At 67.6% G+C, this 57,671-nt stretch carries 49 protein-coding genes (2 of these 49 running past the window's edge); 33 read left to right on the forward strand and 16 right to left on the reverse strand.

Features of this window, described 5'->3' with window-relative positions:
• From ABZ783_RS12830 to ABZ783_RS12845, 4 genes are all read left to right on the forward strand, one after another.
• On the forward strand, positions 1 to 934 hold the 3' portion of the coding sequence (locus ABZ783_RS12830) for a DNA sulfur modification protein DndB (protein ID WP_357436855.1). Its footprint begins 305 nt before the window's first position; 934 of the gene's 1,239 nt are visible here — the last part of the coding sequence; the start codon falls outside the window, past its left edge; it ends in the stop codon at positions 932 to 934.
• 523 nt (positions 935 to 1,457) lie between these two features.
• Entirely contained in the window at positions 1,458 to 1,982 is a 525-nt protein-coding gene (locus tag ABZ783_RS12835) for a PadR family transcriptional regulator (protein ID WP_357436857.1), read from the forward strand.
• Entirely contained in the window at positions 1,979 to 2,650 is a 672-nt protein-coding gene (locus tag ABZ783_RS12840; protein ID WP_357436860.1) for an ABC transporter ATP-binding protein, read from the forward strand. Before ABZ783_RS12835 ends, ABZ783_RS12840 begins: the two co-directional genes overlap by 4 nt.
• On the forward strand, positions 2,647 to 4,845 hold the full coding sequence (locus ABZ783_RS12845) for an FtsX-like permease family protein (protein ID WP_357436862.1): 2,199 nt from the start codon (positions 2,647 to 2,649) through the stop codon (positions 4,843 to 4,845). The genes ABZ783_RS12840 and ABZ783_RS12845 overlap by 4 nt, the downstream gene beginning before the upstream one ends.
• Positions 4,846 to 4,982: 137 nt before the next feature.
• Here ABZ783_RS12845 and ABZ783_RS12850 read toward each other — a convergent pair whose 3' ends face one another.
• A complete protein-coding gene (locus ABZ783_RS12850) occupies positions 4,983 to 5,597 on the reverse strand; it encodes a DUF6518 family protein (RefSeq protein WP_357436864.1) in 615 nt (204 codons plus the stop codon).
• 193 nt (positions 5,598 to 5,790) lie between these two features.
• On the opposite strand from ABZ783_RS12850, the gene ABZ783_RS12855 reads away from it, so the two are divergent.
• Positions 5,791 to 6,999, forward strand: coding sequence for a low temperature requirement protein A (locus ABZ783_RS12855; protein ID WP_357436867.1), 1,209 nt, complete (start codon positions 5,791 to 5,793; stop codon positions 6,997 to 6,999).
• Positions 7,000 to 7,028: 29 nt separating this feature from the next.
• Here ABZ783_RS12855 and ABZ783_RS12860 read toward each other — a convergent pair whose 3' ends face one another.
• Positions 7,029 to 7,982: a methyltransferase domain-containing protein gene (locus tag ABZ783_RS12860; protein ID WP_357436869.1), complete on the reverse strand. Its 954-nt coding sequence runs from the start codon at positions 7,980 to 7,982 to the stop codon at positions 7,029 to 7,031.
• Between the two features lie 63 nt (positions 7,983 to 8,045).
• Here ABZ783_RS12860 and ABZ783_RS12865 point away from each other — a divergent pair, with 63 nt between their 5' ends.
• Positions 8,046 to 8,948 (forward strand): hypothetical protein, encoded by a 903-nt coding sequence (locus ABZ783_RS12865; protein ID WP_357436872.1) that lies wholly within the window; start codon positions 8,046 to 8,048, stop codon positions 8,946 to 8,948.
• A gap of 27 nt (positions 8,949 to 8,975) precedes the next feature.
• On the opposite strand, the gene ABZ783_RS12870 is transcribed toward ABZ783_RS12865, so the two are convergent.
• Positions 8,976 to 9,329 carry a nitroreductase/quinone reductase family protein gene (locus tag ABZ783_RS12870; protein WP_357436874.1) on the reverse strand — a complete coding sequence of 118 codons (354 nt, stop codon included), beginning with the start codon at positions 9,327 to 9,329 and terminating at the stop codon, positions 8,976 to 8,978.
• Positions 9,330 to 9,752: 423 nt separating this feature from the next.
• On the opposite strand from ABZ783_RS12870, the gene ABZ783_RS12875 reads away from it, so the two are divergent.
• Both ABZ783_RS12875 and ABZ783_RS12880 read left to right on the forward strand, forming a co-directional pair.
• The gene (locus tag ABZ783_RS12875) at positions 9,753 to 10,967 is read left to right on the forward strand and encodes a low temperature requirement protein A (RefSeq protein ID WP_357436877.1); all 1,215 of its coding nucleotides are present in this window, start codon (positions 9,753 to 9,755) and stop codon (positions 10,965 to 10,967) included.
• A gap of 244 nt (positions 10,968 to 11,211) precedes the next feature.
• Positions 11,212 to 12,153 carry a PrsW family glutamic-type intramembrane protease gene (locus tag ABZ783_RS12880; protein WP_357436880.1) on the forward strand — a complete coding sequence of 314 codons (942 nt, stop codon included), beginning with the start codon at positions 11,212 to 11,214 and terminating at the stop codon, positions 12,151 to 12,153.
• 431 nt (positions 12,154 to 12,584) lie between these two features.
• On the opposite strand, the gene ABZ783_RS12885 is transcribed toward ABZ783_RS12880, so the two are convergent.
• Together ABZ783_RS12885 and ABZ783_RS12890 are read right to left on the reverse strand one after the other, a co-directional pair.
• A complete protein-coding gene (locus ABZ783_RS12885; protein WP_357436883.1) occupies positions 12,585 to 13,556 on the reverse strand; it encodes a hypothetical protein in 972 nt (323 codons plus the stop codon).
• Between the two features lie 128 nt (positions 13,557 to 13,684).
• Entirely contained in the window at positions 13,685 to 14,182 is a 498-nt protein-coding gene (locus tag ABZ783_RS12890; RefSeq protein WP_357436886.1) for a SigE family RNA polymerase sigma factor, read from the reverse strand.
• A gap of 208 nt (positions 14,183 to 14,390) precedes the next feature.
• Here ABZ783_RS12890 and ABZ783_RS12895 point away from each other — a divergent pair, with 208 nt between their 5' ends.
• From ABZ783_RS12895 to ABZ783_RS12910, 4 genes are all read left to right on the forward strand, one after another.
• Positions 14,391 to 15,008 carry an IS607 family transposase gene (locus tag ABZ783_RS12895; RefSeq protein ID WP_357436888.1) on the forward strand — a complete coding sequence of 206 codons (618 nt, stop codon included), beginning with the start codon at positions 14,391 to 14,393 and terminating at the stop codon, positions 15,006 to 15,008.
• Positions 15,005 to 15,634, forward strand: coding sequence for a hypothetical protein (locus tag ABZ783_RS12900; RefSeq protein ID WP_357436891.1), 630 nt, complete (start codon positions 15,005 to 15,007; stop codon positions 15,632 to 15,634). Before ABZ783_RS12895 ends, ABZ783_RS12900 begins: the two co-directional genes overlap by 4 nt.
• Before the next feature lie 143 nt (positions 15,635 to 15,777).
• Positions 15,778 to 16,728 (forward strand): DUF6528 family protein, encoded by a 951-nt coding sequence (locus tag ABZ783_RS12905; protein ID WP_357436893.1) that lies wholly within the window; start codon positions 15,778 to 15,780, stop codon positions 16,726 to 16,728.
• Between the two features lie 378 nt (positions 16,729 to 17,106).
• A complete protein-coding gene (locus tag ABZ783_RS12910) occupies positions 17,107 to 17,445 on the forward strand; it encodes a zinc ribbon domain-containing protein (protein WP_357437173.1) in 339 nt (112 codons plus the stop codon).
• 67 nt (positions 17,446 to 17,512) lie between these two features.
• Here ABZ783_RS12910 and ABZ783_RS12915 read toward each other — a convergent pair whose 3' ends face one another.
• The gene (locus ABZ783_RS12915) at positions 17,513 to 18,337 is read right to left on the reverse strand and encodes a hypothetical protein (RefSeq protein WP_357436896.1); all 825 of its coding nucleotides are present in this window, start codon (positions 18,335 to 18,337) and stop codon (positions 17,513 to 17,515) included.
• 280 nt (positions 18,338 to 18,617) lie between these two features.
• Between ABZ783_RS12915 and ABZ783_RS12920 the strand changes: the two genes are divergently transcribed.
• Entirely contained in the window at positions 18,618 to 19,571 is a 954-nt protein-coding gene (locus ABZ783_RS12920; protein WP_357436898.1) for an NBR1-Ig-like domain-containing protein, read from the forward strand.
• Positions 19,572 to 19,699: 128 nt separating this feature from the next.
• Here ABZ783_RS12920 and ABZ783_RS12925 read toward each other — a convergent pair whose 3' ends face one another.
• Both ABZ783_RS12925 and ABZ783_RS12930 read right to left on the reverse strand, forming a co-directional pair.
• Positions 19,700 to 20,113, reverse strand: coding sequence for a spore-associated protein A (locus ABZ783_RS12925; protein WP_073832997.1), 414 nt, complete (start codon positions 20,111 to 20,113; stop codon positions 19,700 to 19,702).
• Between the two features lie 33 nt (positions 20,114 to 20,146).
• Positions 20,147 to 20,557: a spore-associated protein A gene (locus ABZ783_RS12930; protein WP_073832998.1), complete on the reverse strand. Its 411-nt coding sequence runs from the start codon at positions 20,555 to 20,557 to the stop codon at positions 20,147 to 20,149.
• Positions 20,558 to 20,947: 390 nt separating this feature from the next.
• Between ABZ783_RS12930 and ABZ783_RS12935 the strand changes: the two genes are divergently transcribed.
• From ABZ783_RS12935 to ABZ783_RS12965, 7 genes are all read left to right on the forward strand, one after another.
• Positions 20,948 to 23,101, forward strand: a complete 2,154-nt coding sequence (locus tag ABZ783_RS12935) for an MMPL family transporter (RefSeq protein ID WP_357436902.1) — start codon at positions 20,948 to 20,950, stop codon at positions 23,099 to 23,101.
• Positions 23,102 to 23,375: 274 nt separating this feature from the next.
• On the forward strand, positions 23,376 to 24,872 hold the full coding sequence (locus ABZ783_RS12940) for a helix-turn-helix domain-containing protein (RefSeq protein ID WP_357436905.1): 1,497 nt from the start codon (positions 23,376 to 23,378) through the stop codon (positions 24,870 to 24,872).
• Between the two features lie 274 nt (positions 24,873 to 25,146).
• Positions 25,147 to 26,433, forward strand: a complete 1,287-nt coding sequence (locus ABZ783_RS12945) for a hypothetical protein (RefSeq protein WP_357436907.1) — start codon at positions 25,147 to 25,149, stop codon at positions 26,431 to 26,433.
• A gap of 96 nt (positions 26,434 to 26,529) precedes the next feature.
• Positions 26,530 to 27,030: a hypothetical protein gene (locus ABZ783_RS12950; RefSeq protein WP_357436909.1), complete on the forward strand. Its 501-nt coding sequence runs from the start codon at positions 26,530 to 26,532 to the stop codon at positions 27,028 to 27,030.
• A gap of 464 nt (positions 27,031 to 27,494) precedes the next feature.
• Positions 27,495 to 27,908: a hypothetical protein gene (locus ABZ783_RS12955; RefSeq protein ID WP_357436912.1), complete on the forward strand. Its 414-nt coding sequence runs from the start codon at positions 27,495 to 27,497 to the stop codon at positions 27,906 to 27,908.
• A gap of 476 nt (positions 27,909 to 28,384) precedes the next feature.
• Complete coding sequence (locus ABZ783_RS12960; RefSeq protein ID WP_357436915.1) at positions 28,385 to 28,921, forward strand: hypothetical protein; 537 nt, start codon at positions 28,385 to 28,387, stop codon at positions 28,919 to 28,921.
• Positions 28,922 to 29,156: 235 nt separating this feature from the next.
• Positions 29,157 to 29,657, forward strand: a complete 501-nt coding sequence (locus ABZ783_RS12965) for a hypothetical protein (RefSeq protein ID WP_357436918.1) — start codon at positions 29,157 to 29,159, stop codon at positions 29,655 to 29,657.
• A 252-nt stretch (positions 29,658 to 29,909) separates the two neighbouring features.
• Here ABZ783_RS12965 and ABZ783_RS12970 read toward each other — a convergent pair whose 3' ends face one another.
• Positions 29,910 to 30,239, reverse strand: coding sequence for an MMPL family transporter (locus ABZ783_RS12970; protein WP_357436920.1), 330 nt, complete (start codon positions 30,237 to 30,239; stop codon positions 29,910 to 29,912).
• Here ABZ783_RS12970 and ABZ783_RS12975 point away from each other — a divergent pair.
• Positions 30,126 to 30,359 (forward strand): PrsW family glutamic-type intramembrane protease, encoded by a 234-nt coding sequence (locus tag ABZ783_RS12975; protein ID WP_357436922.1) that lies wholly within the window; start codon positions 30,126 to 30,128, stop codon positions 30,357 to 30,359. The two genes, ABZ783_RS12970 and ABZ783_RS12975, sit on opposite strands and share 114 nt — an antisense overlap.
• Positions 30,356 to 30,553 (forward strand): hypothetical protein, encoded by a 198-nt coding sequence (locus ABZ783_RS12980; RefSeq protein WP_357436926.1) that lies wholly within the window; start codon positions 30,356 to 30,358, stop codon positions 30,551 to 30,553. The genes ABZ783_RS12975 and ABZ783_RS12980 overlap by 4 nt, the downstream gene beginning before the upstream one ends.
• A gap of 139 nt (positions 30,554 to 30,692) precedes the next feature.
• Here ABZ783_RS12980 and ABZ783_RS12985 read toward each other — a convergent pair whose 3' ends face one another.
• The gene (locus tag ABZ783_RS12985) at positions 30,693 to 31,205 is read right to left on the reverse strand and encodes a hypothetical protein (protein WP_357436929.1); all 513 of its coding nucleotides are present in this window, start codon (positions 31,203 to 31,205) and stop codon (positions 30,693 to 30,695) included.
• A gap of 274 nt (positions 31,206 to 31,479) precedes the next feature.
• Here ABZ783_RS12985 and ABZ783_RS12990 point away from each other — a divergent pair, with 274 nt between their 5' ends.
• On the forward strand, positions 31,480 to 34,077 hold the full coding sequence (locus tag ABZ783_RS12990; RefSeq protein WP_357436932.1) for a LuxR C-terminal-related transcriptional regulator: 2,598 nt from the start codon (positions 31,480 to 31,482) through the stop codon (positions 34,075 to 34,077).
• Positions 34,078 to 34,171: 94 nt separating this feature from the next.
• Here ABZ783_RS12990 and ABZ783_RS12995 read toward each other — a convergent pair whose 3' ends face one another.
• Positions 34,172 to 36,283 (reverse strand): MMPL family transporter, encoded by a 2,112-nt coding sequence (locus tag ABZ783_RS12995; protein WP_357436934.1) that lies wholly within the window; start codon positions 36,281 to 36,283, stop codon positions 34,172 to 34,174.
• Positions 36,284 to 36,393: 110 nt separating this feature from the next.
• On the opposite strand from ABZ783_RS12995, the gene ABZ783_RS13000 reads away from it, so the two are divergent.
• The 6 genes from ABZ783_RS13000 (at position 36,394) to ABZ783_RS13025 (ending at position 50,130) form a co-directional block, all read left to right on the forward strand.
• Positions 36,394 to 37,698: a histidine kinase gene (locus ABZ783_RS13000; protein WP_357436936.1), complete on the forward strand. Its 1,305-nt coding sequence runs from the start codon at positions 36,394 to 36,396 to the stop codon at positions 37,696 to 37,698.
• Positions 37,650 to 38,294: a response regulator transcription factor gene (locus tag ABZ783_RS13005; RefSeq protein ID WP_357436938.1), complete on the forward strand. Its 645-nt coding sequence runs from the start codon at positions 37,650 to 37,652 to the stop codon at positions 38,292 to 38,294. Before ABZ783_RS13000 ends, ABZ783_RS13005 begins: the two co-directional genes overlap by 49 nt.
• A gap of 707 nt (positions 38,295 to 39,001) precedes the next feature.
• The gene (locus ABZ783_RS13010) at positions 39,002 to 43,657 is read left to right on the forward strand and encodes a DEAD/DEAH box helicase family protein (protein WP_357436940.1); all 4,656 of its coding nucleotides are present in this window, start codon (positions 39,002 to 39,004) and stop codon (positions 43,655 to 43,657) included.
• On the forward strand, positions 43,654 to 45,174 hold the full coding sequence (locus ABZ783_RS13015; RefSeq protein WP_357436942.1) for an NERD domain-containing protein: 1,521 nt from the start codon (positions 43,654 to 43,656) through the stop codon (positions 45,172 to 45,174). Before ABZ783_RS13010 ends, ABZ783_RS13015 begins: the two co-directional genes overlap by 4 nt.
• Positions 45,171 to 48,341 (forward strand): helicase-related protein, encoded by a 3,171-nt coding sequence (locus ABZ783_RS13020; protein ID WP_357436945.1) that lies wholly within the window; start codon positions 45,171 to 45,173, stop codon positions 48,339 to 48,341. The genes ABZ783_RS13015 and ABZ783_RS13020 overlap by 4 nt, the downstream gene beginning before the upstream one ends.
• Complete coding sequence (locus ABZ783_RS13025; RefSeq protein ID WP_357436947.1) at positions 48,322 to 50,130, forward strand: DUF1998 domain-containing protein; 1,809 nt, start codon at positions 48,322 to 48,324, stop codon at positions 50,128 to 50,130. The genes ABZ783_RS13020 and ABZ783_RS13025 overlap by 20 nt, the downstream gene beginning before the upstream one ends.
• Position 50,131: 1 nt before the next feature.
• Here the strand turns inward: ABZ783_RS13025 and ABZ783_RS13030 are convergent, their stop codons facing one another.
• The 5 genes from ABZ783_RS13030 to ABZ783_RS13050 form a co-directional block, all read right to left on the reverse strand.
• The gene (locus tag ABZ783_RS13030) at positions 50,132 to 50,731 is read right to left on the reverse strand and encodes a very short patch repair endonuclease (protein WP_357436950.1); all 600 of its coding nucleotides are present in this window, start codon (positions 50,729 to 50,731) and stop codon (positions 50,132 to 50,134) included.
• A 40-nt stretch (positions 50,732 to 50,771) separates the two neighbouring features.
• Positions 50,772 to 51,866, reverse strand: coding sequence for a DNA cytosine methyltransferase (locus tag ABZ783_RS13035; protein ID WP_357436953.1), 1,095 nt, complete (start codon positions 51,864 to 51,866; stop codon positions 50,772 to 50,774).
• Positions 51,867 to 52,247: 381 nt separating this feature from the next.
• On the reverse strand, positions 52,248 to 52,973 hold the full coding sequence (locus ABZ783_RS13040; RefSeq protein WP_357436956.1) for a hypothetical protein: 726 nt from the start codon (positions 52,971 to 52,973) through the stop codon (positions 52,248 to 52,250).
• Positions 52,974 to 53,116: 143 nt separating this feature from the next.
• Complete coding sequence (locus tag ABZ783_RS13045) at positions 53,117 to 54,052, reverse strand: phosphotransferase (RefSeq protein ID WP_357436959.1); 936 nt, start codon at positions 54,050 to 54,052, stop codon at positions 53,117 to 53,119.
• Entirely contained in the window at positions 54,049 to 55,509 is a 1,461-nt protein-coding gene (locus ABZ783_RS13050; RefSeq protein WP_357436962.1) for an XRE family transcriptional regulator, read from the reverse strand. Before ABZ783_RS13050 ends, ABZ783_RS13045 begins: the two co-directional genes overlap by 4 nt.
• 186 nt (positions 55,510 to 55,695) lie before the next feature.
• Between ABZ783_RS13050 and ABZ783_RS13055 the strand changes: the two genes are divergently transcribed.
• The 4 genes from ABZ783_RS13055 to ABZ783_RS13070 all read left to right on the forward strand — a co-directional run.
• Positions 55,696 to 56,166 carry a hypothetical protein gene (locus ABZ783_RS13055; RefSeq protein ID WP_357436965.1) on the forward strand — a complete coding sequence of 157 codons (471 nt, stop codon included), beginning with the start codon at positions 55,696 to 55,698 and terminating at the stop codon, positions 56,164 to 56,166.
• Positions 56,167 to 56,266: 100 nt separating this feature from the next.
• Entirely contained in the window at positions 56,267 to 57,037 is a 771-nt protein-coding gene (locus ABZ783_RS13060; protein ID WP_357436968.1) for a hypothetical protein, read from the forward strand.
• A 201-nt stretch (positions 57,038 to 57,238) separates the two neighbouring features.
• On the forward strand, positions 57,239 to 57,514 hold the full coding sequence (locus tag ABZ783_RS13065; RefSeq protein ID WP_357436970.1) for a hypothetical protein: 276 nt from the start codon (positions 57,239 to 57,241) through the stop codon (positions 57,512 to 57,514).
• Positions 57,511 to 57,671, forward strand: the beginning of a protein-coding gene (locus ABZ783_RS13070) for an FAD-binding oxidoreductase (RefSeq protein WP_357436973.1). It continues 1,042 nt past the right edge of the window; 161 of the gene's 1,203 nt are visible here — the first part of the coding sequence; the start codon lies at positions 57,511 to 57,513; the stop codon falls past the right edge of the window. Before ABZ783_RS13065 ends, ABZ783_RS13070 begins: the two co-directional genes overlap by 4 nt.

Raw genomic sequence — 57,671 nt, forward strand, 5'->3', positions numbered from 1 at the left:
CGGCTACCTGACGATCCCGTGGGCCATCGGTGCCCTGTCCCCGCTGTCCAACATCGATGGCCAGCACCGAATCCTGGGCGTGCACATGATCATCAGGACTCTCGGCGAGGAGATCAAGAAGATCGACCGGGAGATCGGCCGGACCACCAAGCCAGAGAAGGTCGCTGAGCTGACCGCCACGCGCGAGAAGCTCGCTGGACACCTCAAGCGCCTGGAGAACGAGTCGGTCGGCGTGGACATCTACGTCGAGCCCAACAACGTGCTGGCCCGCCAGATGTTCGTCGACGTGGCGGATAACGCCAAGGGCATCTCCAGCGCGCTGAAGGCCCGCTTCGATAGCAGTAAGGTCGCCAACCGGATCCTGGACCGGGTGATTAGCCACGCGCTGCTCAAGGGGAAGGTCGACCTGGAGCAGGACCGCATGACCGCCAAGAATCCCAACCTCATGGGCGCCAAGCATGTCGCTGACCTGACCCGTGGTGTCGCCGTCGGGGTCGCCGGACGCATCGGCAAGCAGCGTGAACGCGAACTGGCCGACGAGGTCATGGTGGAGATGGTCCACGGGTTCCTTGACTGCCTTGCTGAGGGCTTCAAGGACCTCGCCGCCGTAGCCGAGGGCACTCTCAAGCCCCTGGACTTGCGGGCGCAGTCCCTGCTGGGCTCCATCGGCATGCTCCGCGTTCTGGCTGGTGTTCACCACGAGTTGCGGGAGAGCCACGACGCCAACGACGAGGACATCATCGCGTTCTTCACCAAGCTCGACCCGCACATGAACGCCCCGGTGGCCAGCGACAGCATCTGGCGCACCACCGCCGCCAACGGCGACTTCGAGGCCGGTAACACGACCTCGGCCCCGATCATGCGTACACAGAACCTGATTCACCTGGTCAAGGTGATTGTCGGCTGGTACAGCAACCCGCCGGCCCAGCTCTGATCAGCCACTGAATTACGCTGACGGCCCGTGCACCCGGACGGGCCGTCAGCGGTGCACTACCGTGTCTCGGTGGCCCATGGAGGGGCCGCACCCTCCCCGTCACGCCTGCACCCCGGCCAGTTCTTAGCCACCAGGTCAGCGATCGGTTCCGGGTGTGTATGCCAGCAGATCAGGCCGAACCAGGCCGGATTCCAGCTCGACTCGTCCTCGCTCGGGAGGCCCAGGTCCCAGCCGTTCTCGCTGCTCAACGACAGGTGCCGGCCCTCACCCAGCTCCCACACCATCGCCGACTCGAAGACCCGGGCGCTGAACGGCTCTTCCAGCTCGATGGCATTGCCTGCGCCGTCGCGGTGGACTTCACGCCTAGGGAGCGCTTGCCCTCCTCCACCTCTACGAACACCTGGATCGGATGTTGGTCAGCAGCCGTTGAGCCAGGTCCGCCGGAACAGACGCGTGGTGGAACAGTCATGAATATACTCCGGGGATATATACGCGAGGTATACCCTCGGAGTATGGTGTCGGCATGAGCGTTCCCATGACCCTCCTTGGCCTGCTCGAACGCGAGCCCAGCCACGGCTACGACCTCAAGCGCGACTACGACACCTTCTTCAGCCGGGGCAAGCCGCTGCCGTTCGGTCAGGTCTACGCGACCCTCGGCCGGCTCGCCCGCGACGGCAAGATCGTCATCGGTGAGGTCGAGCCGGGCGTCGGCCCGGAGCGCAAGCGCTACGTCATCACGGAGCGCGGCGCGACCGAGGTCGAGTCGTGGCTGACCGATCCGGTCGAGGCCGAACCCCACCTGCAGACGGTGCTGTTCACCAAGGTCGTGCTGGCGCTCATGCTCGACCGCCCCGCCGAGGAGTACCTCGACCGGCAGCGCGCCGCGCACCTGCGGCGGATGAAGGAACTCACCGACATCCGGCGCGGCGGTGACCTGGTCGACACCATGCTGGCCGACCACGGCCTGTTCCATCTGGAAGCCGACCTGCACTGGATCGACACCACGGTCGCCCGGCTGGACGCCCTGCGGAAGGTGGTCCGGCGATGAAGGCCATCGAGGCGCGCGAGGTGCACCTGTCCTTCGGCGAGACCCCGGCGCTGCGCGGGGCCAGCGTCGCGGTGGCTCCCGGCGAGATCGTCGCCATCATGGGCCCGAGCGGCTCCGGGAAGACCACCCTGCTGCACTGCCTGGCCGGCATCCTGGTGCCGGACGCCGGTGAGATCCACTTCGACGGTCGCCGGATCGACACCCTCAACGAGCACCAGCGCAGCGTCCTGCGCCGGGACCAGTTCGGGTTCGTGTTCCAGTTCGGCCAGCTCGTACCGGAGCTGACCGCCGAGGAGAACGTCGCACTCCCGCTGCTGCTCAGCGGGGTCAAGCGGGCCCCGGCGCTCGAGCATGCGCGGCCCTGGTTCGAGCGGCTCGGCCTGGCCGGGCTGGAGCGGCGCCGCTCCGGTGAGCTGTCCGGCGGGCAGGCGCAGCGGGTCGCGCTGGCCCGCGGCCTGGTCGCCCGGCCCGGCGCGCTGTTCGCCGACGAGCCCACCGGGGCGCTCGACTCACTCACCGGCGAGCAGGTCATGGACCTGCTGGTCGCGTCGGCCCGCGAGCAGGGCACCACCGTCGTGCTCGTCACCCACGAGGCCCGCGTCGCCGCGTACGCCGACCGGCAGGTCATCGTGCGTGACGGCAAGGTGAACGCGCTGGTGGCCGCATGATCCGGTTCGCGCTACGGCTGTCCGTGGCCGGCGGGCGGGAAGCCGCCGTCCGGCTCGTCATCATCGCCGCCGCGGTGGCGCTCGGCGTCGGCATGCTCCTGACCACGATCGCCGGCATGAACGCGGTCGGCGCGCAGAACCAGCGGTACGGCTGGCTCAACACCGCCGCCGCGCCGGCCTCCTCCGACGCGTCGGCCGACCCGATGTGGTGGCTGGTCCGGGAGGACTACTACCACGGCACGTCCATCGGCCGGGTCGAGGTCGCGGCGCTGGGCCCGGACGCGCCCGTCCCGCCGGGCATCCCGCACCTGCCCGGGCCGGGGAAGTACTACGTCTCGCCGGCTCTCGGCACGCTGCTGCGGACCACCCCGGCCGCGGAGCTCGGCGACCGCTACCCCGGCCACGAGGTCGGCACGATCGGCCCGGCGGCGCTACCCTCCCCCGACTCGCTGCTGATCGTCATCGGCCGTACCCCGGCCGAGCTGGAGCCGTTGGGGGCCACGAAGGTCACCCAGATCATGACCACCTCGCCGAGCGACTGCAGCCACGGCTGCTACGTCGGCATCAACGGCTCCGGCCTGACTCTCGTGCTGTCCGTCGTCGCGGCCGCGCTGCTGTTCCCGGTGCTCATCTTCATCGGCACCGCGACCCGGCTGGCCGCGAGCCGCCGGGAGCAGCGGTTCGCCGCGATGCGGCTGATCGGGGCCACGCCACGGCAGATCTCCGTCATCTCGGCCGTGGAGTCGACAGTTGCGGCCGTCGCGGGTACCGCTGCCGGGTTCGGCCTGTTCTTCGCGTGCCGGCCGGGGCTCGCCAGGATCCCGTTCGCCGGCGAACCGTTCTTCGCCGCCGACCTGTCGCTTACCGTGATCAACGTCCTGGCGGTCGCGCTCGGCATCCCGCTCGGCGCGGTCGTGGCGTCCGTGCTGGCGCTGCGTCGGGTGCAGATCACGCCGCTGGGCGTGAGCCGGCGGGTGACCCCGAAACCGCCGCGCGTCTGGCGGCTGATCCCGCTGGTCGCCGGGCTCGCCGAGCTGACCTGGTTCATCGGGCGGCGCCCCGCCACGACCAACGGCCAGATCACCGCGTACCTGTCCGGGTTCGTGCTGATCCTGATCGGGCTGGTGCTGGCCGGGCCCTGGCTGACCATGTTCGGTGCCCGGGTGCTGGCGGGGCGGGCGAGCCGGCCGGCCACGCTCATCGCCGGGCGGCGCCTCGCGGACAACCCGCAGGCCGGCTTCCGGTCCGTCAGCGGCCTGATCGTGGCGCTGTTCGTGACCAGCGTGGCGACCGGCACGATCACCACGTACGTCGCCAACCGCGGCGCACCGCGCACCGACTCGGTTGCCGCCACCTCAGTGAGCAAGACGTTCTGGCCCGAGGACGGTCCCGCGCCGGCTGCGGACCAGATCCCCACCGGGCTCCAGGCGATCCCCGGGGTACGCAGCGTTTCCGTGCTGCACCGCAATCCTGACCCGGACGGTTGGCACGGCCTGATCACGTGCGCCGAGCTGGACCGCCTGGCGGTGTACGGCAGCTGTCCTGCCGGAGCGCAGGTGGCGGCCGTGCCTGGCGACCTCATCGGCATGCGCGCGATGGACCTGACCAACGACACGTACGTCTGGGAGGCAGCCGGCACCGCTCCCGCGGACGTCGCCCGGCAGCCGATCCTGTCGGTGGTCGTCAACACCACCAGCCGTTCCGCGTTCGAGCAGGCCCGGACGATGCTGATCAACGCGTTTCCGCTGGGACGTTTCCCGGCGAGCGTCGGCGAGTGGGAGGCGAACTCCGCGCGGCAGATGGTGCAGTTCCAGCAGTTGGCCAACGTGGTGATGCTGGCCAGCCTGCCGATTGCGGGGTGCAGCCTGGCGGTGAGCGTGGCCGGTGGGCTGAGCGACCGGAAGCGGCCGTTCAGCATGCTGCGGCTCACCGGGGTGCGGCTGAGTACCCTGCGCCGGGTGGTGGCGTTGGAGACCGTCGTACCGTTGCTGCTCGTCGCGGCGGTGGCGATCGGGATGGGGTTCCTGGCGGCGCACCTGTTCCTGCGGGCGCAGTTGGGCTACACGCTGCTGGCACCGCACCTGTCGTTCTACCTGATGGTCGCCGGTGGGCTGGCGGTGTCGCTGGGCATCATCGCCTCGACGCTGCCGCTGCTGCGCCGGATCACCGGCCCGGAGACCGCCCGCAACGAGTGAACTCCGGCAGACCCACGAACATCAGGTTTCACCGAGGTCCGCGGCCGGACGGGTCATCCCGTCCGGCCGCCTTTTTCCGCGTGAGTCAATGCCGGACGTCAGGTTGTGCGGACTGAGGTGAGCGAAGCACGCAGAATTCAGCCGCCGGCCAGCGCGAATCCGACGAAGATGATCACGGCCAGTGGCACGGCCACGGCCAACGCGAGCGCCCGCTGACGGGCCGATCTGCCGATCAGCACGACGGCCAGGACACCGAGCGCGACGTCGATGGCGACATTCCACGCCGAGCCGGGGGAGTAGCTGGGATCGTCGGCCCTGCGGGCGAACCGGGCCGCTTCCTCGAAGAACACCGCGGCCGGCAGTGCGGTCCCGAGGACCTGCCGCCGGCCCGCCCCGCGCGCCCAGTCACCGCCGATGCCGAAGACCAGCCCGGCGAGGACACCGAAAGCCATCCAGAGCAGCGACGTCGGCGCCCACACCACGGCGAGGTCGTCGCCCTGGATGAGGGTCGCCGCGAGGTAGTAGCTGGGCACCGCGACCACGAGCAGCACAGCGGCGCCCACCGCCGAGCGCAACCAGCCAGACCTGGCCCAGTATCCGAAGGCGAAGGCGGCAACCGCCCACGTGGCGGTGGAGTTGCCGAGTTCGGCAAACGGGTATGGCACCCACTTGATCCAGACGAAGTCGAGGAAGCCGAGCAGGAAACCACCCACCACGGCGGTGAGCGCCAATGTTCGAGGACCAGGTCGCACGCGGGGAAGCATACTCAGTATGCGTATGAGGAAATCTCAGCACCCATGGCGGCGCGGTCAGTGAGCCGTTGGCTGGACCTGGCGTGCGACGACATTGGTTCCCACCGCTTGCTGGCGGCCCGCACTCGGCTCACCTCCTCGGGAGCCGTTTCATGGGATGTTTTCGTGTTCGAGGCCTGGGTTTACCCCGGTGGTGACCAGGAACGTTCCGCGCTGGGACCGGGGCTCCCTGCTCCGCAAGGGTGAGGCGGAGCAGGCGACCTTCGTCGAACTGTTCTTCGACCTGGCCATGGTGTTCATCCTCAGCCGGCTGGTCGCACTGGCGTTCGACGTGCTGGCCGAGTCACCCGGCACGTCAGGCTGGGTGGTGCTGGGGCAGAGCCTGCTGCTGTTCCTGCCACTTATGCGGGTCTGGACAGTGACGACATACATCACCGCCCGATTCGATCCGCGACGACCCGCAGTGCAGGGGGGCGTCATCGCCAGCGTGTTCGGTGTGCTGATCTTCGGCGTCAGCGTGACGTGGGCCTTCGACGGGCGCGCCGTGGCGTTCGCGTCCACCTACATCATCATGCAGGCCGGCCGAACCCTGGCGATCAGTCTCCTCGCCACGGTGGCCGAGGTGCGTACCATCTATCTGCGGTACTTCTGCTGGTACGCGGTCGTTTCCGTCCCGTGGCTGATCGGCGCGTTGTCCCACGGGGCCATCCGCCCGGCCCTGTGGGCCTTGGCGGTGCTCGTCGAGTACGTCGCGAACGCCCGCGGCTGGCCCGTGCCCCGACTCGGCGCCGGCCTGGCGAACCTGTGGGCGACGGCCGCCCGATACCTCGCCGAGCGCTACCAACAACTGCTGATGATCTCGCTCGGTGAGCCGCTGCTGTCCGTGGGCGTCGCCTTCACCCAGGTACCGGCCAGCCCGTACCGGATCACCGCACTGATCGTCGCGTTCCTGACCACCGTGCTGCTGTGGCGCCTGTACTTTCACGTCGCCGGTCAACTGGTCGACGACGCGGTCCTGGCCGCCTCGCACCCGGCCCACACCGGGCGCGTCGCCGGTGCTGCCCACCTGACCATGATCCTCGGGATCATCACCTCCAGCGTGGGGCACGACCTGGTCGAGAAGCACCCCTCCGTGCACACCCCGCTCACCTGGTCGTCGGTCATCCTCGCCGGGCCTGCCATCTTCCTCGTCGGCCGCTCCGCGCTGGAGTACGTCGTCTACTCCCGCGTCTCCCTGCCCCGCCCTGCCGGCATCGCCGCCCTCGTGGCCCTGGCCGTCCCGCTGACCCTCGTCCCACCACTGGCAGTCTCCAGCGCCGCCGCCATCGTGCTACTCGCCATCGCCATCGCCGACACCAGACGCTCACACCGCCACCCCGACGAACAGCCCACCCCACCCTGACAACGGCGAGCACGGTGAGCTGCCACAGGTCAGCGACCGAGGACGAAATACCCAAGGCCTAGCAGGCCGCGATAAATGCCGACGTACTCCCGCAGCCGGTCATCGAGTTCCTCGCGAACCTTCGCTGCGCGAGGGTCCTCCGGGTGTTCCAGCAGCCACTCCTGCTGGCCCGCGCGCCAGGTGGACTCGAAGTCGTCCCACTCTCGCTGGTCGGCAGTGCTGAAGTGCAGGACACGCCAGCCCAGCCCACGGGCCTGCTCGATGAGATCCGCGAGTGGCACCGTCTCCTCCCCGAAGATCTTGACCGCCTCGGCTGTTGGCGGCTGCTCCCAGTACGCGTCGCCGAACAGGAGCCGGCCACCAGGCCGCACGAAATCGGCGAGTGCCGTGAGGGCATCGGCTGTCCCGCCAAAGGCATGCGAGGCGCCAACGCACAGGACACGGTCGCCTGTCTCCGGCGAGGTCGCCGCTTCCCCCTGCACGAAGGTGACGTGCTTGTCCAACGACCGGTCAGCGGCCAGTGCCCGCCCCCTCGCGAGAGCGGCATCATCGGTGTCGACACCGACGCCCGTCGTCGCAGCTGCGCCGCTCACTCCTCCGGCGGCAACCGCCCTCAGCAGCAACTCACCCCACCCGCAGCCGAGATCAAGCACCCGTGCGCCAGGCCGAATATCAAGCCGCTGCAGAAGCAGGGCAGCGTGCTCCTCCGACAACGGAATGTTCCAGCGCATCCGCACATAGCGCAAGGCGGCGAGGTCGTCAGGTGTCTGCATCCGCTGAGGTTGCCAACTCCGGATCGACGGCGCATCCCCGTTTCGCCACCACCGCGGCAAGCGATGGGCGCCATCCAGCAGCAGTTCCGGTGGGATCACTTTTCTCGTCAGCTTCAGGCGGCCCGCAGAGCGGCCGTGCCGGCCAACTCTCTGCGGCAAGAGCCGCATCTGCGTCGGCGCCGCGCGATCACCGTGCTGCGCACGGTCCATTTCGAGCTGAAGCCGATAGGTCGGTGAGCTGTAACCGTGACCGGCGTGGCAGACGCTAGCCACATGGAGGCAACGAGGATACGGGCCCTGCTGCCCTGGATCACCGCCGTGGCGCTGCTCGGCGGTTGCGGGTCCGCCGCCGGCGGCAGCCCAGCAGGCGACGACCTTGACGGGCTGCGCCAGCAGGCGCGCGCCGCCCTGGACCGCTATGACCAGGCGGTACGCGATACGGGCGACACCGCGCGGTTCGTACCGGTGGGCGAGCTGACCCGGCAGCTCGGCGACTGGGAGCTGGCGAACGGTGCCTACAAGGAGAGCCTGGCGGCCGGGCGCGTCGAGGCCACGGCAGCGCTGCCCACCGCGCCGACGCCGACCGGCAACCTCGTCTGGGCCGACGGCACCAAGCAGCCTCTGCCGTTGGTCGCAGCGGATGAAACGTTGGCGCAGCTGCGCCAGGCCGGTACCGGCGACTGCGTCGACTGCGCGCCGATCAAGGTCACCGGCGCCCGCCTGACCACCATGGCGATCTCCACCACCCGGGGCTCCGCGACCGTCCCGGCCTGGGAATACACCCTCGACGGCACCGCCGTACGGCTGACCCGACCGGCGGTGGCCGCCTCGTCCGCGGTCCAGGTGGCACCGCCGCCCTGGGACCCCGACAAGCCGACCGGCGGGCTGCAGATCGAGACAGCGACCACAGCCACCACCAGCCGCGAGCTGGCCGTCACCTTCACCGGAGCCCCTGACCCGCGCACCAAGCCATGCGGAGCCGACTACAGCGCCGAGGCAGTCGAGTCGGACCAGGCCGTCGTCGTAATCGTCATCGAGCACCGGCACGCCAGCGCCGAGTCGTGCGGGGACGTCGGGGCGCGGCGCAGCGCCACCGTCGAGCTGGCCCGACCCCTGGGCGAGCGGGCGGTCCTCGAGGTGCAGCAGGGCCTACCGGTCAGCGTGACGATCCGCTGACCTCCGCTGCCCGGGAAGCGGTCCCGGCTACCCGAGCGGGACCTGGACGGCGACGTCGTGGTTGGGGTAGTACGCCTCGAACTGGTCCGCGCCGTACTTGTCGCGGAACATCGCCACGACGTGGTCGACCCGGTCCGCGTCGGTGATCGGGGTGGCGCTGGAACTCAACGCCGTGCCGTTGGCGGCGATCTGGATCATCGGTGTGCGTCGGACGTTCTTGTACCAGTCGCTGTTCGAGCCGGTGACCGGGACCAGGAAGACGCTGTCCTCCTCCTGGACGAACCACACCGGGTGCGAGATCTGCCGTCCGGTCTTCCGGCCGGTAACGGTGATCTCGACCTCCCGGACGCCCTGCAGAGCGTCCCTGATCGCGTTGGCCACGATGCCCTCCGACGGCTGCCCCCGACATGCTCTCATCTGCCAGGCTACGAAGCCCCGTGACCGCCCGAAGCGGGTTCCGCGACCTTGTCACCGGCAGAGGCTCGGGGCTGCGGTGCGTGCCATCGGTAGGCGACGATGTACGGCCGTGGCCCGATCGCTGGACCTGGATGAGCTTGTCGAGCACTGGACGCTGTTGGATGACCAGTAGGAGCTGATTTCCGGCAAGCGCGGGCCGACGCGGCTGGGGTTCGTATTGTTGTTGAAGTTCTACACGCGGGCCGGCCGGTTCGCCCCGGGTGCTTCGGGTGAACCGCCTACCACCTCCTTGCCAGCCGCAGTGGCTTTTGCGGGTTGTGGCGACCCTCGTTCCCCAGGTGCGCTACGACTGCCTGAGCGGGACGGCACCCCGCGGACGGGTGGATCATGCCGGGAGATCCGACGAAGCTGCTGCCCAAGGGTGAGGCGACGGGACGCGCCTCGTTCCTGGAGCTCTTCTTCGACCTGGCCTTCGTCTTCGCGCTGACCCAGGTGGTGTCCCGGGGCGTGGAGAGCCTCACCGTGGCTCCTGGCGTGCACGACTTCGGCATCAACGTGGTCAGCGCCGCCAAGGCGATTTTCCTGCTGCTCGCCCTCTGGGCGGTCTGGCAGGGCACCGCCTGGACGACCAGCCGGTACGACCCGTACCAGCCGATGGTCCAGCTCGTCGTGCTGATCGCCCTGGTGGCCAGCATGGTGATGGGAGTGGGGATCCCGCGCGCCTTTCGCGACGCCGCGGCCACCTTCGTGGCTGGGTATGTGATCGCTCAGGTGAGCCGGCCGCTGCTGCTCGTCATAGCGCTGCGCGGCGACGAGCGGCAGCGACTCAAGATGCGGATGTTGATCACCTACTCGGCGACGGCGGTTCTGTGGATCCTCGGCGTTCTGTTCGCGTGGTCCGGAACTCGGCTGTTCTTCTGGGGACCAGCCTTGGCCATCGAGTATCTGGCCGGCCGGTTCGGTTGGCCGGTGCCCGGCCTCGGTCGCTCGGCTCCCGCCCAATGGTCCATCGCCGGCGGGCATTTGGCCGAGCGGTACCAGCAGTTCTTCCTCGTGGCTCTCGGCGAGGTGGTGTTGGTCACCGGGCTGACCTACGTGAGCGAGGGGCGTTCCCTGGCGTCGACGGTGGCCTTCGCGGTCGCCGTGGGAAAGTCGATCCTGATCTGGCGGATCTACTTCTACCGCGCCGGCCAGATCCTCGCCGAGGCCGTCCAGGCGAGCCCGGCTCCGGCACGCATCGGGCGGTCCGCCGCCGATTCCCACATGATCATGATCGCCGGTGTCATCACCATGGCGATCGGCTACGAGCTGGCGATCGCCCGTCCGCTCGGGCATGCCCCGGCCGTTTGGACCGCGGCGATCCTCGCTGGGCCGGCCGTGTATATGGTGGGCCGGTCCCGCTTCGAGCACGAGGTGTTCGGTCGAGTATCGCCGTCCCGGCTGGTCGCCATCGGTGCGCTGGTCCTGCTCTTCCCGGCGTTGCTCTGGGCGTCGCCGCTGGTCGTGCTGGCCGCAGCCGGGGTCGTGCTGGCCGGGGTGGCCCTCGCCGATGCGCGGCGGGCGTGGGGCAAGCCGCCCGAGCCACCGGCGCCGCCGATCTGACGGGTTGCCCACCGGCCGGGCCGGCCGGTGCGCCACGCGGGGCGGGGGCCGGTCGGCCGCCTGGTTGTCGAGTTGATCGCGGCAGCCCTGCCGGGCTCGGCGTCGGCGGCGTCGCCAGCGGCTCGCCGGCCGATCTCTCGTAACACCCCTTTTGGGCGCTGCACACCTTTTACGATGGACTCTCAGCTCTCACATCTGCGTCGAGCGGTGCCGGAGGCCGCGGACGAGTTCCGAGGAGGCGGCGGTGGTCCAGGCGTATCCCCAGCCGCCGCCCCTGACGAGGAGCCGGCGGCCGTGGCTGCGGATCTTCCTGGTCGGCCTGGCACTGTGGCTCGCCACCGTGGTGGTCACCTTCCTGACCGGTAACCCCGCCCTGGTGCCGACGCTGGTGCTGCTCGGCAGCTTCCTGGTGCCCGTGACGTTCGTGGTGTGGGCATTCGGGCGGCGGGAGACCGGCGAGCTGACCCCGGGCCTGATCCTGAGCACGTTCCTGGCCGGTGGTGTGATCGGCGTGCTGGCCGCGTCGCTGCTCGAGTCCTACCTGCTGCGCCCGTCGTGGTGGCTGTTCCTCGGCGTGGGCCTCATCGAGGAGGCCGTGAAGCTCGGGGTGCTGGCGTTCCTGACCCGGCACATGCATGTGAAAGCGACCCGGGACGGCATCATCCTCGGCGCCTCGGTCGGGTTCGGCTTCGCGGCCCTGGAAACCGCCGGGTACGCGTTCACCGCGCTGTTCACCGCCCACGGGTTGTCGCTGACCCAGGTGGTGGAGACCGAGCTGCTGCGCGGTGTGGTCACACCGTTCGGTCACGGCCTGTGGACGGCGATCCTCGGCGGGGTGCTCTTCTCGTCCAGCACCCGCGAGCACTTCGTGATCACCGGGCGGCTCGTCCTGGCCTACCTCGGGGTGTCCCTGCTGCACGCGCTCTGGGACGCCATGCACGTGATCGCGCTGCTCCTGACGCTGCTGCTGACCGGAGGGACCACGACTCCGCACGGGCAGCTGGTCCGGCCGACTGCGGGGCAGGTGGCGCTCTTCGCCGTACTGGACCTGGGAGGGCTGGCGGTCGTGGCGGTGGTGGGGCTGCTGTGGCTCTGGGCGCTGGTACGGTCCGCGCGTCGCGCGCCGCACGTGCCACAGGTGCCGCCGTACGGGTTCCGGGTGCCGATCCGGCCGCCCGGCTCCTGAGATCGCAACGCCACGCCTGGGCGGCCTGCCCGCGCACGGTCAGGTCATGGTGCTGTTGGAGGAGACGGCTGATCGGGCAGGCCCCGCCGCGACGTCGGGAGGCCCCAAGAATGGGGAGGCCGACACCCGCTGGCGGCCTACTGGCGTGCCCGAGCGGGGCTCACAGCACCCCGCGCAGCACGTCGTCATACGTTGTTGCGGCCGCTTGAACGGCACGCCCGGCCAGAGTGATCTGCGTTAGACGCCCGGCCGGTCCGTGTCGCACAGGTAGCGCTCCAGCAGGTCGGCGCTCTCAAGGCGGGCGACCAGCCGACTGCCTGACTTCGCGCCCTGGCGATCGGGTGGCCCAGTCGGAATGACGACGGAGGCCGCCCCGAGCGGGACGGCCTCCGTGAACGGAGATCCGGATCCGGGTAGCGGGCGACCGTGGGTCAGCCCCGCGCTGACGGGTCCTGCCACTCCGAGCGCAGCTCGGCCAGCCACGGGCCGGTGGCGTGCTGGGCGGTGACGGTGACGGTGACGGTGTCCCCGTCCTTGAGGGATTCGAGTTCGCGCAGGCAGTGGCCCTTGTCCTTCCGCTTCACCTGGCAGGAGATGTTCGGGCCGTTACCGGAGTACTCATAGACCTCTCCGGCGACTACGGACACGCCGTTGACCGAGACCCGGTAGATGCCGGGCGTCTGCGGAACCACCGTGAAGTCAAAACCCCGGTGCCAGGTCAGCGTGGTAGTGGCGGGCTTGTTCGGGTCCGCCGGGTCGCTGTGCACGACCTTGGTGCCAGGCTCGCTGGCCATGCCGTCAGGCGTCGGCGGTGCCAGCTTGGCCGGGCGGGCCGGGAAGGGGTACTGGGTGAACGGCACCTTCTCGGCTACCGCGACATACATCGTGCCTTGGGTGGGAATCGTCGGCAGGTAACCGTTGCGCTGGGCGCCGCTCACCGCGACCGTGACCGTGACCGTGTCGCCGACGCTCGCTCCCCGAGGCGCTGTCCGGCCCCGCTCTGAGCCGTAACCTTGGGACCCGCCGTATGGGGTCGGGTCGTTGTGCAGGTCCGCGTTGCAGGTCGTGGTGTAGCCGGCATCGCTGCCGTTGATCGCCAACTTGAGGTCGAGCGACGTGTCCTTCGGCAGGCCGGGGCAGTAGGTCAGGAACGCCACGTCCGTCGCGGTGACGGCCCAGGTGAACTCCACCTTCTTCGATCTCACGTGCGCCTTGCCGAAGGCGACGACGCGGTAGCCGCGGGCGTATTCGGCAAAGGGTCCGACCTTGCGGCCCGCCACCGGCTCTGGGGCAGCCGACGGGCTCGCCGATGGGGTCGCCGATCCGGCGGCGACCTTCGGGGGCTGGGCCAGTTCGCCACCGGGAATGGCGACGTAGGTCGCCAGGACCGCTATCAGCGCCATGGCGCCCGCTCCCCCGGCCGCGGCTTGCCGGCGGCGACGGACGGCGATCCTTCGCCGGACCTCTGCCAGGCGGTCGCCCGACGGTACGGCGTGGGCCGAGCGCTGGTCCATGAGTTCCCTGAGGTCGATCATCGGTGCGCTGCCTCCAACGTCAGCGACTCGTCCAGTCGCAGCTTGGCCAGTGCCTTCGTGGCCTGGCTCTTGACGGTGCCCACCGAGATGCCCATCGCGTCCGCGATCTGCGCCTCTGTCATGTCTTCGAAGTAGCGCAGCACCAGCACCGTCCGCTGGCGGCGGGGCAGCTTGCCGATCGCCTGCCACACCTGGTCCCGCTGGTCCAGGTGCGACAGTTCGTCGGCCGTCGGTCGCTCCGGAAGCTGTGACGTCGGCTGCTCGACCTGGCGCCACCTGCGCCGCCACCAGGAGGCGTAGACGTTGACGAGGATTCTTCGTACGTACGGCTCCGGGTCGGCGTCGATCCGCCCCCAGGCGCCCCACGCGCGTACCAGCGCCGTCTGCAGCAGGTCCTCCGCGTGCGCCCAGTCATGCGTGAGCAGATAGGCGGTACGCAGAAGCCGAGCTGATCGGGCCGTTACGAACTCCGCGAACGTGTCGCTGGGTGCCACCGGCTCTCCTTTTTAGTGGGTCGCCGGTTACTACCCGAGGGCCGATCCAGAAGGTTGCCCCCGCCGGGCGGGTTTCCCGAGGACGGCCACCGAACGACCGCCTGTCGATGCTACGACTCCGGGTGATGTCCGGGAGCCGCGTTGCGGGGCAGGAGGAGAAGCTACTAGTCGTTGCTTGCCTTTCTAGAGCTGTCCATAACTGACTGTCGTGGGGAGTGTCTATCGGATCGGGGAGTTTGCTAAGCGGGTGGGGCGCTCGGTGAGCACGGTGCGCCGGTGGGAGGCGGAGGGTCGGATCGCGGCTCGTCGTTTGCCGTCGGGGCAGCGGTATTTCGACGATTCGGATGTGCGCCGGGTGCTGCAGCCGGGTTTTGACGCCGGGCGGCGGAAGGTGGTGGTGTACTGCCGGGTGTCGTCGCCGGGTCAGAAGTCGGATTTGGCGTCGCAGGTGGCGGCGATGCAGCAGTTCTGCCTCGCTCGCGGTCTGGCCGTGGACGAGTGGATCAGCGAGGTCGGCGGTGGGATGGATCTGCGCCGGGAGAAGTTCCTGGCGTTGATGGACGCGGTCGACCGGGGTGAGGTCGCCACGCTGGTGGTGGCGCACCAGGACCGGTTGGCCCGGTTCGGGTTCGACCTGGTGGAGCATGTGGCGGCGCGCGGTGGCTGCGAGATCGTCGTCGCGAACCAGGAGTCGCTGTCCCCGCAGCGGGAGCTGGTCGAGGACTTCCTGGCCGTCGTCGGCTCCTTCTCGGGCCGGCTGGACGGTCTGCGCCGCTACGAGAAGGAGTTGGAAAGGGCGGACTTGGCCATGGAGGGTGAGCGGTGAAGGTCACCCGGATCGCCTACTCGGCCCGACTGAATCCTGGCAAGTACGCCGCTCTGGTGGAGCTGGCCCGCCGGTTGGGCCGGGTACGCAGTGAGGTGTGGCAGCGCTACGGCTCGATTCTCGGTGTCGGGTCTGGGTTGCGGGACCGGCAGGTGCGGGACCGGTGGCTGGCCGACGGCACGCATGTGCGGTTTGGTGTGTTGGCGAATGCGTGGAAGGAAACCGTCCGCGACGCCATGGCCGACATCGGAGCGAACATGGAGGCGGCCAAGGTTGACGTCCGTCGGGCGATCTCTCGGCGCACCAACGATCCGGCCGAGCGCAAGCCGATGTTCACCGCGTTGAAGGCCGACCGATGGGCTGGGGATCCGTTCCTGGCTCGGCAGATGCGCAAGCATTGGAAGCGGGGCCGTAACCGCACGCATGATCAGATTGTGGTGCGCGCCGACAAGTACAACACCGCCGTTGATGGGCAGGGGCTGGCGTCAGATCCAGGACGCCGCACTCGAGGACTACTGGGCGGTCCGCGACGACCACGTCGCCACCGTGTGGGCCGGGCTGGGCTGGCGGCAGTGGTCTCTCACGTCGTGTCAGTCACAGCGGGAGGGAGCGCTGCCGGGCCCTGACCTTCCGGCCTGCCACCCATTGCCAGACCGTCACCAACCGCATACGTTCGAACACCATCAGTCGTGGTGCGGATCGGCTGCATTAGGTGGGCCGCACCCGTCAACGCCCCCAACGGGGCTCGTCACACGGGAGGTTTATGACGATGATGCGATCGGCAGACAAGACGCGACGGCGGTGGCGCCTGGTCGGCGCAACCCTCGGCGCGGCGACGGTGGGCATGGTGGGAGTGCTGGTCGCGCCGACCGGCGCGCAGGCGGCCAGCGACCGGGTCGCGGTGGTCGACCAGCGGTACGGGGTCAGGATCTTCAGCGCCGGCGCCAGCCGGTGGACAGCCGGGTCGGCCCAGTGGTCGTGGAAGCGACCCGCCGGCAGCGGCTGGAAGAACCTCTCCGACGTCAAGTTCCGCAAGCAGGGCTCGCGGTACGTGGTCCTGGTGGCCGCCTCCGGCGGCCGGGCCGGGATCGTCGACTACGCTACCCGCAAGGTGCGGTACCAGGTCACGCCGGGCGGCAACCCGCACGCCATCGAGCTGCTGCCCAACGGCGCTGTCGTAGTCGCCTCCTCCGACCCCGGCAAGCTCACCCTCTACGGCAAGGGCCGGACCAGCCCGGCCGCCACGAAGGCGTTCGCCAAGGCGCATGCCGTCTACTGGGACAGCGCCATCAAGCGCCTCTGGGCCGCCGGCGGCACCCGGCTGTGCAGCTACAAGGTGAGCGGCACGGCCACCGCTCCTAAACTCACCAACGCCGCCTGCCGGACGGTCACCGGGAACGTGCACGACCTGTCACCGGTCTACGGCACCTCCGCCAACCTGTGGATGAGCAACACCAGCCACGTCTACCGGTACGACATCAACCGCAACCGATTCCAGCGGGCACCCGGATATATCGACACAGACAAGATTAAGAGTGTTGGTAACCACTCCGGCGGACTGGTCTTTACGACCCGGGTCACGGGCAAGAACACCAAGGATGACACGTACGGCGACGGCAACGTCTGGCTGTACCGGCTGAACGGTTCCTACGTCGGCAACCGCTACCTCTCCGGGGCGGCGATCTACAAGGCCCGGCCGGTGGTCTGGAGCTACCGGTAGCCACGCCCCGGGGCCGGTGGCGGGTGCCCGCCGCCGGCCCCGGTGTGCCGTAATGATCAGAGACACCGGCCTTCGCACGCAACGGCGCCGAGGTCGATCAAGCCCTGGAGGCTTTCCGGTGCCAGAGCCCTGTGCGGCATCGTCACTCGCGACCGCAAGCGCAGCGAGCACCGCGCACACCTGCTCGTGTTCGACATCCCGGTGACTCTGCGGGCGCTCGAACCGATCGGCGAGGACGAATTCTGGCGCCGACTGAGCCTGACCGCCTCTCGGTGGCAGGCTCCACCCACCGGTGGGAGTGGAAGATGGTCACCAACGCGGTGGTCCTCGCGTCTCGCGGCGTGGACCAAAGGGGTCACCGCGGAGGCGCTGAAAAGCGTGTCGGAGCGCAGAGGTTCTGCGCACGTTCCCGTCAACGCCGCCTACATCTCACAAACCTGCCACCGCTGCGGCGTCTTCGGCCGCCGTAGCGGGGACAGGTTTTACTGCACCCGGTGCGGGGTGGTGTGGCAGGCTGACGTGAACGCCGCGATCAACATCCTGCACCGAGCCGGCGACCCCGACGTCGCCCTGCGCACCCCACACCACAGGGTGAAGCAGATCCTGCAGGACCGGATCGATCGCCACCGGACCAGACTGCCGGTCCAGGACTCCAGCCACGCCACCGCTGGGCCGAGAGCGAAACATCCGAACCACTCAGCAATGAGCAACGAGTAGGAAGCAGGTCCCTGAGGCGGCGCTACCCGGTGATGAGGTCACGGGCCGGGCAGCTTCCTGGCTCTGGTCAGTTGCCGATGGGCAGGCCCTTCAGCATTTCGGCGAGGTCGCCGGTCTCCGCCGCGGGCGGCGTCTCGATGTTCACCGGCTTGCCGTAGTCGGTGTAGTTGACCGCCAGGTCGTACATCACGCCCATGATCATGTGCACCCGGCGCGGCTGGTACTGCTCGTCGACCCAGAGCTCGATCGTGATCTCCTTGACGCCCTGCTTGGCCATTTGCTCCTCGACACTTGCCCGCGTCTCGGCGTCGAGTTGCCCGAGGTAGGTCGCCACCGGAGTGGTGAGGGTGTAGTGGACCGTCCTCGCCCCGCTTACCGTTTCCTCACCGACGACGGTGACTCCCTCGGTGGCGAGCAGCGTCTTGACCTGCTTGGTCGGGTCCATGTCCTCGAACTGCTTGGAGAAGTCCATCCCCGCTTGGGCGCCCATGGCGGACAGGTCCAGCTTCATCCAGCGCTTCCCACCCAGGGCCGAGCGTTGCGCCTCCGGCACTTCGACGTAGCACACCGCGCCGATCATTCGGACGATCACCGGGGTGCCATCGGGGCCCGTTGTCGACATCTCGAGCTTGACCGGGTCGCCCAGGTCCATGACACCCTGCATCGAGACCTTCTGGCCCGCCGCCGTGCCCTCCGCCGTCACGGCCACGGAATCGGCCTTGTCCGTGGTCTCAATCGTCTTCTGCAACGAACCCTTGAGATCACTGGCGAGCAGTTCCAGCACGCTCGGCTGCTTCGGCGCGTCCGGCGAGCCCGGCTTCGCGCAAGCAGTCACCGCGAGCGCCGTGAGGGCGGAGACCGCCAGAACAGTCGTCTTCTTCCACAGTGACACGTGACAACTTCTTTCCCCGAAGAATTCTGGGGATCGCCCCAGAGACGGATGACACGCTATCCCAACCGATCAATCTCGAGACGGCACGTCGGCGGCGGCAGGGCCGACGGCCCATAAGTTGAAATACGCGGATATCGTCGCCCATGCGCCGGATGCGCGGCCGCGCTCGCGTGGTCGGTTCTGACGAGGTGGGGACATGGAAAAAGAAACGCAAGGTCAGCAGCGGGTGCCGCGACGGCGGGGGCGACGGCCAACGCATCCCGATCCGGATTCGGGCCCGGTGGGCGCCTTCGCCGACCGCCTGTTGCGGTTGAAGCAGGAGGCGGGCAATCCCTCGTACGAGGAGATGTCGGTGCGCCTGGGCGCGGCTGCCTCGAAGTCTTCGCTGGCCGCCGCAGCCCGGGGCCGGAGTCTTCCCAGTTGGGAGACGACATGGGAGTTCGTGCGAGTGCTCGCCGTCGACCGGCTGGGCCACGACCCGGTGGACACCGAGCAGGAGTGGCGGGAGCGCTGGATGCAGGCCAAGGCTGCCGGGCATTCGGCGGGCACCGCGTCGACGGCCGACGCGGTGCCGGAGCGGCCTGCGGCATCGGAGGCACCCCCGGCCGTCCAGGAGACGCCGCAACCCGAGACCAGCGAGGTCGAGGAGACAGAGCGGACCGGGGAGAGCGACCGAACCGGCGACAACGCCGAGCGCGGCCGTGGACGGGCGGCTCCGGCCGCCGTCGAGCCTTCACCACCCCGGTTGCGCGCCCGCCGGCACATCGGCATCGCCGGCGTGGCTGCGACCATGGCTGCGCTCACCGGTGCCGGGGTCACCTTCGTCGTCCTAGATCGGCGGAGAGTTGAGAGCGACGGCAGCGTGACACGCGCGGTCGTTGCTCCACCCGACCATGACGACTCTCGGTTCGAGGGCGACATCACCTATCCCGACGGGACTCTGGTGCCGCCGAACACGTCGTTCACGAAGATCTGGCGGATCCGCAACACGGGGACGGTGGTCTGGGCCAACCGGTCTCTGGCGCGGGTCAACGAGACACCGTGCCAGGCGCCGGTGGCGGTTGCCATCCCGCAGACAATGCCGGGAGAGACCGTGGACATCGCGGTATCCGTCCGGACCCCTGGCGAGCCCGGAAGCTGCAAGATCTACTGGAAGATGGCCGACGAGGACGGGCGAATGTATTTCCCGCTCAAGCGTCCGGTCTTCCTGGACGTACGGGTCGGCGGCTCGTAGTTCCGCGCCGACCTGCACGGCGTCCTTCTCACCCATCGGTCCAACTGGCCACGAACCGTACGGTGAGGCGGCGAAGCCCTGCCGGTGCCGCATCGCACCGGCAGGGATCCGCCCCCGTCCCGGATGGGTCAGCCGCAGTTGGTACCGCGCTTGCCGCCCTCGGTGCCGCTGATGCGGCCCATCCAGTCCACGCACTTGCCCGCCGCCGACAGGTAGACCGGGCCGGCGTAGGAGGTGAAGTAGTTGCCCTCGTAGGCCGGCCAGTGGCTGCCGACCGGGTTGATGCCCAGGCCCACCTCGATGAGCACGGCCGAGCCGGCGGTGTTCCGCTTGGCGATCGCGCAGTTCTTGCCCGTGGACGAGCTGTAGGTGAGGAACACGGTGCCCTTGGTGCCGATCGGGGCGGAGTTCACGACGCTGTAGCCGGACCCGCACTCGCCTGCGTAGGTGGCTGCGTAGGCCGGGGTCGCTGCGGCCAGCGCTCCGGCCATCGCGGTGGCGGTCAGGGCGACGGTTGCGGCGGTGGTCTTGACGAGCTTCATTGCGCTTTCCTCCGGTGCTTGCTGGTGGTCGGGTCAGCCGCAGTTGGTGCCGGTGCGGGTCTTGGAGGCCGTCCCGATGGTGCCGCCCCAGTCGACGCACGAGCCGGCCGCCGAGACGTAGACCGGCCCCGCGTAGGTCGTGTAGTTGCCGCTGTCCTTCTGCCAGGTGGAGGTGCCGGAACGGCGGAGGTACGCCTCCATGAGCGTGGCGGTCCCCGGCTTCTCCCGGATGGTGACGACGCAGTTCTTCCCGGTGGAGGAGCTGTAGGTCAGGTACACCGTGCCGCGGAGGTCGGGAAGGTCGATCAGGTTGACCACGCCGTAGCCGGAGCCGCACTGCCCGCCGTAGAGCGCGGCGTAGGCGGGTGAGGCGTTGACCAGGGCTCCGGCCGTTGCGGCGGCCGCCGTGAGTCCCAGCGCGGCGATCTTCTTCGAAATGCGCACGAAGTTCCCTTTCTACTGTGGATTGCCGCGAAGGACGCTGCCAGGCGGCGCGGGCCGGCACCAAGCGATCTTCGTCCAGTGATCTTCCAGTGGACTATTCGGAGAAATAATCGCCAGGTCAGCGGCTTGGTCGAGGCGGAGCGGCGCACGGCGCGGGAGCGGGTGGCGCTCGGCTTGCAGGGACGCGGCCGGATCGGGTGCCCGACTCCGGATACCTCTCGAAGAAAACTCAAAAGGCCTGATCCTGCCCGTCGCGTCATCCGAAAAGGAGTGACAGCCGGCGCTATGGTGTGACAGGGGGTAGTCGAGGCTGTCCGGCGGGTGACGGGCGGGCGCGCAAGAGCGCTCCAGGCCTCAGGCATCGGTGATGCCACACAAACGGGGGTAATCATGTTCGAGCGGCTGGGCAGATTCGTCGTACGCAGAGCGTGGTGGGTGATCGGCGGCTGGCTGCTCGCGGCAGCCGCCATCGTCTTCACCACACCGTCGCTGAGCGACATCACCTCCGCCGATCAGGAAAGCTTCCTGCCGCACTCGTACGAGTCGGTGCAGGCCACCGAACTCGGGAAGAAGGCGTTTTCGCAGCAGGCCACCGCGACGGCGATCATCGTCGTCAAACGCGCCGACGGGCAGCCGCTCGCGCCGGCCGACGAGGCGAAGGTGGGCCAGCTCGCCGAGTCGCTCAAGGCCCGGAACATCGCGCACACCTCCGGCTACCTGACCGGCCCGCCGGCCGTGGCGCCGGACAAGTCGGTGCAGGTGGTGAACGTCGGCCTCACGTCGGTCGCCCCGGACGACCCGGCGCTGCTCGACGCCGTACGCGACCTGCGGGCGGCCATCGGCCCGGAGTTGGCGGGCAGTGGGCTGAGCGCGGGTGTGGCCGGCGACGTGGCGAGCTTCGTCGACAACCAGGACACCTTCAACAAGGCCTTCGCCGTGGTCGGCGTCGCGACGATCATCCTGATCATCGGACTGATCCTGATCATCTTCCGCAGCCCCATCGCCGCGCTGCTGCCCGTGGTGGTCATCAGTGGGGTTATGGCCGTCACGAGCGGGCTCGTCGCCGCGGCGGGCAAGGCGTTCGATCTGAATGTGAGTCAGGATCTGCAGACGGTGCTGCTGATCGTGCTGTTCGGCATCGGCACCGACTACATCCTGTTCCTGCTCTTCCGCTACCGCGAGCGGCTACGCGCCGGGGACGACAAGCGCACCGCCATGGTCGTTTCCGTCGAGCGGGTCGGTGAGGTCATCACCTCGGCCGCGGGAGCGGTCATCGTCGCGTTCCTCGTGCTGCTCCTGGCCTCCCTGGGCTTCTTCGGGTCGCTCGGCCCGGCGCTCGCGATCGCCGTCGGCGTCATGCTGGTCACCTCCCTCACCCTCATTCCGGCCGTCGTGTCGCTGCTCGGCCGGTACGTCTTCTGGCCGTCCAAGGCCTGGCAGCGTGCCCCCAAGGCCACCATGTCCCACCGACTCGGAACCGCCATCGGACGCTGGCCGGCGCTCGTCGCGGCGGCATCCGGCGCGTTGCTGGTCGCGCTCGCCGCGGGCGTGTTGACCTACAAGGCCGACTACGACTTCAGCGCCGGCTTCCCGCAGGACACCGAGTCGGCGAAGGCCGCCGCGGACCTGCAGCGTGGGTTCGCCGCTGGTGCGCTCGCCCCCACCGAGGTTTACCTGACCACCGGCAACGGGTCGCCGCTGACCGAGCAACAGATCAGCGACTTCGCCGCGGCCGCCGCGAACGCCCCGGGAGTGGGCCGGGTGCAGCCGGTAGAACGCAGCAGCGACCCGAGCGTGGCCCGGGTCAACCTGCTGCTCAATGAGAACCCGGTCTCCAACAAGGCGATCACCCTGGTCCGTGACGACCTGCGTGACGCCGTGCACAAGGCGGCCCCGCCCGGCACCCGGGCGCTGGTCGGCGGCACCACCGCGATCTTCGCGGACATCAACTCGGCGAACAACCACGACCTGTCGGTGATCCTGCCGGTGGCGGCCGGCCTGATCGCGCTCATCCTCGCCCTGCTGCTGCGCAGCCTCGTCGCGCCGATCTACCTCGTGATCGCGGTGCTGCTCAACTTCGCCGCCACCCTGGGCGCCACGGTCTACCTCTTCCAAGGGCTGCAGGACAAGCCCGGGGTCACCTTCCAACTGCCGATCATCCTGTACCTCTTCGTGGTGGCGATCGGCACCGACTACAACATCCTGATGATCGCCCGACTACGTGAGGAGGCGCGGGAGGGCAACGAACCACACGAGGCCGCCGCCATCGGCGTGGAACACGCCGGCCCGACGGTCGCGGCGGCGGGCCTGATCCTCGCCGGGACGTTCGGGGTGCTGATGCTCGCGCCGATCTCGTTCCTGCAGCAGATGGGCTTCGCGGTGGCGATCGGCATCGTGTTGTCGGCGTTCGTCATGTCGATGTTTTTCGTCCCCGCCCTGACCGCGCTGATCGGGCACAAGGCGTGGTGGCCGGGCCACGGCGACCAGCGGCCGGCGCGCGGCCGGCACGCTGCACCGGAGCCGGTGACCGTGGCGGAGGCGTAGCGGGGGTGCGCGGTGGCGGGAAGCCCGCCACAGGTTGACCACTCGCCCTGCGGCGCCGGCCGTACCGCTTCGGTACGGCCGGCGCCGGCCTTCGTTTCCGCCTACTGGTCGGCCCTGGCCTTCCGGTTGGTCGCATCGTTCATTGTCGTGGTCATCACGGCACTCCTCACCAGGCACAACGTCCACTGGGTCAGGCCGGAAACACCGTTAGATCCCATACCCACCAGAATGCTGACGTTGTCGGCTTGGATCGGGAGGTCGGATCGTGGGGCCTTTGGGGTGGGTCGAGGAGCTTGATGAGCTCTTGCGGGTGGTGCGGCGGCAGGGGTCGCTGGGGGAGGTCCTGCACTGGCTGGGGCGGCGGATCGGGGCAGAGGTTGCCTGGGTCGGTGGCACGTCCACGGTCGAGGCGGCGACGGCCGGGTTCCGCCGGACGATCCTCGCCGCGCTCGATGAGCAGTTGCGGCGCTTGGCCGTGGGGCGGTTGGCCGCGGTCACGACGCAGGTCGGCGGAGCGCACGTGCATCTCGAGGCATTCGGGGAGCGGGTGCCTCGTCCGGTCCTGGTCACGGTCAGCGCCGTGGAGCTGTCGCGTGAGGCTGCGGCGTTGGCGTCGCGGGCCGGGGGGCTGGTGGAGCTTCTGGGGCGGGCACTGGCCGCCGACGACAGCTTGCGCGGGTACGAGGAGAAAGCGCGGCAGCTGCGGTTCGCCGTGCTGAGCGCGTTGATGGCGGGGGATGTCGCCCTCGCCAGGCGGATGACTGCCAGTGACGTGCCCCCGCTGCTGGGTGACGAGCGGGTGCGGGTGTACTTGCTGCACTGCCCTCCCGCCGACCGTGACCGGCTCGCCCGCGCCTACCAGGACACCTCCGGTTACCACGGCCCGGGCCTGATGGTGCACTGCCCGTCATTCAGGGAGCACCTGATCTGCCCGATCGCCGAGAACTCCGGCGCCGACGGGCACCTCGACCTGGATTCGGTGCTACGGCGCCTAGTCAGGGAGAACTCGTCGTACGCGCTCGGGGCCAGCAGGCTCCACCCGCTTGACGCCACGGCCGCCGCCTATGGCGAGGCCCTGCACGCCTTGGCCGTCGCGCGTAACTCCCCGAAACGCATGGCCGACTACCGCGGCCAGCCCTCGCTGGTGCACCTGCTGCCCCGCCAGGCAGCGGTCGTGTGGGCCCGCACGTATGTGGCGCCCCTGCATGCCGTCCCGAAGCTCACCCTGGACATCACCCGCCTGGCTCTGACGTTCCCGCGCTCGGCAGTGGCACGTTTGCTGAACATCGGCCGTAACACCGTCGCCGCGCACTGCCGGCGGGCGGAGGAGGCGCTGGGGCTCGACCTCAGTGACGTCCAGGCCCGCGCCACGCTCGACCTGGCGCTGTCGCTCAGCAGTCTCCACAGCGGCCTCCAGCCCGACCCGCCAGCCACCCAGCAGGCCACGCCGAGCCTGGGTGAACTGCTCGGCAGCCGGCCCGCGACGACGTGGGCGGAAACCTTCCTCCGGCCCCTGCGCGACGCCGAGCATCGTGGCGTGCACCGCACCGTGCGGTCCTGGATCGAGGCCAACACCGACGCCCAGCAGACCGCCGCGCAGCTGGGCCTGAGCCGCAACACCGTCCGGGCGCACCTGCGCGTCGCCGAGCGTTCGCTCAACCGCGACCTGCTGACGACCGGGTCGGGCATCAACGACCTCGTCCACGCCCTCCGCGCCGTGAGCGGGCACCGTGCACAACCTGATGAGGAAATTGAGCATCGTGCACGGTAGCTCCGGCAAGATGCCGGGCCATAGCGTGCTTCGTGTGCGGATGAGATCGCACCAGATCCAGAGAGGATGCGGTCCTTGAAAGACATGACGACTCCCACCGCACACAGGTCCGCGTCAAAGGCGACGGCGAATACGTCTCCGTCAAGGAAAACCAATCCGACGGGCATTCGTCGATCGGCAAAATCGTTTCCACCGGAGGCGATGGCATAACCCGTCGCAATCCCTTGGCCGGTACACCTTGACGCATTCAGGTATCGACTTCATGGGAGCCCGTATGACGAGATGCGTACGGTCGGCGATTGCACTGATCGCGGCGCTCGCCGCGGCGATGGCGGTGTCCTCGCCAGCGAGCGCGGCGGACGACCAGATCAACCCCCGCAGCACCACCGCGTTCACCCTCACTTCGGACTGGAGCCTCGAGGCGTACGCGGTGGCACTGCAGAACGAGTTGGGCACCCGCCGGTCGGTGACCGCGGTGCTCGACGCCGCGAACCGGTCCACGGCGGCGTGCAACGCGAGCCAGCGCGGCGCGTTACCGGAGTACTACGCCCGCACTGACTACCCGCTCTCCCCGGACCAGATCCTGCGCAGCACCGAATCGTTCTGCTGGGACCCCGGCGACAGCAAGGTGACGTACTGGCTGCCGCAGGGGGTGACCGGGTCGTCCGACGCGGACGACGACGGGCTCTGGGGCACCAAGCGGTTCCTCGCCGTGAGCTGGCACTACGACAAGTCCGTCGCCGGCACCACCGTGGACAAGGGCGTCCGGGTGACGCTCGTCGACTTGACCACCGGCAAGTACCGGCACGTGTTGTTGGTCGAGCCGACGCGGACGGTGACGCTGAACTACACGGCGGTGCCGATCCACGCCGGTGGCCTCGCTTGGCTCGGCCACTACCTGTACGTGGCGGACTCGGCGAAGGGCCTCCGAGTGTTCGACATGGATCGAATCCTCGAAGTCGACGCGAGCCAGGACCTGATCGGCCGGCACAGTGGTACCTACTACGCGCACACGTACCAGTACGTGGTCCCGCAGGTGGCGTCGTATCAGCAGGCCGTTCGGAACTCGCCGTGTACCCCGCAGCCGGACCAGCTGTGCTTCTCGTCGATCTCACTGGACCGCAGCACCACGCCGGACACCTTGGTCGTCGGCGAGTACCGCGACGGCCGCAGCACGGACCCGGCGATCGACGGGGGCCGGGTGGTGCGCTACGACGTCGTGTCGGACACCCGCAAGCTGGTGCTCACGTCCGGTAAGGCGGTGCCTCGGGACGCGGTGACCGTGCCGAAGAGCAACGTCCAGGGCGTGCAGACCTGGCAGGGGCGCTACTACCTCGGGCGCAGCTCGCTGTACCAGCACAGCTTCATGTATACCGGGCTGCCCGGCTCGACGGTGGTCGCCAACAGTTGGGCGATCGGTGGCGAGGACCTCTACCACGAGCACGGCGCCGGGATCAGCGCCGGAAAGCTCTGGACCGCGACCGAGCACGCGTACGACGGTGCCGGCAACCTCATCGACCGGCGCGCGGTCTTCGCCGTCCCGCTCGCCGAGATCGGCTGACCTCTCCGATATGGCCGACCGAGGGAGAGCTGAATTCCCTCGGAAGTAGTCGCCTGGCCACAACGGCCAGGCCGGAGCAGTAAGAGAAGGAGCACCATGTCCGTGAAGAAATGGCTCACCCCGTCCGCCGCCGGAGGCAGCGCAGTATCTCGTTTCGCGGTGGGTGCTGTTGCCGTCGGCACCGCGGTCTTCGGCTTGCCGTCAGCGAGCTGGGCGGCCGACGGCACCTACCTCGACAAGTGCTCCCGGCCCGACGTCTCGTGCCAGACCGGAGTCAAGGTGGACCCTCCCCTGCTGCTTAGTTGGTGCGAGGAGGCTCCTGCCGACCGCCACTACACCAGGGTCTGCATCCAATTCACCGGCGACAAGGTCTATGTGTTTGACGGCGCCAGCGACGGCCATTCGGCATTGGGGAACGTCTTCACCGGGGCAGGCTCGGTCAATGACCGGTATTGCCGTAACCCCCACGGAGCCGGCACGTGGGCCGAGTGCAACTTTGACTGGGTGGAAGACTCCGCGAAGCATGTCTACGGTGGATATCGCATTGACTCTACTGATTATCGCCTCGACTGGTTGGGGTCGTTCTCCAACAACTAGGGCCGCTTGGGCGCGTCCTTTAGCTGGTCGTCCCGGTTGAACGGACGATCGTCAGGACGTCCGATGTGAATGGTGACCACGGCTCGCGGTGAGCACCGTTGGCGTCTGGTCGACTTGATCCTCGCGAGCCGTGGTCAACCTAATCTGGGCCGGAGTAGGCATCGCACCGGATCGGCGCCCGTCGTAGGCGATGATCCGCCGGTTGCTGCAGGCCTCGTACCCGGGACTGCTCACCGCGGGCCAACGGCACCTGGCTCGCCCCACAAGTCGCGCCTAGCGCCGCCGACCGTCCGGGCGCACCCGCACTGTTGCGTACGACGACGGCAACCTCATCGACCGGCGCGGTCCTCGGCGTCTCGCTCGCCGAGGTCGGATGACCGGCGGCGGCCGGACGTCCCCAATTCCCCTCGGCGTTCGCCGCCTGCCCACAAGGGCCAGGTCAGAGTGGTAAGAGAAGGAGCACCATGTCCATGAAGAACCGGCTCAACCCGTCCACCCCCGGACGCAGAACAGTATCTCGTCTCGCAGTGGGCGCTGTTGCCGTCGGCACCGCGGTGTTCGGCTTTCCGTCAGCGAGCTGGGCCGACGACAACTACTACGACCACTGCTCCAGGTCAGATATTTCGTGCCAGACCGGAGTCGAGGTAGGCGGGCCTGACTATGATAAGTGCTACCAGGAATTCACCCACGACACGATTGTCTGCATCAAACTCGCTGGCGACATCGTCTATGTGTATGACGGCAGCACCGACGGCAATTCGGCAATGGGGCAGTCGCCACGCCCGATGCAGGATCTGTCAGTGTGCGGTACTGCCGTAACCCCCATGGATCCGGCACGTGGGCCAAGTGCAACTTTGACTGGGTGGAAGACACCATGAAGATTGTCTACGGCGGGGTTCGTATTGACTCCGACTCGGAGTCGATGACCCGGCTGTGGTCGTTCCCCAACGGCTAGGGCCGCTTCATACGTCTTCTAGCCGGTCGTCGCGGTTTGAGCGGGCGATCGTCAGACCATCCGATGTGATCGGTGACCACGGCTCGCGGTGAGCATGGCTGGCGCCTGAACAACTTGATCCTCGCGAGCCGTGGTCAACCTGATCGGGGCAGAGTCCATTTGTGAGTCCGTACCCGCAGCCGCTGGCCGGGTCGGTGGAAAACCACCGACCCGGCCAGCGCGCACCTGCGCGTCGCGGACCGCTCGTTCAACCACGACCTGCTGACGACCGGGTCGGGCATCAACGACCTCGTCCACGCCCTCCGCGCGCCGTGAGCGGGCACCGTGCACAACCCGACGAGGAATCTGAGCACCGTGCACGGTAGCTCCGGCAAGATGCCGCCTCATAACGTGCTCGCTGTGCGGATGAAGGTCGCATCAGATCCAGAGAGGATGCAGTTCTTGAGACACATGACGACGGTTCGGGAGGGGCTCGCGCGATCTCGGCGCGCGGTTGGGGGTGCCCTCGCTCTCGTGGCCGCGGCGGCCGTGGTGTTCGCCGCGCCGACGCCGGCCGTGGCCGCAGAGGATTGGTACGCCGAATGCTCCCGCGCGGATGTGAGTTGCCAGACCGGCGTCGAGGTCAAATTTGTGCCAAGCGACAAATGCGCGAAGGCGAGCGCGGACCTGCACCACACGGAGGTCTGCATCCTGTACTACGGTGACAAAGTTTACGTCAAGGACGGCCAAGCCGACACGCACTCGGCGGTTGGGGTAGTCACCTCCAGCACGGGCGATATCAGGCACCGGTATTGTCGCAACCCCCATGGATACGACACCTGGGCCGAGTGCAACTTTGACTGGACCGAGGACAGTTCCAAAACCGTTTACGGCGGCTACCGGGTCAGCACGTCTGTCATATACAAGGAATATCTGTTTTCCTTCTCCGGTAACTGACCGTCATCGGGGCGTCCGGCGGCCGCCGGAAACGGCTGCCGGGACGCCCTTCCCGATCACCAGCCCCTGATCATCTGAGCCGGTCATGGCCCTGCCACCACCAGCAAGGGCGCGTCCACACCAACCGCATCAAGCCGGGCACCCCACGACGTTGCCGGGGCCCTGGCTCCCTGTCCGGATGATGATCGAAATAGCTCCAGAGAGGATGCAGTCCGTGAGGCATATGACAACGAGCATGCGACGGGCCCTGACCAAGGTGACTGCCGCCGTATTGCTCGGCGCCGTGGTGGCCCCACTGACCGGCGCCGTCCCAGCCAGCGCCGTCAACGTGCGGTACCGAGCAGCCAAATCCTGCTTTGTCGATGGGCGGGAGTTCCGCGCCGACATCCACACCTACGGCAAACCGACCCAACCGAACACGTGGACCGAGGTGCAGCTCTGGGGATACAAGATCGAGTCCAACGGTGGAGACACCCGCAACAGCGACGTCATCGCCGCGCTGGCATCCTGGAACGGCAGCTCCTGGGCGCATTTCCAAGGCATCGGCTGGGTCGAGAACGCCATTGAGGACAACGCTTATCACAATGGCCCCTTCGAAGCCGGCCGCCCGATGGAGATCGGCTACCGGTCCGACGGCAAGCCAATCTCGGTCCAGGTCCAGGTATGGTTCGACGGCGACTCCAGCAAAATGTGCAGCGTCCACCTCAGGCCATACGACCTCGAATGGATCGGTTAGCCCGCCCCTGACACGCCAGCAGCCGGACGCTGGTCGGCTACGACGCGGCAGGCGGCAAGATCGGCCGTGCCACCCGCTCACAAGAGGCCCACTGGAGAGCATGCAAGAACAGATCGACGTCCTACTCGCATCTCCGCCATCCGCCATCAGGCGAGGCAACGCTAGGTGAGCCGCGCCCGAGGCAGCGCAGGGGCCGTGCCGGAGCCGGCCGTACCTCCACGGTATGGCCGGCCCCGTGCGCGTTCCCGCTGCTCAGAATGCCGCCGGCACCCGCCCGGCCGGCGAGGCCGCGACCGGCCGATGTGCCGGCCGGGCCAGGGCGCTCGGCCACCAGGTACGGCGACCGACGTGCAACGCCAGCGCCGGGACGAGCAGGCTGCGGACGAGGAACGTGTCGAGTAGCACCCCGACGCCGATGATCACGGCCGTCTGCACGGACGGCACCAGCGGTAGCACGCTCAGCGCGCCGTGCCGCAGTTGGTGGTGACCGAACTGCTGCGCGGCGTGATCACACCGTTCGGGCACGGGCTGTGGACGGCGATCCTCGGCGGGGTCCTTTTTTCCTCGAGCAGCCGGGAGCACTTCGTGGTCACCGGGCGGCTCATCCTGGCCTACCTCGGCGTGTCCCTGCTGCACGCCTTCTGGGACGGCAGGCACGTGATCGCGCTGCTCCTGACCGTGCTGCTCACCGGGGCACCGTGAGCCGGCACGGTGGGCTGGTCCGGCCGACCGCCGGGCAGGTCGCGCTGTTCGCCGGGCTGGAGTTGGCGGGGCTGGCGGTCGTGGCCCTCGTCGGGTTCCTCTGGCTCCGGGCGCTGGTGCGGTCCGCGCGCCGCGCCCCGCATCCGCCGCCGGTGTACGGGTGGCGGGTGCCGATCCGCCCGCCCGGCCCCTGAGACCACAGTTCCGACCGGCCGAGGCAGCCCCGCGGCGCTGCCCTCCCACACTCAGGCGGCGGTCCGCCGAGCCGCGAGCCCTACCTTCGGCCCGCGCCAGCACGCCAGTTGCCCGCCAGTATTTGTCGACCGGCAGGGCCTACACACGGTCCTGCAGGATCTTGCCCAGGCGCAGTGCGACTTCCTTGCGCTTGTCCGGGTCGCTGATGTTCACCTTGATCCCGCAGAAGTCACTCTTGCAGGGGAACCACAGCTCGCCGTGAATGGTGTCGTAGGTGGCGCCATCGGCGGACCCACTGACCTGCTCCCCGACCTCGGCCACAGCCTCGTACTGGGCTTTTGGCAGGACCGTCGCGGAGATCGCCTCGACGAGGCCGTCCTTGGCGCCCGAGGTCGCCGTCCAGATGCACCCGCCGAGCGCGTAGTCGTGCTGGCCGCCATCATTCGGGCCGATCACCGCCTCGACCTCGCTCTTGGTGAGGCGTTCGCATTCGCCGCCCTTGGCCTCGGTCACGGTGCTGGCGGCGTCGTCCGTACCCGGATTCTCTGCCGACGTGGAAGAACTCGAACCGCCGTCGCTTCCGCACGCCACGACCATGGCCAGTGCGGCGCCGACAATCGCGGCTTGTCCGAGCTTCCTGAGGATCTGCATGGGTCATCCCTTCGCCACGGGCTCGCTCGCGGCCCATGGCTGGACTTCAGCACGATCGGTCCCGGCGGTCACGAGTAGTCGACTACCTGTTGTCCGCCAGCAGCGGCAGGGCCGTCCAGATGCTTGCAGCTGTCCCTCCGGAGACCGCATATTTTGTGGTGGAAGATCCTCCGGTCGGTTCCGGAGCCACAGCAACCGGGCGACCTGCTGCTGCGCGGCTCGGGGAAGGTCAAGGTGTGGCTTGTACGGTCCGGGCGCGGCCCAGAAATGGCCGTTGACCGGCCGCGTCGAGGAGCTCCGGTCGATCGGCCAGGCGACCAGGCGGCCCGGCGGGTCGAAAGGCGTGGTGCTGGCCGGGGCTTCCGGGGTGGGCAAGACCCGGTTGGCCCAGGAAGTACTGGCCAAGGCGGCCGCGCAGGGAATCGCGACCCGATGGGTGGTCGCCACCGCCTCCGCGCGCGGCCTGCCGTTGGGGGCGTTCGCGGGACTGCTCGCCACCGCCGGTGACGACCCCGCCGAGGTATTGCGGCACGGCGTCGACTCGCTGCTGTCCCGGGCGGGTGGCGGCGAACTCATGGTGGCAGTGGACGACGCACACCTCCTTGACGAGCTGTCGGCACTGCTGGTGCACCAGCTGGCGCTGCACAAGGCGGTCACCCTGGTCGTCACGGTGCGCACCGGCGAGCCGGTCGCGGACGCGGTGAGCGCCCTGTGGAAGGACGGATACCTGACCCGGCTGGATGTTCCGCCGTTGTCGGAGCCGGACATGGCGGCGCTGCTGACCGCGGTGTTGGGCGGGCCGGTGGACAGCGGCAGCGTGGCCCGCATGTCGGCGCTGACCAGAGGTAACGCCCTTTACCTGCGGCACCTGGTGGCTGGAGAGCTGGAAGCCGGCCGGCTGCACATGGTAGGCGGGGTGTGGCGCTGGTCGGGGGACCTGGCGATCACGCCGGGCCTGGCGGAGCTGGTGGAGGCCCGGATGGGCCGGCTGTCCAAGCGGGTGCGGGACGTGGTGGACGTGCTCGCCCTCGGCGAGCCGCTGGATGCCGGCCTGTTGACCCGGCTCGCCGCTGCGTCAGCCGTGGAGGAGGCCGAAACGCGGGGATTGGTGAGCGTGGAGCGGGATGACCGGGGGCTGCGGACCCGGCTGGCGCACCCGCTCTACGGCGAGGTGCGGCGCGCGAACATCGGCACGCTGCGGGGCCGCCGACTACGCGGGCGGATCGCGACCGCGTTGGCCGAGACCGCCGCGGGAAACCCGGACGAGATGTTGCGCCGGGCCGTACTCAGCCTCGACTCCGACCTCGAACCCGACCCGGCGCTGCTCACCGCGGCCGCCGGGTACGCCGTCCAGCTCTTTGATCTGCTGCTGGCCGAGCGGGTCGGCCGGGCCGCGGTGGCGGCGGGCGGCGGTTTCCAGGCACAGATGACCGTCGTGGCGGCCCTCAACGGGCTGTGCCGCTACGAGGAGGTCGAGGTCGAGCTGACGGCACTCACCGCACTGGCCGGCACCGACACCGAGCGGGTCAGGGCAACGGTGGCCCAGGTTCATTACCTGATGTGGCTGGTCGGGCGGCCGGCGGAGGCCGCAGCCGCCCTCGACACCGCCGAGGAGAAGGTCCGCGAAGAGGCGGCCCGGATGCAACTGGTCGCGGTGCGGGCCTACCTGGAGGCCGGCCTCGGCCACCCGGTACGCGCTGCACAGGCCGGGGCCACGGCACTCGCCTGGCCGGGGCTCCCCGACGAGTCGGCGACGCTCGCCAGCTGCGGGCTCGTCGCCGCCCTCGCCGCCCTGGGCCGCATCGACGAGCTCGGCCCGGCCGCCGCCACCGGCCGGGCAGCGGCTGCCCGATCGCCGGAGCTCGCGTTCCTCGGCGTCCCACTGGCCGGATGGCAGGTGCACGGGCTGCGCCTGGCCGGCCACCTGCGGGAGGCGCTCGCTGTCGCACTCGAGTGCCGAGAGGCGGCCACCGAAGTCGCCTTCGCCGGTGAACTCACCAACATCCTCGTGGCGGAGGCGGAACTCGCCCTGGGCCACCTGGCCACAGCTGTGCACCTGCTCCGCGAAGCCCGCGCCGGCTTGACAGGCGCCGGGAACGCCGGAGGGTTCCTGTATTTCTGCCTGCTGACGACCACGCGAGCGTTGGCCCTCTCCGGTGACCTCGTCGCGGCCCGACGATCCCTCGCGGAGCTGGAGGCACAGCAGCATCCCACGTTGCTGGTACTGCAACCGGAGCTGCTGCTGGCCCGGGCGTGGTTCGCCGCCGCCGAAGGCGCGGTGAGTGAGGCGGTCGCTCTCGCCCATGAGGCGGCCGAGATCGCCGCGTCCCGAGGGCAGCTCGCCCACGAGGTCCTGGCGCTGCACACCGCTGTCTGCCTCGGTGACGGTTCGCTCGCCGACCGGCTCGCCGACCTGGCCACCCGGGTGGGCGGGCCTCGGGCACCGGCCGCTGCGGCGCAGGCCGCCGCGCTCGCGGCCGACGACGGTGACGCTCTCCTCGCCTGCTCGGCTCGCCTGGAACAACTCGGCGATCTGCTGGCCGCCGCCGACAGCGCCGCACAGGCCGCGACAGCCTATGCCCGGCACGACCAGACCGGCCCGTCCAAGGCCGCAGCTGCCCGCGCCCATCGGCTCGCGCAGGTGTGCGACGGCGCCCGCACTCCGGCGCTGGCCGCCGCGGCCAGGCCACTACCGCTCACCGCTCGCGAGCGCGAGATCGTGACGATGGCGGCGCACGGCCTGTCCAACCGGGAAATCGCCGATCGGCTGGTCGTGTCCGTGAGGACCGTGGAGGGCCATCTCTATCGAGCGAGCGCCAAACTCGGCACCAGCAGCCGCACCGAGCTGGCCGCCCTGATCCACTACGACTGAGTGGTCGTCTGCCCGCTGATATGCGGCGCCTGCCTTACCTAGGGGCACGGCAGGCGCGGGAGCTTTCCCCGGCGGGCGTCACCCGGCCAGGTGGTTACGACGCCACAGGTATCCGCTCTGCGGCGGGCCGGGACGCCGGCCGGGCCAGGGCGCTCGGCCACCAGGTGCGGCGGCCGACGTGCAGCGCGAGGGCCGGGACGAGCAGGCTGCGGACGAGGAACGTGTCGAGTAGCACCCCGACGCCGATGATCACGGCCGTCTGGACGGACGGCACCAGTGGCAGGACGCTCAGCGCGCCGAACGTGGCGGCGAGGATCATGCCGGCGCTGGTGATCACCCCGCCGGTCACGGTCAGGGCGTGCAGCACGCCCTGCCGGTGCCCGAGCCGGGCCGTCTCCTCGCGGGCCCGGGTGCTGAGGAAGATGGTGTAGTCGACGCCGAGGGCGACGAGGAAGAGGAACGTCTGCAGCGGGATCCCGACGAACAGGTGCGGGTAGCCGATCGCGTCGAGGATCAGCCCGGCGGCGCCCAGCGCGGCGACGTAGGACAGGACCACGCTGGCGAGCAGCAGCAGCGGCGCGACCAGCGCCCGCAACAGCACCACCAGGATGACGAGGACGACCGCCAGCACCAGCGGCACCACGACCCGGTTGTCCCGGTCGACCGTGCGTTCCTCGTCGAGCAGGTACGCGGTGTCTCCGCCGACGAGGGCCTGCGCGCCCGGCACGGCGTGCACCGCGGCGCGGAGCCGGTCGACGGTCTCGAGGGCCGCGTCGCTGTCCGGCGTGTCGGCCAGGACCGCGGCGATGCGTACCCAGCGGCCGTCGGGGGAGTGTTCCGGCGCGCCGACCTCGGCGACTCCCGGCACGGTACGGGCGGCGGCTACCACCTGCTCGGCCGGGGCGGCGGCGGCGAGGATCTCGGCGGGTGCGACGGATCCCTTCGGGTAGTGGACCTCGATCATCCGCTGGCCGGTGACCGAGCCGACTTCCTTGGTGAACGACTCGTCGTGCGGCATGCCGATGCTGAGGTTGACCATGCCGAAGCTCAGCGCCACGAGCGCCGCCGCCGTTGCCAGCCACACCGCGCGGGGTCGCCGGCCGACGAACCCGGCGATCCGTCGCCACACCCCGTGCTGGACCGCGACGTCGACTCCGACCGTGTCGGGGGAGTAGCGGGGCACGAACGGCCAGAACAGCCACCGCCCGAAGATGACAAGCACGGCCGGCAGCAGCGTGGTCATGGCCAGCAGCGCCGCGACGATCCCGACCGCGCCGACCGGCCCGAGCCCCCGGGTGGACGGCAGTTGCGCGGCGAGCAGGCACAGCAGCCCGATCGCCACGGTCGCCGCGGAAGCGCCGATCGCGCCGATCGACCGGCGCAGCGCGACGGCCATCGCCGCGTGCCGGTCGGCGTGCCGGCGCAGCTCTTCCCGGTAGCGGGCGATGAGCAGCAGGGCGTAGTCCACGCCGACGCCGAAGACCAGCACGGTCAGGATGCTCTGGCTCTGGAAGTCCACGGCCAGCCCGGCATGTTTGGCCAGCAGGTACACCACCGCGCTGGCGAGCTGGTTGGCCAGCGCCACCGTGATCAGCGGGATCAACCACAGCACCGGGCTGCGATAGGTGATGAGCAGCAGCAACGCGACGGTGGCGGCGGTCGCCAGCAGCAGCGTGGTGTCCATGCCGGCGAACGCGTCGAACACGTCGTCCTCGCCGCCGGCCGGGCCGGTCAGCGCTGTCCGCAAACCATCGGGTACATCATTGCCCAGGCGGTCCTTGATGCCGGCGACCGCGTCGGCGCGCTGATCGGCGTCCCCGGCGACAGGGAAGGACAGCAGCAGCGCCTGCCCGTCGTCGCTGGGCACCGGCGGGGACACCTGCCCGCCGTCGGCGTACCGGGCAAAGGTTGCGCGGTCGGCGTCGACCTTGGCGCGGTCGGTGTCGGTGAGCCCGGCCTCGCGGGCGTAGACGGCGACGGCCAGGGGTTTCTGCGAGTCCGGGAACGCCTGCTCCGCCCGCTGCACGGTCCGGCTGGCCTCGGCGGTGGCGGGCAGCGCGCCGAGGGCGTCGTTGTCCTGCACCTCGGTCAGCTTCAGCGCGAGCGGCCCGGCCGCCGCGACGAGGACGAGCCAGAAGACGAGCATCACGTACTTGCTGCGCCGGCCGGACGGCAGGCCGGCCATCTTTTGCCTGGTCGTGGTCATATCGTCGATCCTTCGGCCGGCGACGGTCGAAGGCAGGAGTGCCAGGTCCCGAACGCGGGTGGTGGTAGCACCACCGATTCCCGTGGCCGGGTGGGCGGAGAATGGGCGCCGTGGACAGCTCCGTACGCGCGGTCGTCTGGCGGCACATCCGGCCCGGCGCGGTCGCCGCCGTGCAGGGCCTGGCCGTGGCCCTGCTCAGCCTGATCACCAACGTGGCGCTGTTCGCGCTGTCGGTGGTCTCCCTAGCGCTCATCCCCGCGTTCGGCATCGGGTTCGCGCTGTTCCCGGCGGTGACCGTGCTGGTGCGGGCGTCGCTGACCCTGCAACGGCGGCTGAGCCGGTGGGGCGGGGTGCCGATCGCGTCGCCGTACGGGCCGGTGCCTGACGGCGCCCAACTTGGCACCTGGCGGCGGTTCCGGTGGGTGGTCGCGGATCCGGCGACCTGGCGGGACTTCGCCTGGCTGGTCCCCGGCGCGATCACCGGCGGCGTGTGTCTGCTGGCGTTCGTGCTGCCCGGGTACGGCCTCGAGGGCGTTCTGTTCGTGCCGCTGGTGCTCTACCTGACCATCGACTGGTACGGCTACGGGGTGTTCTGGCCGATGGACAACATCTTCAAGGCGTGGCTGGCCGCGCCGCAGGGGTGGCTGCTCCTCGTCGGCGGGCTGGCCGTCGCACGGTGGCTGCTGTGGCTGCACTTCCGCTTCGCCGGTTTCTTCCTTAAACCCACCCGGGCGCAGGAACTGGCCCTGCGGGTCCAGCACCTCGCCGCCACCCGCGCCGACACCATCGACACCCAGGCCGCCGAGCTACGCCGCATCGAACGTGACCTGCACGACGGTGCTCAGGCTCGGTTGGTCGCGCTGCGGATGAGCATCGGCCTGGCCGAGCAACTCCTCGCTGACGACCCGGCGGCGGCGAAGCGGCTGCTCAGCGAGGCGCAGGAAAGCAGCGGCCATGCCCTCGCCGAGCTACGCGACCTGGTCCGCGGCATCTACCCGCCCGTGCTCGCCGAACGGGGCCTCGACGGGGCGGTGCAGGCTCTCGCCCTGGCCGTACCGCTGCCTGTGGACCTCGACGTGCAGCTGGCCGGCAGCCCACCCGCGGCGGTCGAATCCGCGGCGTACTTCGCGGTCGCCGAGGCGCTGACCAACGTCACCAAACACAGCGGCGCCGGCCGTGCGTGGATCCGTCTGTCTTTTGAGAGCGGCTTGCTGACGATGGTGGTGGGTGACGACGGCCGCGGCGGCGCCACCGTGGACGCGGGGACCGGCCTGGCAGGGGTACGCCGCCGGCTGGCAGCCTTCGATGGCACGATGACCGTGACGAGTCCGCGCGGCGGACCCACCGTCGTGACCATGGAGCTGCCGTGCGAGTTGTCATCGCCGAGGACCTCGCCCTCCTCCGGGACGGGCTGACCCGCATCCTCGACGCCTACGGCTACAAGGTCGTCGAAGCTGTCGCCGACGGGCCGTCCGTGCTGCCGGCGCTCATCCGGCACCGCCCCGACGTCGCCGTCCTTGATGTGCGTCTTCCGCCCACCTTCACCGACGAGGGCCTGCAGGCGGCGCTCGCCGCCCGGGCGCAGCTGCCCGGGCTGCCGATCCTCGTGCTGTCCCAGCACGTCGAGCAGCTGTACGCGCGGGAGTTGCTCGCCGACCGGGCTGGGGGAGTGGGCTATCTGCTCAAGGACCGGGTGTCGAACGTCGGGCAGTTCATCGACGCGGTGCAGCGGGTGGCCGAGGGCGGCATGGTGATGGATCCGGAGGTGGTATCGCAGCTGCTGGCGCGGAACGCCGGCCCTGATCGGTTGGGGGAACTTACTGCGCGGGAGCGGGAGGTGTTGGGGCTGATGGCTGAGGGGCGGTCTAACGCGGCGATCGCGGGGCGGTTGTTCGTCACCGAGAAGGCAGTCAGTAAGCACATCAACAACATCTTCAGCAAGCTGGGGATGCCGCCGTCGGAGGATGACAATAGGCGGGTGTTGGCGGTGCTCGCGTACCTGAACGGCTGAGAGTTAGCAGCGGATTGGCCTCGGCGAGGGCACCGCTGCCTGAGGTCGAGACCGCGCATCACGTCGGGGTAAGCGACCGGTCCTCTGCGGGCCGATGAATCGCCAAGCGTGAACCTGACTATTCTGTCCGAATTAGCGGCATCTGTCGGTCTGATTGTCAAATTCGGACAGAGGTCGCGAGCATGCTGGAAGCAGTCCAACACCCCGGCCGCCTCCTGCACCTCACGGCCGAGGGGACTCATGGTGCAGTTGAGCGCCGGTGAGCTGCAGTTGGGCAGTTGCGGCGGCGATAGTTGCTTCGAGGCAAGAATCGGCTGCGTGGGTTATTGACGGCGTAAGAAGGTCAGCTCAATCAGTCTGATCGGTTGAATACCTGGGGGCCCCGCCGAGAGGACTCGTGTCGTAGGGTCCATGGACGCCTTTGTGGGGAGGTGGGTGTCGATGCTTGCTGGGCCGGAAGTGGTGCCCGCGGTTGAAGTCGAGTCGGCTGCTGGTCCGGTGCTGGCATATTTGCGCTCCGGCAACAGTCGAGGCGTGGTTGACCCGCCGCTGGGGTCAGGCGAATCGGGAGGACGGGTCACCGACGGAATTTGCGCACCCGTGTCAAGGCGCGGTCGTGGCGCCGCGGAGACCTCGCACGTGAGGGGTGCACTTCCGTGAAAAACACGCGCCAGTCTTGGACGCCGGACCCTAGCCTCGCCCAAGAGGTGAAGGATCAGTTCGACAGAGCCATCGCCTCCTACCGAGCAAACCCGCATCTCATCTCCGAGCACGCGAACCACGAGGAATCCATCCGGGTCGGAGGATATGCCAATCGGACACTCCTCGAGCTCGTGCAAAACGCCGCCGACGCCATGTCGGGGATCAGCGACGACCAAGGACAGTTCGCTGGTCGGGTCGAAATCGTTCTCGACACCCGAAACCAAACGCTCTACTGTGCCAATGCGGGACGTTCGTTCTCAAAAAACGGGCTTACCGCCATCACACATGCTCATCTCAGTGGCAAGCGGGGCGACGAGATCGGACGCTTCGGACTCGGGTTCAAGTCCGTCCTCGCTGTTTCGGGTGCTCCGCAGGTCTTCAGCCGCTCCGTATCGTTCGAGTTCAACTCGCGCGCAGCTCAGGCCGAGATCGCGAAGATAGATCCTACCGCGAAGCGCTATCCGGCCCTTCGCACCGCAACGGTCATCGACCCGGTCTCCGCATTCGCCGAGGATCCCATTCTCGCGGAACTCGCCGAATGGGCAGCCACCGTCATCAAGCTTCCACGTGCGTCCAATCTTAATCGGCTTCGCAGAGAGATCGAAGAGTTCTCTTCGGAGTTCCTCCTCTTCGTCAGCGCCGTACGGGAGATTAAGCTGAGGGTGCTCGGCGCAGAGGCGTTCGAGACGAGCCATGTATCGCGCGACTTCGGAGATGGATTATTCAAAATCGAGCGCCCTGATGGCGGGGGCGACGAATGGATCGTCATAGACCGGATGCATGCACCGTCGCTGGAGGCTCGAAAGGAGGTCGGGGAAGCCGTCTCGCGTGCGGAAGTCAAGGTTACCGTCGCGATTCCGAAGCGCCATGCAAGGCAGCGCATTGGCAGGTTCTGGTCCTACTTTCCGCTCGAAGATCAGACCTCGGCGTCCGCTCTCTTCAACGCTCCGTGGAGCGTGAACGACGACAGGACGATGCTGCTCAGGAACGAGTACAACCGCGAGATTCTTCGGACGCTCTCGGAAGTCTTCGTCGGCGTCCTGCCGCGGGTGAGCACCCTGGACGATCCCGCGGCTCACCTCGACTACATGCCAGCACGAGGCAAGGAAGCCCTCTCGTTCGGCGACGAGCTGCTTTGCGCGCACGTGCCGCAGATAGCAGCTAGCCTTGAGCTCGTCCCTGATGCCAGGGGTATCTTGGCACGTGCTACGGGGCTGCGCCCCCTGGACTTCGCCATCGGGGTCGAGGCGAAGGACCATCAGGCATGGGCTAACTCCCCGAACACCGGGGACGACGTTCCGCATTGGCGTTGCTACACCTCACAGCAGCGATTTACGCGCCTACGGCAGCTGTTCGTGGCAGCGACATCCCACGGCCTCATGGATGGCGAGAGGGATACGAAGCGCGCCCTGGAGGTGATGGCGAAACGTGGACTTCTCTCATGGCTGCGGGAGTGGGCCGAAGGAGCGGATGCTGCATCCGCTGCAGATGCGTTCAAGTTCGTATGCAGCAACCTGAATCTGCATGATGTCGATCGTGCCAAGGTGATCCCGACCACCGATGGCATGCGCGCCTTGATGGACAAGAACATCGTCTTCCTCCGCCAGGAGGAGGGGATTGAGATCGAAGGCGGCGTCTTCGTCTCCCCGGAATTCTTGAAGCAGCGCGGCGTGGAAGATGGCCTCAGGCAAGCCGGTTTCCGGAACTTGGACCCGCTCGCCATCCTCAACGCGCGCCTTACGATGCTCTCGAGCACGTCGGGCGACGAGGAGTTCTCGAGGCTCTGGGACGCCGTTCTCGAGCTGCCTGCTTCCCATGCCGTGAAGGTGTTGACCAGAGAGTCCTTCCCGGTGAAGGTGCCGACGCGCGACGGCGGATGGGCTTGGCCTCGACAGGTATTCGATCTCGAAGAGCTCTTGGGTGACGATTTCGCATCGAAGACTCTGGACCGTAGCCGCTGTGTGCCTGAGGTGGCACATCAACTGGGAGTCGTTCTCCGGCCCGTTAAGGACTACTCCGCGGAAGACGAGACGTTTCTGGAACAGTACCGGGAGTGGGTCTTGGCGACCCTCAACTCGAAAGAGGGCCCCGGCGAGCGCCCGATCGAGCGCATCGAGCTCTACCCTGGCAAAGGACCCGGTCCATTCTCCATGCTGTTTATGCTGCGCGACGCAGAAGCGTCGCTGCAGATGCGCGTGAAGTGGACCCTCGGGTTGCTCGAAGCTGACAATCCCGACTGGACCTGTGAGGATCTCGACACCGGCAAAACCCATCGCGTGCAGTCGCCAGTTCGCTGGGCCGTCGACTGTGCCGGCATGCTGCAGTCGAACCGCGGGCTTCGTGCCCCGGCCGATGTTGTAGCCCCATCCCTTGTCAAATACGAACATCTCCTCCCGCTATTCCGCGGGCCAGCGCGGGTTGCCGAGGCGTTGGAACTGCCGGATGAGCTCGAAAGCATACCCGTTTCCGTGCTGAAGGAAGCGCTCGAATCGAAACTGTTTGCGGCGCACATCTCCGACCCTGTGCTCGTCGACTTCATCCTCGAGGCGAGCCGTGTCGCGTATCCGGGTGCTCAACCTCCTAGCATTCCAGCTCGGGTGAAGCGAGCGATCGAGGGACGTGCTCCGGCGTCGGTCTACCTCGCCACAACGGAAGAGCAGGCAGACTTCCTTTCGTCGCGTCAGCGTCCCTATCTGCGAGTGACCGACGACCAGGGCGACAAGCTTGTTGAATCGGTGGGGTGCCGCCGGTTCGAGGACAGCTTTGCGTTCTCGATGCTGATCGAAGGACTGCAGGAGAGCGAAAGGCTCCTTGACGTCTTCACAGGGCTACGTGGCACCCACGTCGCTGACAAGGTCAACAACGCAACCATTACTCGAGCTGTCCAAATTGTCAAGCGGGTCACCACCGAGGACGGTGTCGAGGATCAGTCGCGCGATTGGCACCTCGATGGACTCAGTCTTGTGGTTCGCAGCGATGCCGACGAGCGCCGGCTCCTCCGGTTCGTCAATGAATCCTTTGACCTGCGTCTGTCAAACGCCGAGCTCGAGAGAGTCCTCCAGACGGGCCTCGACCGCCGACTGGAGATGCTCCGACAAGAGGCCAAGGCGGTCTCGACCGACGCCGAGCGACTTGAAGTCTACTTCGGCCCGGACGATCTGCGTGATGCGTTGCCCAAGGGGCTGTGGCAGGCGCTTGAAGCGCAAGGCCTGGTCGATGACACAACCTCCGTCGCCGAGCTGTTCCTCACCGTCTATGGCGCGGACTCCGTAAGCCTGCTCGCGAATCAGTTTCGGGAAGAGGGGTTCCCCGACGTTCCGAAGGCATGGGCGGGGGGCGCAGCGACCATCTCGTGGTTGAGGAAGATGGGGTTTGGATCCGAATACGCCGGCCGCCGCAACCAGCACCAAGACGATGAGTTCGTCGTTCCCGGCGCGATCAAGCTCAACCCTCTTCACGAGTTCCAGCAGAGGATCAGTGATCAGCTCCGAGGGGTGCTCACTCGTCGTGACGCTAACGGTCGTCATGACAAGGCGATGGTGGAGCTCCCAACCGGTGCGGGCAAGACACGTGTTGCGACGGAGACCGTACTCAGGCTTTTCATCGACGGTTCTCTTCGAGGCCCGGTTCTATGGATCGCCCAGTCGCAGGAGCTCTGCGAGCAAGCTGTGCAGACTTGGAGCACCGTCTGGCGCGGGCTCAGAGATGAGCGTCCTCTCACGATCGGCCGTTTGTGGGAGAGCAACACCGTGCACGAGCCGGATACGGAGTTCAGCGTCATCGTCGCGACGGATGCCAAGCTCGACGTAATCCTCGGCAGCCACGAGTACGAGTGGCTGAGCAAGGCCTCGGCGGTCATCGTCGACGAAGGCCACCGCGCGGGCGACTCCGAGAGGTACACGCGGATCCTGAACTGGCTCGGTGTGGCCGGCCGCGGTTGGGAACGCCCTCTGGTCGGCCTGTCTGCGACGCCGTTCAAGGGAACCTCCGAGATTGCGACGGCGTCGCTCGCAAGCAGGTTCGGCAGGCAAAAGCTGCGAGCTTTCGAGGGAAACGCATACAAGGAGCTTGCAGAGCTCGGAGTGCTTGCTCGAGTCCAGCACGAGGTACTAGACGGCATCGAGGTTGCCCTTCGGCCCGATGAGCTCGCCGAAGCCAAGAGGCAGCGCCGGATCAGTCACAGCGTCCTCGACCGCATCGGGCGCGACCAGGCGCGCATGTCGATCCTCGTGAACCACATCATGAGCTTGGACGAGGACTGGCCGGTGCTGGTGTTCACTCCCAGCGTCCTTTCGGCCCAGGTGCTCGCCGCGACGCTACGGTATCGCGGCCGGGAGGCCGCTGCGGTGAGCGGACAGACCGGTAGGCAAGTGCGCCGCGACCACATCGAACGATTTAAGAGAGGCGACATCCGTGTCTTGGCGAACTGCGACCTGCTGATCCAGGGATTCGATGCCCCTGGCGTCCGCGCGCTGTACATCGCTCGCCCGACTTTGAGTCCGAACGCCTACATCCAGATGGCAGGACGTGGCTTGCGAGGCCCTGCCAATGGCGGAAAGGACAAGTGCCTGATCGTGGACATGGCGGACAACTTCGGCGACGTCAACGACTTTCTCGGGTACCGAGCCTACGAGGACCTCTGGCGGGAGCAGCGCGCGTGATTCTTGTTCCTGACCTGAAAGACATCGAGAAGAACGCAAGCAGCGACGCCGAGCGCAGGATCGCTCGATTGCTGCGACAGGTCGACAGCGACGCCGACGCGGTCGCCTTCCACTCCGTGAAACTACGCTCCCACGCCTACAAGCAGCAGGCCGAGGCGGACTTTGTCGTCCTGTGGAAGGGGGTGGTGGTTCTCGTCGAGGTCAAGGGTGGCGGCGTGAGGAAATACGACGGCCTCTGGTACAGCATTGACCGACGCGGCGACTGGCACAAGCTGGCGAGCTCGCCAATGGAACAGGCGCAGTCCGCCATGTATGCGCTTAGAGACATCCTCCAAGAAGAAGGAGTCGGCTGGTTCGCGCACGAGGCCATCGTTATTACGCCTGACATCGAGACGCCTCCGCACTCCGTCGAATGGCAGCCGACTCAATGGCTGGCGAAGGACGACATGAGTGTTGCCGGATTGACCGGTGCTTTCGATGCGATCGCCGCGGCTGCTCGCAAGGCGCCTGCGGGCCGGAAGATCGCGAGGGCCCATGACCTTCGGGCGCGTCTTTTCGGAGAGTTCACGCGCATGCCCGTGATCGATGCCCAACGCGGTGCAGTTATCGAGGAGCAGAACCGTGCCACAGCCGGTCAGGCCAGGGTCCTCGCCTTGCTGGCGCGCAACCCGCGGGTAATGGTGTTCGGTGGCGCCGGGACGGGCAAGTCGCTCGTCCTGGCCGAAGCAGCGAAGCAGGAGGCGGACCAAGGAAGGTCCGTCTTGATCACCTTCCGTTCTCCGGAGCTTACCGGCTTTTTCGCTCCTCACGTCGCCGGTCGGGAAATAGACGTTTTTCCGTTCGATAAACTGAACGCAGTCAAGGTCTACGACATTGTACTCGTCGACGAGGCACAGGATCTGATGACGGCCGAGGGGATGGACACACTCGACACAGTCGTCGTCGGTGGACTGGCCGCGGGCCGATGGCGAATGTGCCTCGACCCGAACAACCAAGCACACGTCGACGGCAGCTTCGACAAGGACGTCTTCGAGCTCGTTTCCGACGAGGCGCTCTCGGTCGACCTGGACCTCAACGTACGGAACACTCAGGCGATAGTGCACGTGGTGCAGGAGTACCTCGGAGCGGACATCGGAGATCCGGGCATCGTCCATGGGGAGAAGGTCCGCTGGCACACACCCGGCGGGGATCCCGATGTCGACGAAGCCGAGTCTGTGGCGAGGCAATTGGCGGCCGACGGAGTGCGCAGGGAAGACATCTGGATCATCAGTACGACCTCGACGGCCGACCCCTACCTGACACGGCACGGATTCACCGTCACGAGCCCCCGGTGCGCGAAGGGCCTCGAAGCAGAGCACGTCGTCCTTTGCGACCTTCCTTCGTCCTTCGACAAAGTCGGCACCGCAGCCTTCTACGTCGCGGCGACACGCGCTCGCGTCTCTCTGCACGTTGTTGCATCCAAGGATGACAAGCGACGACTTCAGCAACTACTCCGACAGCGGCTGGTGACGAAATGACCCGGACCAGAGCGCAGGAGATCACGCTGAAGCACCTGCGAGCGGCATACTTCGGACCCGATGGAGGCGACGACGAGGTCGTCCTCAACATGCCTGACCGTCAGTACGCCGTCGGGATGCTGTTTCCAACCGAATCCTCGGTGCCGAACGCGGAGGAGTCCGATCCTGAGGCTGAGGCTGATGTGGCCTCAGGCGACGTGGAGGAGAGCGGTGCAGGTGTGCCGCTTGCCGAGGACTGGCGCCCTTCGTCAGTCGCGATCTCCTTCGTCACGGACAGGCCGACCGTCTCGTGCGATTTTTCGGGGGGAACCTACCAACCGATCAAGGACGACGGTCCGCCGCGTTGGCAACGCCGCCCTTTCCGGTTCCAAGGACTCGATCTTTCCCAGGAGCGGCCTCCGCATCAGCTCAACACAGGGGACGTACCGATAGAGATCGGATCGAGATGGCGCCCTTATGGCAGCGCCCACCTTGTAACGGTGCACGCGCGCGTGTTGTCGAAATCAACAGGTAACGACCGGCTTGACATCGGCCTGATGCTCTTTCAAGTCGCGCTCAGTGTTACGCCTGAACCCGGCGGGCAGTTCTGCGAGTACGACGGCCCGAGGTCTTTGGATCTGGACGCCGAGTCGGCGGAGCTGCGACTCCGCTACCGGGACAGGAAGGTCTATGCCGTCGGGCACGGCATGGCGGCCGACTGGGACCTCACCGATGGCGAGTGCGGCCGCGTCTTCCTCGACCCCGTGCCGGCATTCGTCGTCCCCGCGGTCGAGACCACGGGGTTCGACCCCGCCTCCCACGAGGCCAAGGCGCTGCGGCTCGACAACCTGTCACGGATCGACAAACAGACAGCCGAAGTCACCTCGATGCTCGACGCGTTTGTCAAGGCATTTTCCGACTGGGTGTCGACGCAGGAGGACCGCGTTGACAGCTTCGGGCCCGACGCACCGATTGCGCGATCGATCACCGGCCGAGCACGCGCCGCCGTGCATCGCATGGAAGCCGGCGTCAACCTGTTGCGCTCCCCTGAACAGGCGTCGCTGCGGACAGCCTTTGCACTCGGGATGACCGCGATGCGACTGCAGATGCGCCAGTCGGCGATCAAGCGTGGGGACGATCCGGACGGGGTCGAGGAGCCCCGATGGCGCCCGTTCCAGCTTGGCTTCCTACTGGTGGCCCTGGCGTCGACCGTCGACGAGGCGCACGATGATCGCCGGCTCGTCGATCTGATCTGGTTCCCGACGGGTGGTGGAAAGACAGAGGCCTACCTCGGACTGGCGGCGATCGAGATCTTCCGTCGCCGGATCGCTCACGGAATCGCGGGTGCCGGAACAGCAGTGATCACCCGATACACGCTTCGTCTGCTGACATCGCAGCAGTTTCAGCGTGCTGCGTCGCTCGTCTGCGCGATGGAGCTGCTCCGGCGCGATGACGAGCGGGCCAAGGGCATGGCAAAGTTTTCGATCGGCCTCTGGGTCGGTAACGAGGTCACGCCTGGCACCCGGCGAGAAGCTAAAGCTGCCCTTGAACGCCTGCACAAGGCGGCCCGACCGGAGGAAGCGAATCAATTCCAGGTCGAGAGCTGCCCGTGGTGTGGTAATGCGCTCCTGCCCGAGGCCAAGTCTCACGATCTGAGCCAATATGGCTTGCGTTCCATCGGCAACGATGTGGTCATCCACTGCACCCGTGCAAGCTGTCGGTTCAGGGAAGAACTCCCCGTGGCTGTGGTCGATGAGGTCCTCTACGAAGAGCCGCCGACGATCCTGCTTGCAACGGTCGACAAGTTCGCACGCCTCCAGTTCAAGCCAGAGGCGGGAAGTCTGCTCGGCCTCGGGACCGCGTTCCGGCAGCCGTCGATGATCATCCAAGACGAGCTGCACCTGCTGTCAGGGCCGCTCGGCACGACGGTTGCCGTCTTCGACGCTGTGCTCCAGATCCTCTTGAGTCGAGGTGGTGCGCCTCCCAAGATCGTAGCCTCGACGGCCACGATCCGTGCATCCGACGAACAGGTCCGAGGGCTGTACGGGCGAAGCGTTGCGCTGTACCCGCCAGCTGGGCTCGACGGCGATAGGACGTTCTTCTCCCGCCCTGTTGAGAGCGGCGAAGGCCGCCTATACGTCGGCCTGATGCCGCAGTCCCTTTCGCAGGTTTCCGCAGTCATCGCCGCGGCCGCGCCTCTGATCGAGATCCCGGAGGTGCTGGCCAAGGAACCCGATCCTGGTGCGACACGGGACTCCTACTGGACCGCCGTGATGTATCACAACAGTCTCCGCGAGCTCGGGCGTACGGGAACGCTGGTAGTCGACGACGTGAACGGGCGCTTGGAACCTCGCTCAGAGCGGTTGGGCCTGCCGTTACGTCGTGTTCGCGCCGATCGAGTGCTGGAGCTCACCAGCCGGCGAGGGCCCGAGGAGCTCCCTAACGACCTGCGTGAACTGGGTCGAAGCGCAGATCGTAGTGATGAGGCGGTCGACGTCGTCCTATCTTCGAACATGCTGTCGGTCGGCATCGACATCCCTCGCCTGGCGTTGATGTTGATGGTCGGCCAGCCGAAGACAACAGCCGAGTACATCCAGGCCACCAGCCGCGTCGGTCGTGGACGGAACAACGGCGTCGTCACGACTCTGTTCAGGTCGAACCGAGCACGTGATCGCTCGCACTTCGAGACCTTTCGGAGCTATCACGAGGCGCTCTACCGCAACGTCGAGCCGACGAGCGTCACACCGTGGTCGATGGCATCCCGCGCGCGATCACTGGCAGGCGCGCTTGTTGCTTTGCTGAGGCACTCCATCCCGGCTCTCGTAGCGAACGACTCGGCATCGAGCCTTGATCTTGACGACAGTCAGTTGGGCGAAGCGATCGAAGGGCTCGTCACGACGTTCGTCGACATGGTGAGTCGGTCGGAGTACATCGAGGCCAAGGAGACTGAAGAAGAGACGTGGCAGCTGCTGCGCGACTGGGATCGCCGCGCGAAGCTTGCTCGCGATGCCGGAGCGAACTTGTTCTACGACCGCCGGAAGGCAGACGACGAAGCACTGCTGAAGCGATTCGGTCAGCGTGGAGAAGGATGGCTCGTCGCCGACTCGATGCGATCGGTCGAGCCGAACGTCGCCGTCCAGGTCCGTGAGCCTTTGGAAGGGGGCGACCGTGGAACGGATCACGCATGATCTTCGGCTCTCCGAAACGATCACCCCGTTCGGTGTGGGGTCCATCGTCGACGTGCTCGGCGAGTCTCTAATCGCGCCCGATACGTCTTGGTGGGATCGCAAGCTCGCTCCCGAGATCAGCTGCGAACGACTCCTCGCCCGGCTAGGCGCAGGCGTCCTTCGGCAAGCACCGGCTCACTCGGGGCGCGCGGGCAAGGACAGCGCCCATTTGCTCTACTGGCGCTTCCCAGCCTGGCGCTTCTGCGAGCGATGCACGAAGCTTTCGCAGCTTACGGGCAGGAAGAAGGGCCGGTGGACCAACAGATGCGAATGCGGTGGGGCGCTTGTGCCGATGCGGTATGTCGCCATCTGCGAGAAGGGCAGCCACATCCAGGACGTTCCCTGGTTCAAATGGGCTCACCGCGGCAACGATGCGGGCGTCACCGAGGCCGTGCGGTTCTGCCGTGCATACAAGGAACTGAAGTTCGTACGCTCGTCCCAGCACGGCGAAGGCCTGGCATCGCTTCGGGTTAATTGCAACGCCTGCAAGCGGTCCCGCCCGCTCTCCGACCTAGTGGGCGCAGAGTCGTTGCACCGTGACGGCATCCGATGCGAAGGCGCCCAGCCTTGGGAAGAGCCGAAGGCTGGCAACGGCTGCGAGCACCGTCTCAGAGCTGTTCAGCGCGGCGCCACCGGCAACTACATCGCCGAGCGCCTCTCGGCGCTCGACATCCCAGAGCAACGCCCGCGGTCCGCAGAGAAGGTGGACCAAATTCGGAGTCACGTCTACTTCGAGAAGGTGGTCGCTGACAACGGTGGACCACAAGCAGAACTTGTGGCCGGATGGATTGCTGACGAGCTAGGGGTATCGGTGGAAGACGTTCTCAGCCTCGCAGCTGGGGGTGACGACTCCGGAGAGGCTCCGCTTCTCGACCTGAAAGACGGGGAGTGGGCGGCTTTCCTCAAGAAGCTTGAAGGCGGCAGGGACCAAAGCGGTGGCGACTTCGTTGTTGACGGGTGGAAGGTGCCGAACGACTCCGCGTGGCCAGCGGCGTTGACAAGCCGGCTTGTCAGCGTGGGCCAAGTGCGACGGGTCCGTGAGGTTCGGGCGTTGCGTGGCTTTCGACGCTATAGCGGCGAGGCTGATTTCGTCCCAGCGGACCTTGGGCCCGATCGGAAGCGAAAGCCGGTATACCCGGCAATCGAGATGTTCGGCGAAGGGATCTTCCTTCGTTTTGACGAGGACCGGGTGTCCGAGTGGGAGAGCTTGCCTGAAGTCCGCGCGCGGGCCGATATCTTGGTGAAGCGGCGGAACTCCAGCCATTGGGCTCACCGCCTGGATGTGCCTGAGCCGCGCTACATCGCATTGCACACGATCGCTCACCTGCTCATCCGCAGGCTCGCGTTCGCGAGCGGCTATTCGTCCGCGTCTCTTCAAGAACGCATCTACGCCCACTCCGACCGGCCAGACCGCACTGCGGGCATCTTGATCTACACGGCCGCCGGGGATGCGCAGGGGACCCTCGGAGGACTTGTCCGGTTAGGTGAGCCGGACAAGGTCCTTTCGCTGTTGCTGGCTGCTTTGGGCGACGCCGATGTCTGCTCGAATGATCCGGTTTGCATCGAGAGTGACCGTCAAGGCTCGTCGCAGCTCAACTTGTCGGCGTGCCACGGATGTGCGCTCGTCAGCGAGACATCGTGCGAGACGGCTAATCGTCTGCTGGACCGCCAGCTCGTTCTTGGTGGAGGGAACGTCCCTGGGCTCCTCGACCACGTCCTCGATCAGGTCCGGCGCGGATCGGGTGTGTGAGTCATCGTGGCGTACGGGTTGCCTCCGGCGGCGGCGCAACAAGCCGGAGTGGGGCCGCTGCTGTGCGCATCTTCCTCACCAACTCTAGGAGTCGGGCCGCGGCATCTTCGGCTGACTCGTGCTCCCAGATCCGCACGACCGTCCAGCCCTCATCCTCGAGTTTGCGGGTGGTCTCGCGGTCTCGCTCACGATTCTTCAAGATCTTCGCCTCCCACCACGCCGCATTGGCCTTCGGCCAAGTTGCGTGTTGAGGGCAGCCATGCCAGAAGCAACCGTCCACGAACACGGCCAACCTGATCCGGGTGAAGGCGATGTCGATCGTCCGTCGACGCAAGCCAGTGACCGGCATGCAGATCCGATACCGTAACCCTGCGCGATGCAGGGATCGACGGATCGCAAGCTCGGGCCGCGTGTCCTTTCGGCGCTGCCGTTGCATGCGATCACTGACGCCAGCTGAGCTCGGCACGGGAATGTCGGGCACAGCCCTCAGCGTAGTGATGTGATCAAATCCGATGGTTGCCGGGATCTCTGGCTCCTCTTCCACTCGCTGCTCGAGCACTGTATGGGCATCCACGAGGTTCGAGACCAGCTCGGTACTCACGGCCGAGAGGATCACGCATCGGGCCGTGGGTACTGAGCGGTTAGCGTGGATCCAGTGTGGCGGCAATATGCTCTGCCAGACCTGCGGCCAGCTCAACCGGCACGGCGTTGCCAATCTGTCGGGCTATCTGGATCTTGGTGCCGCACCACTTAAAGTCATCCTGAAAGCCCTGAAGTAACGCGGCTTCATGGTGGCTCAAAGCTCGGTGTTCCTCGGGGTGCAGGTAGCGGCCTTTCTCGGGCTTGAAGAACTCCGTCCTGATGGTGACTGAAGGCCGATCCCAGCGAAGGCGCGCAAACACGTCCATGCCGTCGGTCCGTCCCACCCAGCATGGCGGAAGGAGATGTTGTGGGACGCTGCGCCGATCCCCCTCCGGTGGGATCCACTTCATGCGCTCGACCGAGATATCCGAATATCGCCGTGCAAAATCGAGGGCCGATGCCTTGAAAACCCCTGGCACCTCCTGATCGAAGAACCTGTCCATGTCGTCCGGAAGCTCTGTGTTGTCCGGGATGACGGAGTGGCGTAGGTCCCAGATTGCGTCGCGTACGGTTCTCCACTCTTCTCGTGGTACTTTCCCGGTCGGCACAAGTATCTGCGGATAGTCTTTGCGGGTCCCAATAACGATGAATCTGCGGCGTAGTTGTGCTGCTCCGAAACTGGCGGCGACAATAGTTTTGAAGCTCAACGTATAGTCGCTCAGCGCCCCGCCAGGCCACGTCTCTTTCCAAAAACTGTGGAATTGGCTGGAGCGTTCGAACTGTGGGACGTTCTCGAGTAGGAACGCTGCGGGCTTGATCTTCACTAGGGCCTGGAAATACTGTCGCCACATGGAGTTGCGCGGATCGCCGATATCGCGCTTGCCCAAACTGGAGAATCCCTGACAAGGGGGGCCGCCGATTACGACCTCAGCCGCCGGTAGATCTTTCTTGACCCATTCAGCGATATCCCCGCAGTAGATGTTTTCCTCGCCGAAATTCGCTGCATAAGTGGAGGCAGCGGCGAGATCGAATTCGACGGCCCCTACCGACCGGTACCGGCCGGTGCTATGGAAGCCTGCCGTCAGGCCGCCGCAACCGGCGAAGAGGTCGACGACTCGAAGCTTGTCCGCCTCGCCTTGCAACGTGTCCGACACTCTCTCCTCCTGGGCCGAAGGCGTCGTCACGCATAGACCGCCAGGGGTGATGGGGTAATGGTATTGATCAGATTGATCGCTGCCGCGGAGGCGCGCTGGCCGTAAGGTGGTGGGAGGGGGGAGCGGTTCCAACGGCCTCTTCCTTCTCGACCAGGGGATCCAGACGCGTTGCGTCGACCGTACAAGCCGCCTGCGACGTCCCTCGACCGCTGGTTCGTGCGTGGCTTGTAACCAGGAGGACGAGGAGACCTGCGGTCCAGCAGCGTAGCTGAAGTTGCTTCGCGTCTTGCTGGTGGGGATGCTGCCAACGAGTCAGACCTTCTCCGTCTCACTCGCAGACGTCGCTGGGATTGCGAGGAGCGCGGACGAAGGGCCTGAGAGCTACCGAGCTGCCTGGCGCCCTTCTCTGGCCCAACGGCTCCAGGAGAGTGGGGCGTAGCGGTTTGCCTGGAGACTGTCCAGCTCTGGATTACGGCGATCGTCGATCCAGCGCATGTCGATCGCGTCGCCGTTGTCGGAAACGTCTATTACGGAGATTTCCAGAGCCAGGTTTGGGAAGCTGCCGCCGGTGGCATCGTCCGTCTGTACGACGGGCTCGAGACGCCGGATCACGCCGACGCCGCAAAACTGTACGTGTCCCTTCGGGAGGGTCTGCCCGTCCCGTTCTACGGTCACCGAGCGGAACAGCGAGAGCGGTGGCGCGAGGAGCCGGTCCTCTACGCAACTCGCTGTATAGAGGGGCCAGGCGTCGAGCAGCAGTTTGTTGCCTGCGGTGGAGCCGAACGAACCTGGAGTATCTGCTTTGTGGTCTCCGTAGTAGCGAACACGGCTGTGGTCTAGGTCGAACTCATCGAACCAAGGGTTAGTTGCATGGCCGGCCTTCCATGGGCTGGACCGCAAGGCAACGACCGGCCGTCGTGCACCGTCCGGCCCCTGAACGGTTGCAGGCGCATTGATTCCTCGCTCCAGCTGGAGGCGTGGCAGGCTCCTGCATGACGACGACATCACGAAGTAGTAGTTGAGGTAGCCGTCCAGCCTCTCCTCAAGCGGGCTGGCGTCACGCGCATAGCGGAGGATTTCGTTCGTCCGGACGATGCGGGGCTTCATGATCGCATCCTGCCATCTTTGAACTGCACGTAGACAGGCCCAACCGGCCATGCGAACCAGTACGCTCAGCTGCCACGGCAGCGGCAAGGGTTGCATCAGCCGTTGGCGTGGCTGACCGGTTGGGGCGCCGCAGCCAGGGATGCTTACCGCGACGCCTTTCGTATCCCGGCTTGGTGGTTGAGCTCTGCAAACGGCTTCCATCGGGCGTCGCGGTTGCCGTCTTTGATCGAGCGCAGACGAGCGTTGAATTCCGCTCGGACGTCAGCAGAGCTTTGGAGCAGTGGAACCGCAGCGGAGATCATCTTCAGTTCCCGCGCGTCCCGCAGCAGGGGCCAGTCCGTGTCGTTGGTGACGTCGTAGCCGTAGGCGGCGGCGAGGGCGGCCTGTGCGCCGCGTCGGCCGAAGCGCGTTTCGCCGATGGCTACCGCGACCAGGTCGACCTGCCACGGGCCGAGGCACGTGGCGTCGAAGTCGCAAAGCACCACCTGCCCGGTCTCCTTCCGGAGCAGGTTGCCCACGTGGGCGTCGCCGTGGACGAGCCACGGGCCGGCCCGCTGCTGAAGGGCGGCGACGGGGGCGTGTAGGCGGTCGCACCAGGCAAGCAGAAACTGCCTGTCCCTGTCGCTCAGCCCCTCCTCGTCGGCGATGCGGGACCGAGCGTCGCCGATGGGGTCCCAAGGCGGCAGGAGCGTTGGCAGGGGACGACGACTGTGGAAGTCGCGTAGGACGGCTCCGAGGTCATCCACTTTCGGGCTCGGTGCGGCTGGCGGGACGTACTTCCAGACGGAGGCCAGGAAGTTACCGGCCCGTAGAGGCTGGTCGACGTCGGGCGCGAGACGGATGGTCGGCGCGTTGACCTGCTCGAACCACCGCCCGAGCTCAATCACCTTGTACACCCGGTCTGTCAGTCGACGGGATCTGGCCAGGCGGATGACGATGCCAGCCGACGGCAGCGCGAACACCGCGTTGTTGGTTAGGCGAAGCAGGCGGGCGTCATCAGCAGGCGCCCTCAACTGACCAGCGACCTGATGCATGGCCGCCGTCATGACCTCTTCTGTGAAGCGACCTGTCCCGGTCATGCCGACTGAGGCTCCAAGGTTGTGAGCTCTCTGGCGAAGGCAGCAACGGCAGAATTTGGCCGATGCTTGACCAGATCACGGTGCAGGTTGCGCACGCGGTCGACCGTTCGTCGGGACGTAAGGCTGCCGGCGCGCTTGATGACACGACGGCCGACAACAATCGCCTGGTCGGGGTCATCGGCGAGGAACAACGCACTGCAGAGGCCTACTTCGTTGAGCACCAGGCTGCGCACGTTCTGCGGGCCGAACGCGGCAACTGCCTCCCGAACCCAGCGCACCGCCTCCGGCGCATACCTGCTGTCAGTCCGTGCCAGATCCCGATAGACGCGGCCGTACTGGGCCAGCAGTTCACCTCGGTCGTAGAAGAGCATCCACTCCGGCTCCTGGTCCACGACGACCCGGTCGAACGCGTCGGTCGACCTTCCGAGCGTGGTCAGGGCGTCTCGGCGCTCGCCGAGGGCGGCGAGAGATGCAGCCTCCGCGCCGTACAGCATCGCCGAGACAGCGGGTGTGGCTGCGGAGCCGAGCTGGAGCCGGGCGAGCTGCAGGGTGGCGAGCGCGTCGCGATTGTGGCGCTGGTGCTGCAGCTGCCGTGCCTGGCAGTAGCGGACTCGCGCCGTGAGCAGTACGTCATCGGCCGCCAACGCGGCGCGCTCGGCGGCGACGAAATGCCGCTGCGCGTGGTCGTGCAGTCCCGCGTCGAGAGCCGTCCAGCCGGCCAGTTGGCGGACCGCTGCGACTGATGCGACGAGCTGGGGTGCCAGCGCCTCAGGGTGCGACCAGTCGAGCAGGCCGTATACCGACTGGGCGAAGCGGTCGACCTCCCGATAGAGCAGCCCGCCACCGCACTCGTAGTCCACCGACCGATACAGCTCAAGGACAGCGTTGAGTCGCACGATGTCCGCTGAGCCGAGCCGACGGGGACGGGGGACCGCGACGGTGCCCAGCAGACCAGCGCCTGCGGCGACAGCCGCTATACCGGCCAGCAAGGCCCGCCGGCCTTCGTCAGTTGCCATTGGCTGATCCAGATCAGGAGGAGTGTTTTCGGCGGGTTGTGGAGGCGGGACGGGGAGCCGCCCGGGAAGCGTGAACCAGAGCCGAGACGCCGGGATCCCCAGCAGCGTTGCCCAGTGGGTCAGCCGATCCAGGTGCACGAGCGGCGGCCCGTTCTCCACCCGGCTGAGCTGCGCCTGCGTGATCCCCAGCCACCCCGCCACCACGGTCTGCGGCAGCGGGTTTCGCCCGTGATACGGGTGGTACCGGTACGCCCGGATCACCCGCCCGAGGTGCCGCTCCGCGAGCGCCTGGCGTACCGGCCCGTGCTCCCAGAAGCTCGCCGGCACGGCGGGCGGGCTGCTCAGGCGGTCACGTTCGGCGGCCTGGCAGGGCGCGCAGCGTCCGCTGTCGTTGTCGCGCGCCAGGCGTCCGCCACAGCGGGGGCAGTTCGCACGTGTCACCGGCAACCTCGCCATTCGCGGGTGGCTATGTCGATGGTGCTCAGTCGAGCCTATCCATTCAAACCGTTCTGCAGGGTCGCGGTATACGCGCCGCGCATATCGACGATTCTCGCAGCGTCATGCTGTCCGCAGCCGGTACTGCGCAGCCTGCTTGTAACGCAACCTCCCGCTGACGGAAGGAGCAGGATGCTCACCATCGACCAGGTCAGCACTGGTCGCGCACTCGTCCCCGACGAGCTGTTCGCCCAGCTGACCGCCCGCATCGCCCACGACCATCCCGAGCTGGCCGCTGACCTGCCGGCCAGGATCATGGACCAGGCGCTCGCCTTCCTCGCCGCCTGCGCCACCGCCACCGAACCGCTCGGTCCGAGCGACCTGGTGGATGTCGGTTGGCACACGTTCATCCTGCACACCCGCCAATACGCCGACTTCTGCCAGCGCGTCGCCGGACGGTTCATTCACCATCAGCCCGACCCGCCGTCCGAGGAAACCGGCCCGTCGGTCCCGGAACCGCTCGGGGTGCCGATCTCCCGAGCGGTCGCCGCGATCCGTGCCGCCGGACTCGCCATCGACCAGGAGCTGTGGGTCGGAGCGGCGGAATGCCAGTCGAAGTGCAACCAGTGCCACGCCGGCTGCCACGACAGTCCGACACGCTGACACCTCCCACGGCGGTTCCAGGCATACGCTGTCTGGGACCGCCGTTCTGGAAGGCTCACGAATGCCGCGCCGCCATCACTGGCACGACCTCTCTGTCTTCGTGCGACGTGAGGTTGAGCGGCACGCCGGCAAGGTCCGTCATGCCGAGTCGCTGTCCGACGGCGCGGCCTGCGAACTTGCCGTAACCCTTTACACCTCCGCCGGGCGCGTCTTCTGTAAGGGCGGCCAGGCGAACGGACCAGGTGCCTGGCTCTACCGCAAGGAAGCCCGGATCAACCCCTGGCTTCCGGACGCGGCACCTCGGCTTTACTGGACCGTTGAGCGGGACGGGTGGCTTGTGCTCGGCTTCGAGCACGCGCCCGGCCGCCACCCGTGCCTGGAACCCGGTTCCCCGGACCTCGACACCGTCGCCGACCTGCTGGCCGCGCTCGCCCGGGAGCTGACGCCCTGCCCGCCAGTCGAGGTGCAGCCGTTCCGTGAACGTTGGCGCGGGCTCATCGCCCCCGAACTGGTCGACGGGGACACCCTGCTCCACACCGACATGACGCCCCGGAACTTCCTGCTCGGCGACCGCCTTCGGCTGGTCGACTGGTCCGCCCCCTGCCGTGGCGCCGCCTGGATCGACACCGCCTTCATGCTGGTCCGCCTCATCCGCGCCGGCCACAGCCCGGCCGACGCCGAGCGATGGGCCGTCCGAATCCCTGCCTTCGCGGAAGCCGACGGGGAGGCAATTACCGCCTTCACCGACGCCATGGTCCGCCTCTGGGGCCGGATGCAGCGCAGCGCTCCGGCACCGCACCGCGGGCCGCTCCTCGACGCCGCCCGTCAGTGGCACGCCCACCGCCTGAGCCGGCAGCCCGCCTCAGCCTGACCGCGTCACCATCCGTATACGCATGGTGCATGCCGTTCACGATCATGTCGGCATACCCGCATGCCTGAACCACAGCGAGATTGGGCGCATGGCCCGGGGCGGGTGCTGGGCTCCGGCGTACCGCGTCCCCCGATCGCGGATCTGCTGTCCCCGCCCGCCCCGGTGCCGCTCCACGCACCACGACGCCGGAGGCGCCCACCGATGTCCGCCGTACTCGCTGACTTCCCCGTCCTCACCCCGGTCACCGACGAGGACCTGTCCGTCGCCACGCTGGCGGTCCGCGTCCACGCGCCGGAGCCTTGGCCGCACGGCCTGCTCTGCCGCAGCGAACGCGTCCCGTACCCGTGCCGCCTGGCCCGCTGGGGCCACGCCACCCTTGACGCCGCCGGCCTCACCGCCGAGCAGCTGGCCGCGGGCCTCATCGGCGATCAGCGTGAAGCCGAGGAGCAGGGCGAGGCCAAGGACCAGATCCGATGACCGAGCCGGAAGCGCGCGAGGCGGTCGCCCGCTGGCTGAGCCTGGTGGCGGCGGACGCGGAGCTGTCCCCGTACCTGATCGGAATGGACTGGGACCGGCTGAAGGCGCACCCGGCGCGGTCGCTGACCAGCGCGACCGGCGTCGAGGTTGAGCCTGA

Source organism: Micromonospora sp. NPDC047738, assembly GCF_040642675.1.
Taxonomy (GTDB): domain Bacteria; phylum Actinomycetota; class Actinomycetes; order Mycobacteriales; family Micromonosporaceae; genus Micromonospora.

Bases quoted from the DNA above. Each gene is read 5' to 3' on its own strand.
- ABZ783_RS12835 (WP_357436857.1), top strand. From the start codon at position 1,458: ATGAGCGTTCCCATGACCCTCCTTGGCCTGCTCGAACGCGAGCCCAGC.
- ABZ783_RS12840 (WP_357436860.1), top strand. From the start codon at position 1,979: ATGAAGGCCATCGAGGCGCGCGAGGTGCACCTGTCCTTCGGCGAGACC.
- ABZ783_RS12845 (WP_357436862.1), top strand. From the start codon at position 2,647: ATGATCCGGTTCGCGCTACGGCTGTCCGTGGCCGGCGGGCGGGAAGCC.
- ABZ783_RS12860 (WP_357436869.1), bottom strand. From the start codon at position 7,982: ATGGACCGTGCGCAGCACGGTGATCGCGCGGCGCCGACGCAGATGCGG.
- ABZ783_RS12865 (WP_357436872.1), top strand. From the start codon at position 8,046: ATGGAGGCAACGAGGATACGGGCCCTGCTGCCCTGGATCACCGCCGTG.
- ABZ783_RS12875 (WP_357436877.1), top strand. From the start codon at position 9,753: ATGCCGGGAGATCCGACGAAGCTGCTGCCCAAGGGTGAGGCGACGGGA.
- ABZ783_RS12885 (WP_357436883.1), bottom strand. From the start codon at position 13,556: ATGGCGCTGATAGCGGTCCTGGCGACCTACGTCGCCATTCCCGGTGGC.
- ABZ783_RS12905 (WP_357436893.1), top strand. From the start codon at position 15,778: ATGATGCGATCGGCAGACAAGACGCGACGGCGGTGGCGCCTGGTCGGC.
- ABZ783_RS12925 (WP_073832997.1), bottom strand. From the start codon at position 20,113: ATGAAGCTCGTCAAGACCACCGCCGCAACCGTCGCCCTGACCGCCACC.
- ABZ783_RS12935 (WP_357436902.1), top strand. From the start codon at position 20,948: ATGTTCGAGCGGCTGGGCAGATTCGTCGTACGCAGAGCGTGGTGGGTG.
- ABZ783_RS12945 (WP_357436907.1), top strand. From the start codon at position 25,147: ATGACGAGATGCGTACGGTCGGCGATTGCACTGATCGCGGCGCTCGCC.
- ABZ783_RS12950 (WP_357436909.1), top strand. From the start codon at position 26,530: ATGTCCGTGAAGAAATGGCTCACCCCGTCCGCCGCCGGAGGCAGCGCA.
- ABZ783_RS12955 (WP_357436912.1), top strand. From the start codon at position 27,495: ATGTCCATGAAGAACCGGCTCAACCCGTCCACCCCCGGACGCAGAACA.
- ABZ783_RS12965 (WP_357436918.1), top strand. From the start codon at position 29,157: ATGCGACGGGCCCTGACCAAGGTGACTGCCGCCGTATTGCTCGGCGCC.
- ABZ783_RS12985 (WP_357436929.1), bottom strand. From the start codon at position 31,205: ATGCAGATCCTCAGGAAGCTCGGACAAGCCGCGATTGTCGGCGCCGCA.
- ABZ783_RS12995 (WP_357436934.1), bottom strand. From the start codon at position 36,283: ATGACCACGACCAGGCAAAAGATGGCCGGCCTGCCGTCCGGCCGGCGC.
- ABZ783_RS13020 (WP_357436945.1), top strand. From the start codon at position 45,171: ATGACCCGGACCAGAGCGCAGGAGATCACGCTGAAGCACCTGCGAGCG.
- ABZ783_RS13040 (WP_357436956.1), bottom strand. From the start codon at position 52,973: ATGAAGCCCCGCATCGTCCGGACGAACGAAATCCTCCGCTATGCGCGT.
- ABZ783_RS13045 (WP_357436959.1), bottom strand. From the start codon at position 54,052: ATGACCGGGACAGGTCGCTTCACAGAAGAGGTCATGACGGCGGCCATG.
- ABZ783_RS13055 (WP_357436965.1), top strand. From the start codon at position 55,696: ATGCTCACCATCGACCAGGTCAGCACTGGTCGCGCACTCGTCCCCGAC.
- ABZ783_RS13065 (WP_357436970.1), top strand. From the start codon at position 57,239: ATGTCCGCCGTACTCGCTGACTTCCCCGTCCTCACCCCGGTCACCGAC.